The organism is Actinoallomurus sp. NPDC050550 (assembly GCF_040655075.1).
GTDB lineage: Bacteria > Actinomycetota > Actinomycetes > Streptosporangiales > Streptosporangiaceae > Actinoallomurus.
Window position 1 is genome coordinate 1 of the sequence record NZ_JBFAJC010000077.1, and the last position, 48199, is coordinate 48199.

The 48199-nt window shown below is 69.5% G+C and carries 39 protein-coding genes and 2 pseudogenes; 20 read left to right on the plus strand and 21 right to left on the minus strand.

Annotated features, from left to right (window positions below):
• Window positions 1–222 precede the first annotated feature (222 nt).
• Window positions 223–924 (minus strand): hypothetical protein, encoded by a 702-nt coding sequence (locus tag AB0I04_RS50205; RefSeq protein WP_360902325.1) that lies wholly within the window; start codon window positions 922–924, stop codon window positions 223–225.
• Window positions 925–1286: 362 nt separating this feature from the next.
• On the opposite strand from AB0I04_RS50205, the gene AB0I04_RS50210 reads away from it, so the two are divergent.
• Window positions 1287–2120, plus strand: coding sequence for an alkaline phosphatase family protein (locus AB0I04_RS50210; RefSeq protein WP_360902328.1), 834 nt, complete (start codon window positions 1287–1289; stop codon window positions 2118–2120).
• Between the two features lie 13 nt (window positions 2121–2133).
• On the opposite strand, the gene AB0I04_RS50215 is transcribed toward AB0I04_RS50210, so the two are convergent.
• Entirely contained in the window at window positions 2134–3747 is a 1614-nt protein-coding gene (locus AB0I04_RS50215; RefSeq protein WP_360902331.1) for a carboxylesterase family protein, read from the minus strand.
• A 148-nt stretch (window positions 3748–3895) separates the two neighbouring features.
• On the opposite strand from AB0I04_RS50215, the gene AB0I04_RS50220 reads away from it, so the two are divergent.
• Window positions 3896–4930, plus strand: a complete 1035-nt coding sequence (locus AB0I04_RS50220) for a helix-turn-helix domain-containing protein (protein ID WP_360902334.1) — start codon at window positions 3896–3898, stop codon at window positions 4928–4930.
• A 12-nt stretch (window positions 4931–4942) separates the two neighbouring features.
• Here AB0I04_RS50220 and AB0I04_RS50225 read toward each other — a convergent pair whose 3' ends face one another.
• Window positions 4943–6382, minus strand: coding sequence for an aminobutyraldehyde dehydrogenase (locus tag AB0I04_RS50225; RefSeq protein WP_360902436.1), 1440 nt, complete (start codon window positions 6380–6382; stop codon window positions 4943–4945).
• A 138-nt stretch (window positions 6383–6520) separates the two neighbouring features.
• Between AB0I04_RS50225 and AB0I04_RS50230 the strand changes: the two genes are divergently transcribed.
• Together AB0I04_RS50230 and AB0I04_RS50235 are read left to right on the plus strand one after the other, a co-directional pair.
• Window positions 6521–7903, plus strand: a complete 1383-nt coding sequence (locus AB0I04_RS50230; RefSeq protein WP_360902337.1) for an aspartate aminotransferase family protein — start codon at window positions 6521–6523, stop codon at window positions 7901–7903.
• Window positions 7904–7986: 83 nt separating this feature from the next.
• Window positions 7987–8466 (plus strand): Lrp/AsnC family transcriptional regulator, encoded by a 480-nt coding sequence (locus AB0I04_RS50235; RefSeq protein WP_360902340.1) that lies wholly within the window; start codon window positions 7987–7989, stop codon window positions 8464–8466.
• A 126-nt stretch (window positions 8467–8592) separates the two neighbouring features.
• Here AB0I04_RS50235 and AB0I04_RS50240 read toward each other — a convergent pair whose 3' ends face one another.
• From AB0I04_RS50240 to AB0I04_RS50270, 7 genes are read right to left on the minus strand one after another with little or no spacing between them, the layout of a single operon-like run.
• Window positions 8593–9987, minus strand: a complete 1395-nt coding sequence (locus AB0I04_RS50240; protein ID WP_360902343.1) for an FAD-dependent oxidoreductase — start codon at window positions 9985–9987, stop codon at window positions 8593–8595.
• A 4-nt stretch (window positions 9988–9991) separates the two neighbouring features.
• Window positions 9992–10801: an ABC transporter ATP-binding protein gene (locus tag AB0I04_RS50245; RefSeq protein WP_360902346.1), complete on the minus strand. Its 810-nt coding sequence runs from the start codon at window positions 10799–10801 to the stop codon at window positions 9992–9994.
• On the minus strand, window positions 10798–11760 hold the full coding sequence (locus tag AB0I04_RS50250) for an ABC transporter ATP-binding protein (RefSeq protein WP_360902349.1): 963 nt from the start codon (window positions 11758–11760) through the stop codon (window positions 10798–10800). Before AB0I04_RS50250 ends, AB0I04_RS50245 begins: the two co-directional genes overlap by 4 nt.
• Window positions 11757–12560 (minus strand): ABC transporter permease, encoded by an 804-nt coding sequence (locus AB0I04_RS50255; protein WP_360902352.1) that lies wholly within the window; start codon window positions 12558–12560, stop codon window positions 11757–11759. The genes AB0I04_RS50250 and AB0I04_RS50255 overlap by 4 nt, the downstream gene beginning before the upstream one ends.
• Window positions 12557–13468 (minus strand): ABC transporter permease, encoded by a 912-nt coding sequence (locus AB0I04_RS50260; RefSeq protein ID WP_360902355.1) that lies wholly within the window; start codon window positions 13466–13468, stop codon window positions 12557–12559. The genes AB0I04_RS50255 and AB0I04_RS50260 overlap by 4 nt, the downstream gene beginning before the upstream one ends.
• Complete coding sequence (locus tag AB0I04_RS50265) at window positions 13465–15072, minus strand: ABC transporter substrate-binding protein (protein ID WP_360902358.1); 1608 nt, start codon at window positions 15070–15072, stop codon at window positions 13465–13467. Before AB0I04_RS50265 ends, AB0I04_RS50260 begins: the two co-directional genes overlap by 4 nt.
• Window positions 15069–16700 (minus strand): amidohydrolase, encoded by a 1632-nt coding sequence (locus AB0I04_RS50270; protein WP_360902361.1) that lies wholly within the window; start codon window positions 16698–16700, stop codon window positions 15069–15071. The genes AB0I04_RS50265 and AB0I04_RS50270 overlap by 4 nt, the downstream gene beginning before the upstream one ends.
• A 113-nt stretch (window positions 16701–16813) precedes the next feature.
• Here AB0I04_RS50270 and AB0I04_RS50275 point away from each other — a divergent pair, with 113 nt between their 5' ends.
• Together AB0I04_RS50275 and AB0I04_RS50280 are read left to right on the plus strand one after the other, a co-directional pair.
• Window positions 16814–17545: a helix-turn-helix domain-containing protein gene (locus AB0I04_RS50275; protein WP_360902364.1), complete on the plus strand. Its 732-nt coding sequence runs from the start codon at window positions 16814–16816 to the stop codon at window positions 17543–17545.
• Between the two features lie 132 nt (window positions 17546–17677).
• The gene (locus AB0I04_RS50280; RefSeq protein ID WP_360902367.1) at window positions 17678–19327 is read left to right on the plus strand and encodes an NAD(P)/FAD-dependent oxidoreductase; all 1650 of its coding nucleotides are present in this window, start codon (window positions 17678–17680) and stop codon (window positions 19325–19327) included.
• A 76-nt stretch (window positions 19328–19403) separates the two neighbouring features.
• Here AB0I04_RS50280 and AB0I04_RS50285 read toward each other — a convergent pair whose 3' ends face one another.
• Together AB0I04_RS50285 and AB0I04_RS50290 are read right to left on the minus strand one after the other, a co-directional pair.
• The gene (locus AB0I04_RS50285) at window positions 19404–20171 is read right to left on the minus strand and encodes a FadR/GntR family transcriptional regulator (RefSeq protein WP_360902370.1); all 768 of its coding nucleotides are present in this window, start codon (window positions 20169–20171) and stop codon (window positions 19404–19406) included.
• Window positions 20168–21616, minus strand: coding sequence for an amidase (locus tag AB0I04_RS50290; protein ID WP_360902373.1), 1449 nt, complete (start codon window positions 21614–21616; stop codon window positions 20168–20170). The genes AB0I04_RS50285 and AB0I04_RS50290 overlap by 4 nt, the downstream gene beginning before the upstream one ends.
• 191 nt (window positions 21617–21807) lie before the next feature.
• Here AB0I04_RS50290 and AB0I04_RS50295 point away from each other — a divergent pair, with 191 nt between their 5' ends.
• Genes AB0I04_RS50295 through AB0I04_RS50325 form a run of 7 tightly spaced genes read left to right on the plus strand, consistent with a single transcriptional unit; the run spans window position 21808 to window position 29428 of the window.
• Window positions 21808–23334, plus strand: a complete 1527-nt coding sequence (locus AB0I04_RS50295; RefSeq protein ID WP_360902376.1) for an ABC transporter substrate-binding protein — start codon at window positions 21808–21810, stop codon at window positions 23332–23334.
• 16 nt (window positions 23335–23350) lie between these two features.
• The gene (locus AB0I04_RS50300) at window positions 23351–24301 is read left to right on the plus strand and encodes an ABC transporter permease (RefSeq protein WP_360902379.1); all 951 of its coding nucleotides are present in this window, start codon (window positions 23351–23353) and stop codon (window positions 24299–24301) included.
• Window positions 24298–25176, plus strand: coding sequence for an ABC transporter permease (locus AB0I04_RS50305; protein ID WP_360902382.1), 879 nt, complete (start codon window positions 24298–24300; stop codon window positions 25174–25176). Before AB0I04_RS50300 ends, AB0I04_RS50305 begins: the two co-directional genes overlap by 4 nt.
• The gene (locus tag AB0I04_RS50310) at window positions 25173–26270 is read left to right on the plus strand and encodes an ABC transporter ATP-binding protein (protein ID WP_360902385.1); all 1098 of its coding nucleotides are present in this window, start codon (window positions 25173–25175) and stop codon (window positions 26268–26270) included. The genes AB0I04_RS50305 and AB0I04_RS50310 overlap by 4 nt, the downstream gene beginning before the upstream one ends.
• Window positions 26263–27135: an ATP-binding cassette domain-containing protein gene (locus tag AB0I04_RS50315; protein ID WP_360902388.1), complete on the plus strand. Its 873-nt coding sequence runs from the start codon at window positions 26263–26265 to the stop codon at window positions 27133–27135. The genes AB0I04_RS50310 and AB0I04_RS50315 overlap by 8 nt, the downstream gene beginning before the upstream one ends.
• Window positions 27132–28625: an aldehyde dehydrogenase family protein gene (locus AB0I04_RS50320; protein WP_360902391.1), complete on the plus strand. Its 1494-nt coding sequence runs from the start codon at window positions 27132–27134 to the stop codon at window positions 28623–28625. Before AB0I04_RS50315 ends, AB0I04_RS50320 begins: the two co-directional genes overlap by 4 nt.
• A 5-nt stretch (window positions 28626–28630) precedes the next feature.
• Window positions 28631–29428: an SDR family oxidoreductase gene (locus tag AB0I04_RS50325; RefSeq protein WP_360902439.1), complete on the plus strand. Its 798-nt coding sequence runs from the start codon at window positions 28631–28633 to the stop codon at window positions 29426–29428.
• Window positions 29429–29485: 57 nt separating this feature from the next.
• On the opposite strand, the gene AB0I04_RS50330 is transcribed toward AB0I04_RS50325, so the two are convergent.
• The 4 genes and pseudogenes from AB0I04_RS50330 to AB0I04_RS50345 form a co-directional block, all read right to left on the minus strand.
• Entirely contained in the window at window positions 29486–31753 is a 2268-nt protein-coding gene (locus AB0I04_RS50330; protein WP_360902394.1) for an arylsulfatase, read from the minus strand.
• Between the two features lie 397 nt (window positions 31754–32150).
• Window positions 32151–32429 (minus strand): annotated as a pseudogene (locus tag AB0I04_RS50335) (hypothetical protein); the annotation flags it as partial.
• Entirely contained in the window at window positions 32342–32716 is a 375-nt protein-coding gene (locus AB0I04_RS50340; RefSeq protein WP_360902397.1) for an oligopeptide/dipeptide ABC transporter ATP-binding protein, read from the minus strand. The gene AB0I04_RS50340 and the pseudogene AB0I04_RS50335, both read right to left, overlap by 88 nt.
• A gap of 504 nt (window positions 32717–33220) precedes the next feature.
• Window positions 33221–34147 (minus strand): cation diffusion facilitator family transporter, encoded by a 927-nt coding sequence (locus AB0I04_RS50345; RefSeq protein ID WP_360902400.1) that lies wholly within the window; start codon window positions 34145–34147, stop codon window positions 33221–33223.
• A gap of 27 nt (window positions 34148–34174) precedes the next feature.
• Between AB0I04_RS50345 and AB0I04_RS50350 the strand changes: the two genes are divergently transcribed.
• Window positions 34175–34831 (plus strand): metalloregulator ArsR/SmtB family transcription factor, encoded by a 657-nt coding sequence (locus tag AB0I04_RS50350; RefSeq protein WP_360902403.1) that lies wholly within the window; start codon window positions 34175–34177, stop codon window positions 34829–34831.
• Between the two features lie 49 nt (window positions 34832–34880).
• Here the strand turns inward: AB0I04_RS50350 and AB0I04_RS50355 are convergent, their stop codons facing one another.
• Window positions 34881–35984 (minus strand): ATP-binding protein, encoded by a 1104-nt coding sequence (locus AB0I04_RS50355; RefSeq protein WP_360902406.1) that lies wholly within the window; start codon window positions 35982–35984, stop codon window positions 34881–34883.
• The gene (locus tag AB0I04_RS50360) at window positions 35981–36685 is read right to left on the minus strand and encodes a response regulator transcription factor (protein ID WP_360902409.1); all 705 of its coding nucleotides are present in this window, start codon (window positions 36683–36685) and stop codon (window positions 35981–35983) included. The genes AB0I04_RS50355 and AB0I04_RS50360 overlap by 4 nt, the downstream gene beginning before the upstream one ends.
• 293 nt (window positions 36686–36978) lie before the next feature.
• Between AB0I04_RS50360 and AB0I04_RS50365 the strand changes: the two genes are divergently transcribed.
• The 6 genes from AB0I04_RS50365 (at window position 36979) to AB0I04_RS50390 (ending at window position 44892) form a co-directional block, all read left to right on the plus strand.
• Window positions 36979–37863: a DUF1259 domain-containing protein gene (locus tag AB0I04_RS50365; RefSeq protein WP_360902412.1), complete on the plus strand. Its 885-nt coding sequence runs from the start codon at window positions 36979–36981 to the stop codon at window positions 37861–37863.
• Between the two features lie 152 nt (window positions 37864–38015).
• On the plus strand, window positions 38016–39422 hold the full coding sequence (locus AB0I04_RS50370) for a cytochrome ubiquinol oxidase subunit I (protein WP_360902415.1): 1407 nt from the start codon (window positions 38016–38018) through the stop codon (window positions 39420–39422).
• A 16-nt stretch (window positions 39423–39438) separates the two neighbouring features.
• Complete coding sequence (cydB, locus tag AB0I04_RS50375; RefSeq protein WP_360902418.1) at window positions 39439–40461, plus strand: cytochrome d ubiquinol oxidase subunit II; 1023 nt, start codon at window positions 39439–39441, stop codon at window positions 40459–40461.
• Window positions 40458–42113: a thiol reductant ABC exporter subunit CydD gene (cydD, locus tag AB0I04_RS50380; RefSeq protein WP_360902421.1), complete on the plus strand. Its 1656-nt coding sequence runs from the start codon at window positions 40458–40460 to the stop codon at window positions 42111–42113. The genes cydB and cydD overlap by 4 nt, the downstream gene beginning before the upstream one ends.
• A complete protein-coding gene (gene cydC, locus AB0I04_RS50385; protein ID WP_360902424.1) occupies window positions 42110–43930 on the plus strand; it encodes a thiol reductant ABC exporter subunit CydC in 1821 nt (606 codons plus the stop codon). The genes cydD and cydC overlap by 4 nt, the downstream gene beginning before the upstream one ends.
• A 107-nt stretch (window positions 43931–44037) precedes the next feature.
• On the plus strand, window positions 44038–44892 hold the full coding sequence (locus tag AB0I04_RS50390) for a PaaX family transcriptional regulator C-terminal domain-containing protein (RefSeq protein WP_360902427.1): 855 nt from the start codon (window positions 44038–44040) through the stop codon (window positions 44890–44892).
• Window positions 44893–45079: 187 nt separating this feature from the next.
• Here AB0I04_RS50390 and AB0I04_RS50395 read toward each other — a convergent pair whose 3' ends face one another.
• The 3 genes and pseudogenes from AB0I04_RS50395 to AB0I04_RS50405 form a co-directional block, all read right to left on the minus strand.
• Window positions 45080–45826 carry an enoyl-CoA hydratase/isomerase family protein gene (locus tag AB0I04_RS50395; RefSeq protein WP_360902430.1) on the minus strand — a complete coding sequence of 249 codons (747 nt, stop codon included), beginning with the start codon at window positions 45824–45826 and terminating at the stop codon, window positions 45080–45082.
• Window positions 45827–45837: 11 nt separating this feature from the next.
• On the minus strand, window positions 45838–47433 hold the full coding sequence (locus tag AB0I04_RS50400) for a benzoate-CoA ligase family protein (protein ID WP_360902433.1): 1596 nt from the start codon (window positions 47431–47433) through the stop codon (window positions 45838–45840).
• 16 nt (window positions 47434–47449) lie between these two features.
• Window positions 47450–48199, minus strand: a pseudogene (locus AB0I04_RS50405) (benzoyl-CoA 2,3-epoxidase subunit BoxB); the annotation flags it as partial.

The window sequence follows — 48199 nt, forward strand, 5'->3', positions numbered from 1 at the left end:
CGAACGCTGCTTCAACAAGCTCAAACAGTTCCGCGCCATCGCCGCTCGGTTCGACAAGCTGGCCAGCCGCTACCGGGCAGGGCTACTGCTGGCCAGTCTCATCTTGTGGCTCCGCCACACCGAATTGTCAGACAGGACCTAGTACAACATGGGGCGGCGGGATGCGTGGGCAGATGATGGATCCGCGTGCGGTGGGGGAGCGGAGCTCTCTGCCGTCTGCGGTCAGCCAGTGAACTTCGGCTGTTTCGTCACCGGGGATGCCGCAGGAGCCTCACTTGCCGGGGAAGACGTGGTGTCGCTCGGTGACGGCTCCGGATCGCTGTCCGATGGAGACGGCTCAGGAGAGTCCGCGGTCGGCGTCGGCGTCGGAGTCGGGGTCGGCTGCGGGCAGTCCTTCCCGGCGATACTTCCCTGCACATGCGCGTACTGGGAGTCCTCGACCATCCGCTCGCAGTACGTCCGATACACCCACCGCCACGGGTTGATCCCGGTCGTGGTCGCGGCCTTGTCGAAGTAATGCAGCGGCCATTGACCGGTCGAGGGGTCGGCGGTGCCGTCGTACTGCTCGCCATCGACGCAGTGAGGCGCGGTCGTGCTCGTCACCGTGTAGTCGCCGCTGCCGTTGAACCGGCCTTTCACCTTGTTCACGATCGTGTCGCCGGAGTCGGATTTCGTTCCCGGTACGGTCGTGAAGTGCCCGGCGTCGCGGATGTGCACCGTCCACGTGCCGTCGGTGCTGCCCGGCGCGAACGTGGTCGTCCGCGTGAATGCGTCGAGAGCCCACGGCGGTGAGGAGTTCTCGGGGTGGTTCGTGAAGGTGGCGGTGCAGGTCGGCAGCTTGCCGCTGGTGTACGCGTAGGCGACGGCCGGCACGGCGAAAGCCCCCGCGGCAACCGCCGTGGAAACGGCGAGAAGTCTCCTCATGGAAACTATGACGCTTGGCAGGCACTGGGAGATCGCAGGGTGTCCTGTTCAGGACACGCATGACTGCGGGTCACAATCCTGTTCAGGTGCCCGCGCGTGGGCCACGATCGTGGTCAGGTCGCGGAACGCCTGTGCGCTCATCAGCGCGAACCGGAATCCTCGCCCGCGCTCGCTCACGACCGGACAGCCATTGAACTCCACCGACTTCAGTTGGTCCGCGGCGCTCCTGCCCGGGATCGCCTGAGACCGACGACGGCACTCGCACGGACGCCGTTCACGGGATCTGTGGCCGCCCTTCACCCTGAAGTAATCCCTTATCGGCACTGTGCCGCAGGAAGCCCAACCGGTAAGAGGAGTTCGGCGTGCGTGAAGACCAGTCCGACGGAATCACTCGGCGTAGGCTCTTGGGAACGGCGACCACGGCGGCGGCTGGGGCTGCGGGACTGTCGCTGCTGCCAGGATCGATGAAGAAGGCGCTCGCGGCGCCCGAACAGCGGCTGCGATCGCTCGACCAGATCGAGCACGTCTTGATCCTGATGCAAGAGAACCGTTCGTTCGACCACTATTTCGGCACGCTCAAAGGCGTACGCGGTTTCGATGATCCGAGGGCGATCACTCTGTCGACCGGGCGATCGGTCTTCCACCAGCCCGATCCCGAGCACCCTGACGGCTACCTGCTGCCGTTCCACAACGACACGAAGACGACCAACGCCATCAAGGCCTACGGCACCGACCATTCGTGGAAGGCCCAGCACCTGTCGTGGAACAACGGCCGGATGGACAACTGGGTGCCGACGCATCGCGCCGCGGACGGCGAGGTTCGAGGTCCGTTCACGATGGGTTACTACACGCGTGATGACCTGCCGTTTCACTATGCGCTGGCCGACGCGTTCACCGTCTGCGACAACTATTTCTGCTCGGTGTTCGGCCCGACGCACCCGAACCGAGTGATGGCGATCAGCGGCACCATCGACCCCGATGGCAAGCTCGGTGGCCCGGTTGTGGACAATCACTCCAAGTCGTTCCGGTGGACCACCTACCCCGAGCGGCTCCAGGCGGCCGGGATCAGTTGGCGCTACTGCACCGCCTACCCGCCGGACACCGACCTCGGCTGGTTCAAGGCATTCCAGGACGCCAAATCAGGCGACACCAGGAGCACGGCCACCGACCGCACACCCACTGACGCCGCAACCTGACCGAGCCAGCTCCTCAGAACATTCGTGCCCAGAAGCCACAGTGGTGCTCGATGTCCGGATCCACGGGCGTGATGCCATCTTTTCCGGGCATGAACGCCTGCGCGCGTATCGGCCGATCAAGGCTGATTCGTGGCCAGCGCGGTGACCGGCTGGTGTTCGGGTCGCCGGTGGCGGCGAACCGGGTCCAGTAGCCGGTCATCGCGGCGGCAAGTTCGCGCTGTTCCGGGGTCAGCCGGTCGGCCTCGGCGGGGTCGAACAGGTAGGTCAGGTCGGAACCGTGGTAGGCGCCCGGCGGCATCCAGTCGGGGAACGGGTAGATGCGCGGGGCGTCAGGGTCGGCGAACTCGTAGCCGAAGACGGGTACGGCTCGCGCGAAGAGGCGCTCATCGGTCAGCGTGGGGCAGGCGAATATCCGGTCGGTGAGGAGGGCGGCCCAGGCCAGGCTCGGTGAGGGGTACCGGCCCGGCGGGTACTGGGCCGCGACCTTGCCCGCGTTCGTGCCGAACGCTCGGACCACCAGTGCGGTGTACTCGGCGGTGGTGATCGGCCTGGGCAGGGTGAGCGCGGCGAGCAGTCGCGCTTCGTCGCGGGTGTGCCCCTCCAGTACGGGCATCCGGTGGAAGTGGCCTGCGCGCAGCGCCTGGTCCGGGCTGACCGGCAGAATCGGCGTGTCGTAGGCCGGCCCCCAGGTGGCGTTCTTGGTGGCTTTCAGCAGGTCGGCCGGCTGGATCCGGCGCATGCAGGCGAGCGCGGTGGCCTTGTCCACGCAGCCAAGGCGCTCGGCGAGGGCAGTACCGCTCTTCTCGGCGTCCGTACGGCGAGTCCAGATCGAGGTGGCGGTGACCTGACCCGGACCGAGCGGGGGCGTGCTCGTGGTGCACGCGCCACTTTGCAGGATCGCCCGGTGGAACAGGCCCGCGGACTGGGCTGAGGTGAGGTGCGCGCAAATGCTCAGCGCGCCGGCGGACTGGCCGAAGAGGGTGACGTTGCGCGCGTCGCCACCGAACGCCGAAGCGTTGCGGTGTACCCAGTCCAGGGCCGCGCGCTGATCCAGCAACCCGAAGGTCGCCGAGGAGCCCAGCCCCGGGTAGCCCCAGAATCCCAGCGCCCCGAGCCGGTAGTTGAGGGTGACCACGACAACGTTCCCGCCGGTGACGAGTCGCTGTGGTCGGTAGGCACCGCCAGAACCGGTGGCGAACGATCCGCCGTGCAGCCAGACCATGACCGGCCACGGCCGGTGGGGCCCGGTGGCGCGGGGGGTGGTGACGTTGAGGTAGAGGCAGTCCTCACTGCCCGGATCGGCGGGATCCCTTCCGGCGAGCGCGGTCTGCGGGCAGCGCGGGGCGGGCCTGCTCGCGTCTTTGACCTGTGCCCAGGGCCGGGGAGGGATCGGTGGCCGCCAGCGCAGCTCACCCACTGGCGGCGCCGCGTACGGGACGGCGTAGAAGGCGCGGTATCCGTCGGCGAGGACACCGCGCACCGGCCCGGAGCCCGTCTGCACAAGGGACTCATCCCCCGGCATGGTCGCGGTTTCGGCGGGCCTCGCCCCGAAGACGCCCGCCGGCCCGAGCCACCCGCAGACCGCCATGACCAGCAGCCTTCGCGACCAGCACCTTGGCTCCATCATCCTCGCCTCACCCCCGCCTAGCCGACCTGCAACCAGGTACGCTCCGCCGAGTGTGGACCACCCGACCCGAGCCGGGACACCCTCAAATCTCGGGATGGCCACCGGTAACTCGGTCGCGGTAAGGCATCCCCTGCGAGACACTCGCCTCGTGGGAGATGTTCTGTTCCGACTGGGAGAATCGCTTCGCGCCGGAGCCCGGCCGGGCCTCAGCCCCGACGAGTTAGGCGAGTTCCTGTCCCAGACCATCGCGGCGGTGGTGCCGCACGATTCCTTCAACCTCAATGGGATGAATCCGGCGACCGGCATCGCCTCCCTCGGCTTCTGGCATCGGGCGGACCCCGCGCTCCGCCTGGCCCAGCGGCTCAACCTGCACTTCGGCGAGGACCCGTACAGTCCCGATGAGCTGGCCCGCTTCAGTACGCCCATCGGCGTGATCAGCCCTTCCGCGCCGGCAACCCTGGCGCAGAGGGTTCTCTCAGCGCACGGAGTAGGCAGCGAACTGCGGATGCTCCTGCGCGATGGGCGCGGCGTGTGGGGCATGATCTCGCTGCTACGGGAAGAAGGCGGCCGCCCTTTCGGGGCCGGTGACGAGCGGGCGCTGCTGCGACTGGCCCAGCCGCTCATCGCGGTCGTGCGCGGGCACGCGACGGCCATCCCCCCACAGGGGGCCAGGCCCGACCTGGCACCGGGGATCATCATGGTGGGCGCCGACCATGCCGTACGGGCGGTCAGCCCACAGGCACGAGCATGGCTGCGCGAACTACGGCTGCCCGCAGCGATCTCCGGCGAGTGGGCCGCCACCGCGATCGCCAGCGAGGTATCACTCGCCGCCCGCAATTCTCACCCTGGGCGGCCACTCCCGGTCGCCTGCATGCCCGCGTCCTACGCCGGGCGCTGGGTGGCGATCCACGCACAACCCCTGACCGACGACGGCACCGGCGACGTCGCCGTGGTCATCCAGGCGGCTACCGGCGGACTGCTGCTGCCCGCGTTCACAGCCTGGTACTCCATCACCTCCCGCGAACGCACCATCCTTGAAAAGCTCTGCGAGGGAACCGCCCCCAAACAGATCGCCCGCGGCCTCGGGATCTCCCTCTACACCGTCAACGACCACCTGAAATCGTTGTTCCGCAAAACCAATACCAGCGGACGCGACGAGCTCACCGCAGCCATCACGGGATGACGACCTGCGTGATCAGCCGAGATAGCTCATGACGTGCTTGACACGGGTGTACTCCTCGAAGCTGTAGGCCGACAGGTCCTTGCCGTACCCGGAATGCTTGAAGCCGCCGTGTGGCATTTCGGCGATGAGCGGAATATGGGTGTTGATCCACACGCAGCCGAAGTCGAGTCGTCGCGATACCCTCAGCGCTCGTGCGTGGTCACGGGTCCACACGCTTGAGGCCAGCCCGTACTCGACGGCGTTGGCCCACGCGACGGCCGTGTCCTCGTCGTCGAAGCGTTGCACGGTGATGACAGGTCCGAAGATCTCGTCGGTCACGAGTTCGTCGCCCTGCCGGAGTCCGGAGATGACGGTCGGGGCGAAGAAGTAGCCGGTGTCGCCGACTCGGGAGCCTCCCGCCAGGACCTTCGCGTGATCGGGGGCGCGGTCGAGGAAGCCGCTGACCCTGGCCAACTGGCCGGCGTTGTTGAGCGGGCCGTAGTAGGCCGCCGGGTCGTCCGGACCTGCCGTGATGGTCGCGGCGGCCTTCTCGGCGAGCGCCGCCGCCAGTTCGTCATGAACGGCGGGTGCGGCGAGCACGCGGGTGGCCGCGGTGCAGTCCTGCCCTGCGTTGAAGTATCCGGCGCCGGCGATGCCCTCGGCCGCCTTTTCGATGTCGGCGTCGTCGAAGACGATGACCGGGGCCTTGCCGCCGAGTTCGAGGTGGAGCCGTTTGAGGTCCTGCGAGCCGGCCCGGGCGACTTCGATGCCCGCCCGCGTGGAGCCGGTGAGCGAGATCAAGCGCGGGGTCGGGTGCTCGACGATCGTGCGGCCGGTGCCGCGGTCTCCGGTGATCACGTTGAACACGCCGGGGGGTAGGAACTCGGCGGCGATCTCGGCGATCATCAGCGTCGACACCGGAGTGGTGTCGGACGGTTTGAGCACGATGGTGTTGCCGGCGGCCAGCGCCGGTCCGATCTTCCACGCAGCCATCGCCATGGGGTAGTTCCACGGGGTGATCTGGCCGACCGGTCCGATCGGCTCGCGGCGGATCCAGGAGGTGTGGTCCGCCAGGTACTCTCCCGCGGCTCTGCCTTCGAGGTTGCGGGCGGCGCCGGCGAAGAAGCGGAGCGCGTCCAGTACCTGGAAGATCTCCTCATCCATGGTGGCCTGAACGGGCTTGCCGCAGTTCTCCACCTCGGCGGCCACGAGTTCGGCCGCGCGATCCTCGATGGCGTCGGCGAGTTTGGTCAGCGCGATCTGCCGCTCCGCCGGCGTGGTGTCGCGCCACCCGTTCTCGAAGGCGGCGGCCGCGACGGCGAACGCGGCGTCGACGTCGGCGCGCCCCGACAGCGCCGCCTCGGCGAACACCTCACCCGTGGCGGGGTTGATGAGCCCGGTCGTACGGCCGTCGGCCGCGTCGACGTAGGCGCCGTTGACGAAGTTCCGCAGGCGGCGGGTCTGAACAGGCAACGGATCTTCTCCTCTGTTGTCGTATCCAACGGCAACGAATCTAGTTGTGATCAGCCATGAATGCAACGAATATCGTTGACCGAGTCGAGGTTTGGTGTGCACACTGCTGCTACCTACGTGAGATGAACAGGGGTAACCATGACGCTGCATCAGACCGCCACCGAACAGTCGCAGCGGGCGGCGCGAGACCATCTCTGGCTGCACTTCAGCAAGATGGGCGAGTACGGGCCCGAGTCGCCGGTGCCCGTGATCGTGCGCGGTGAAGGCGCCTACGTCTATGACGCGAACGGCAAGCGTTACCTCGACGCGCTCGCCGGCCTGTTCACGAACCAGGTCGGTCACGGCCGTGCCGAACTCGCCGAGGCCGCCGCCAAGCAGGCGGCCGAACTGGCGTTCTTCCCACTCTGGTCCTACGCCCACCCGAACGCGATCGAGCTGGCGGAGCGCCTCGCCGGTCTCGCCCCCGGCGACCTCAACCGGGTCTTCTTCACCTCAGGGGGAGGCGAGGCGGTGGAGTCGGCCTGGAAGCTCGCCAAGCAGTACTTCAAACTGGTGGGCAAGCCGACGAAGCACAAGGTCATCAGCCGTGCGGTCGCCTACCACGGCACCACGCAGGGAGCTTTGTCGATCACCGGGCTGCCCGCGCTGAAGGCGCCCTTCGAGCCGCTGGTCCCGAGCACGTTCCGCGTCCCCAACACCAATATCTACCGTGCGCCCGTCTTCGGTGACGACCCGGAGGCGTTCGGCCGGTGGGCCGCGGATCAGATCGGCGTCGCGATCGAGCAGGAGGGGCCCGACACCGTGGCGGCGGTGTTCCTGGAGCCGGTCCAGAACGCGGGCGGTTGTTTCCCGCCACCGCCCGGATACTTCGAACGGGTGCGGCAGATCTGCGACGAGCACGACGTCTTGTTCGTCTCCGATGAGGTGATCTGCGCCTTCGGCAGGCTCGGTCACACCTTCGGCGCCGAACGCTACGGGTACCAGCCCGACATCATCACCTGCGCCAAGGGCATCACCTCGGGCTACGCGCCGCTCGGCGCGATGATCGCCAGCGACCGGCTGGCCGAGCCGTTCCTGCGCGACGGCACCATGTTCGCGCACGGCTACACCTTCGGCGGGCACCCGGTGTCGACGGCCGTCGCGCTGGCCAACCTCGATCTCATCGAACGCGAGGGCGTCTACGAGCACGTCCGCGCGCACGAGGCGGCCTTCCGGGCCACCCTTGAGAAGCTGCTGGACCTGCCCATCGTCGGCGACGTGCGCGGAGACGGCTACTTCTACGGCATCGAACTGGTCAAGGACAAGGCCACGCGGGAGAGCTTCGACGACGACGAGAGCGAACGCCTGCTTCGCGGCTTCCTCTCCCACGCGCTCCTCGACGCCGGCCTGTACTGCCGGGCCGATGACCGTGGAGACCCGGTCGTGCAACTCTCGCCGCCACTGATCTGTGATCAGGCGCATTTCGACGAGATGGAGCAGATCCTGCGCGCGACCCTGACCGAGGCGTGGAAGCGGATCTGAGCAGAGCCGCAAGCGTCCGAGCGTGCTCCGCGCCACGTCCACGGGCGCGCTCGACGCGGGTTCCGCGACACTAGGATTCCCCCATGTCAGCCCAGTCGGCATCGAACGAACGCGGCGGCGAGCTGGACGCCGTCTCCAAGGCGATCATCGAGCAACTGCAGCAGGACGGTCGTCGTCCGTACGGTGCGATCGGCAAGGTCGTCGGACTGTCAGAGGCCGCGGTCCGGCAGCGGGTTCAACGGCTCGTCGGCAGCGGCGTCATCCAGATCGTGGCGGTGACCGACCCGAAGGAGGTCGGCTTCACGCGACAGGCCATGATCGGGATCAAAACGGCCGGAGACCCGGGGCCCGTCGCCGACGCACTCGCCGCGATGGACGAGGTCGACTACGTCGTCATCACCGCCGGCTCCTTCGACCTCATCGCGGAGGTCGTCTGCGAGTCCGACGAACGTCTTCTCGCACTGGTGACCAAGAACATCCGTGGTATCGACGGTGTGGTCAGCACCGAGACCTTCGTCTATCTCAAGTTGCGCAAGCAGACCTACGCCTGGGGCGTGCGCTGAACCACGCGCGGCGGCGCGTCGTGGCCTGCGCGTTGCGCGATCACCGCGACCGCGACCGCGCCGCCCCTCGGCGAGCACCCGGCCATGACCGAGGCCACAACGGCCGGTTGGTCTTCGCCGCTGTGGTCAGGAGTCGAAGCCGAGGCCGAACCGGTCGAGTGCGCGCAGCCAGAGGTTGCGGCGTCCGCCGTGGCGGTCGGCGCGGTCGAGCGACCGGGTGGTGATCTCGATGGCGGCCCACCGCAGAGGTTCCGGTGGGAAGGGCAACGGCTTGCTCCGCACCATCTTCAGCGCGGTCCGCTCGGTGGGCTCGCCTGCGAGCAGGTCGAGCATGACCTCCGCCCCGAAGCGGGTGGCACCGACGCCGAGGCCGGTGAAACCGGCCGCGTAGGCCACCCGGCCTTGGTGGGTGGTGTCGAAGAACGCGCAGAACCGGCTGCAGGTGTCGATCGCCCCGCCCCATGCGTGGGTGAACCGCACGTCCTCGAGCTGCGGGAAGGTACGGAAGAAGTTGCGCGCCAGGGTGCGGAAGGTGGCGGGCCGCTGGTCGAGTTCGGTGGCCAGCCGGCTGCCGTAGTGGTAGACGGCGTCGTAGCCACCCCAGAGAATGCGGTTGTCGGCGGTGAGCCGGAAGTAGTGGAACTTGTTGGCGCTGTCGCTGAGTCCCTCCCGGCCGCGCCAGCCGACCGTGGCGAGCAGCCTGTCGGGCAACGGCTCGGTCATCAGCACGTAGTCGTACACCGGAACTAGGTAGGGGCGCACCCGCCGAAGCAGCGAGGGAAAGGCGTTGGTGGCGAGCGCTACCTTACGGGCCCGGACCTCGCCGTACGGAGTCCGGACGGCGATGCCCGAGCCGTCCGCGGTCAGTCCGAGGGCTCGGGTGCGCTCGAAGATCCGGACCCCCTGAGAGACGCACGCCGCCTTGAGGCCCCAGGCGAGCTTGGCCGGGTGGACCATCGCGGTGCCGTTCCGGTCCAGGAGACCGCCGAGGAACGTGGGCGAGTCGACGCGTGAGCGCAGCGCGTCGGCGTCCAGGAAGGTCAGCTCGAGCCCGTGCTCGACCGCGGCCCGCGCACTCTCGCGCAGCCCCGCGAGTTGGTGGGGCCGCGTGGCGACGCTGATCGACCCGGTCCGCTCCCACTCGCAGTCGATGCCATAGCGCTTGATCGTGCTCTCGATCGCCTGAAGGTTGACCCGGCCCTGGCGTTCCAGCTCGGCGAGCTCGCCTGGCCAGCGGGCCAGTCCGTTCTCGAAGCCGTGAGTGAGGCTGGCTTCGCAGAAGCCGCCGTTACGTCCCGAGGCCGCCCATCCGACCTCCTGACCCTCGAGGAGGACCACGTCGAGAGATGGGTCGCGTTCCTTGGCGATCAGCGCCGTCCACAGCCCGCTGTAGCCGCCGCCGACGACCAGCAGGTCGCACCTGGTGTCACCGACCAGGGCGGGCCGAGCCGACGGCCGGCCGGGATCGTCGAGCCAGTACGGGGCGGGCTGTGCGTCGCTGAGCGCTCGTGCGGGATCCATGCCGTCACCTGCTGCCGGGGTGGGTAAGGGCTCGTCGTTGGCGGGAGATCTGGTCGGGGTCCCAGCCTCGGTGGGGGATGGAGTTGAGGAGCAGGCGGGTGTAGGGGTGCTCTGGTGCGGTGAGGAGGCCGTCGGTGGATTGGTGTTCGACCGCTTTGCCGCGGTGCATGACGATGGCGTCGTCGCAGAGGTAGCGGATGACGGCGAGATCATGACTGACGAAGATGATGCCGATGTCGGCGGTGGCGCGGATGTCGGCGAGCAGGTTGAGGATCTGGGCCTGGACGGAGACGTCGAGCGCGGAGACGGCTTCGTCGAGAATGATGATCTTGGGTTCGACGGCGAGGGCTCGGGCGATGGCGGCGCGTTGTCGTTGTCCGCCCGACAGTTGCCGCGGGAGCGCGTCGGCTTCGCGTTCGCCGAGGCCGACCTGGGCCAGTAGTTCGCGGATCCGCGCGGGCCGGTCGGGGTGGCGGTGGAGACGGAGGACATCGTCGAGCATGCGGCCGATGGTGACCCGCCCGTCGAGGGAGAGATATGGATCTTGGAAGACGATCTGAATGGACTTGGCCCGGGCGATGCGGGCGTCGCGTCCTCGGGCCGTGCGGGTGAGCGGCCGGCCTTCGATGAGGATGCGGCCCTCGTCGGGATGTTCGAGCCCGACGAGCATCCGGGCGGTGGTGGTCTTGCCGGAGCCGGACTCGCCGACGAGGCCGAGGGATCCTCCGGTGTGCAGGGTGAAGGAGAGGTCGTCGACGGCCACGACGGGTCCGAAGGTCTTGCGCAGGCCGGCGGCCTCCAGCAGCGGGGTCATGAGATTTCCTCGGCGCGGTGGCAGGCGACGTCACCGTCGCCGTGGTGTTCCAGCGGTGGGGGAGCGGTGTCGCAGCGGCCGGACTGCGCGAACGCGCACCGGGCGAAGAAGGCACAGCCCGGCGCGGCCTCCCGCAGGCTCAGCGGCGTTCCGGCGACGGGGCGGAGCCGGTCCCGGGGTCCGGTCAAGGGCGGCGCGGAGCCGAGCAGGCCAATGGTGTACGGGTGGCGTGGTGCGGTGAGCAGCGTGGTGGACGGCGCGGACTCGGCGATGCGTCCCGCGTACATCACGTACACCCGGTCGCAGACCGCGGTGGCCAGCTCCAGGTCGTGGGTGATGAGGAGCAGCCCCAGGTCCCGCTCGCGGCGGAGCCGCTCGAGGATGGCCATGATCTCGGCCTGGGTGCTGACGTCGAGGGCGGTGGTCGGTTCGTCGCAGAGGAGCAGCCTGGGGTCGGTGGTCAGCGCGTAGGCGATCATGATGCGCTGCAGCATGCCGCCGGACAGTTGGTGGGGGTACTGCCGCAGGAGCCGGGCGGGGTCGGGCAGTCCTACGGCGGTCAGCAACTCACGTGCACGAGCGTCGGCCTCGGCGCGGGAGGCGCCGTGGACCCTGCGCAGCGGTTCGGTGAGAAAGTCCCCGATGCGCAGGACCGGGTTGATCCCGGCCCGGGGGTCCTGGAAGACCATCGACGCGATGCCGGACCGAACCGCCTGGATCTCGGCGGGTGACCCGGTCACCAGATCGGTGCCGTCGACGCGTACCGCGCCTGAGCGCGAAGCGCCGGATGGGAAGAGGCCGAGGGCCGAACGGGCGGTCACCGACTTGCCGGAGCCCGACTCGCCGACCAGGGCGACGGCCTCGCCCGCTTCGACGGTCAGGTTCACCGCGTCCAGGATCGGGCGGGCCATCGACGGGAGGGTGACGCTCAGGGCGTCAATGTCCAGCAGGGATGTCATCGGGGCTCCCGGAGGGCGAGCCGGTCGCCGAGATGGTCTCCGACGATGTTGACGGCGACCACGACGACGACCACGGTGAGGGCGGGCAGAATCGCCGACAGCGGGTGGCCTTCGAGGACCGCGGCCTGTCCTTGGTTGATCATCGCTCCCCAGTCAGGGGCCGGTGGCTGCACGCCGAGACCGAGGAAGGACAGGGCGGCCAGGTCGAGCAGGGCGTAGCCGAAGTTGACCGTGGACTGGGCCAGGATGGTCGGGGCGATGGTGGGCAGGAGCCGGGTGAGGGCGATGTAGGGGGCTGAGTGCCCCTGGACCTGGTAGGCGGCGATGTACGGCCGTACCTTCTCCTGCGCGGTGAGGGCGCGGACCAGCCGGGCGGTATAGGGCAGATAGGCGACGACCATGGCCATCACCGGTGCCGACAGTCCCTTGCCGAACAGCGCGACGGCCAGGATCGCCAGCAGCAGCGCGGGGAAGGCGAACACCACGTCCAGCGCGCGGCCGGCCACGGTGTCGAGCCATCCGCCGCGCCAGGCGGCGGCCAGTCCGATCGCGGTTCCCCCGACGGTGGAGAGGACGACCACGAGCAGCGGCGCGACCAGGCTGGTCCGGCTGCCCTCGAGCAGCATGGAGAGGGTGTCGTGGCCGCCCTGGTCGGTGCCGAGCCAGTGCGTGGGGCTGATCCCGGCGAAGGTGTCGCCGAGCTCGCCGATGGTGGGGTCGTACGGGACGATCCATGGAGCGAGGGCCGCGCCGAGTGCGAACAGGCCGAGGACGACGAGGCAGATGCGGGTCATCATCATGCACGCACCCGGGGGTCGATGAGCGGGTACAGCAGGTCCACGAGCGTGTTGACGACCACGAAGGCGCCGACCACCAGCAGCACGATGGCCTGGACGACGGGGAAGTCCATCTTCTCCACGGACTGGACCAGCAGCGATCCGATCCCCGACATGCCGAAGGCGGTTTCCACGATCGTGGTGGAGACCAGCAGACCGGAGACCAGCAGACCGGAGACGGTGACGATCGGGCCGAGCGCGTTGCGCAGCACGTGCCGCCGGATGACGGTCGCCTCGGGCAGACCGCGGCTGCGGACGACCTCGACGTGTTCACGCCCCAGTTCGTCCAGCATCGCCGAGCGGGTGACCCGGGTGACCAGGGCCATGAAGGTGATGGCCAGCGCGACCGACGGCAGGATCACGTGGTGGAGCTCGTCCAGCACTCCTGAGCCGTTGCCGACGGTCGGGAACCAGCCGAGCCGTACGCCGAACACCGAGCGGAGCACGATCGCGGCGGTGAATGACGGGATCGCGGCCCCGACGGTCACCAGTACGACCACGAGGCGACCCCGCCGCAGCGCGCCGATCACGCCTGCGCCGACCCCGACGCCCAGGATCAGCACGGTCGAGACGCCGATCAGCAGCAGGGTGGCGGGCAGCCGCGACCAGATCACCGCGGCGACGCTCTCGTTGAACAGGTAGGACCGCCCGAAGTCGCCGTGCAGCACCCCGACCAGCCAGTCGAAGTAGCGGACCGGGAAGGGCTGGTTCAGGTGGTACTCGGCTCGCAGCGCCACGAGCTGTGCGGGGCTGGGGCTACGGCCGCGGACCAGGAACGCGATCGGGTCACCCGGCGCGAGGTAGAGGGAGGCGAAGACCAGGAAGGACGTGACCAGCAAGGTCGCGGCCATCCCGGCGAGCCGGCGGATCACTTGGCCCCGATCGTCGCGGCCCAGGGGTAGTACAGGTAGTTGATCGAGGGGGCCACGCCGGTGATCTTCGGTCCGAGGTAGAGGCTGACCGGCTCGGAGTACAGCGGCAGCCAGGGGAGCTGCTGCAGGGCGATCTGCTGCGCCCGGGCGGTCGCCTGCGCCTTGGCGGTGGGGTCGGAGGCGGCGATGGCCTGGTCGATCGCCTGGTCGTAGGCGGCGTTCGACCAGCCACCGTAGTTGCTGTAGGAGCCGGTCTGCAGCGAGACGTACATGTCGAGCGGGTCGGTGATGGAGGTGTACCAGAAGGTCACGAACAGGTCGATGCCCTTGCGCGCGGCGGGATCGGTGAACAGCGCCGTGTACTTGTCGGTGGAGATGGTGTCGATCTTCGGCTTGAGGCCGATCGCGGTGGCGGCCTGGGCGACGGCCTGGGTGGCGATGGTGGTCTGGGTGTCCAGCGGGCTGGTGGCGATGACCACCTGCTGTCCGTTGACGCCCGCCTGCTTGGCGAGGGCGCGGGCCTTGGCGACGTCGTACGGATACGTCGGAGAGGCCGTGGAGACCTGACCGCGGATTGAAGCCGGTGCGTTGTTCCAGTTGTTGGGGGTGACGAGGGAGTTCGCCACCTCGCCGACCCCGCCCGCGCCCGAGCTGATGAGGCCCTTGCGGTCGGTGGCCATGAGCAGCGCCTGGCGCACCCGCGGGTCGCCGAGCGGGCCGTGCAGGTTGGAGACCACCTCGTCGGCGACGGTGGTGGACCGGCCGAAGTACAGGCCCTTCTTCAACTGGTTGAACGAGGCGGGCGGCAGCATCCATCCGCCGTCGACCTCACCGCTCTGGAAGGCGTTGATGCGGGCCGTCGGGTCGGGGATGAAGACGAACTTCACCTGCCCGGAGTGGGCCTTCAGCGTCGGGTCCCAGTAGCCGTCGAACCGCTTGAGGACGATCGACTGGCCGGGCGTCCAGGAGCCGAAGCTGAACGGGCCGGTGCAGTTCACCCCCTTCTGCGGGCTTCCGTACCCCTTGCCGTCCTTGGCCAGGGTCGCCGCGGACTCGATCGTGCCGGGGGCGGTGGCCATGTACTGGTTGAAGGCGGAGTCGGGCTGCTTCAGGGTGACGGTGACCTGGAGCGGGCCGGACTTGGCGATCGATTTGACGTTGCGGAACGCCGTGGCCCAGACGCTGGCCACCTGCGGGTCGAGGTTACGGCGCAGGGAGGCGACCACGTCGTCGGCGGTGAGCCTGGTGCCGTCGTGGAAGCGCACGCCGGGCCGGATGTCGTACACCCAGGTGGTCGGGGTCGGGTTCTTGTAGCCGCTGGCCAGGGCGGGCCCATAGCTCAGGTCGGGTTTCCAGCGCAGCAGGCTCTCGCACACATTGGCCAGGATCTGGTTGGGCGGGTAGTCGAAGGACTGGGCGTAGTCGATGGAGGTCGGCTCGGCGTAGATCGACCAGGTGAAGGAGTTCAGGTCAGCGCGGGGTGTGCCGGTCGAGGCGGTCAGCTGGTACGTGGTCGTCTTGCCGTTGGAGCGGGCAGTGCCGCTGCAGGCGGCGGTCAGCGCGGCGAGGGCGAGTACCGCCGAGGTCTTGAGATGGTGCTTCACTGCGGGTCCTCACTGTGAACGAGACGACCTTCGACGTAGGTGCGGCGGACATGGGCTGCGCCGATCTCCTCAGGGGGTCCGGCGAACGGGTCGCGGTCCAGGACGGCCAGGTCGGCGTACTTGCCGGCCTCCAGGGTCCCGGTGACCGCGTCGAGGTGGTTGATCCAGGCACTGCCCTCGGTGTAGGCCGTCATCGCCTGGGCGAGGGTCAGTGACTGCTCGGGATAGAACGGCTTCTGGTCGTGGCCGTACTGGGCACGGTTGACCGCGACGTGGATGGCCGCCAGCGGATCGGGACTGCTCACCGACCAGTCGCTGCCGGCCACCAGACGGGCTCCCGCCCGCAAAAGGTCCCCGAAAGGGTACTGGAGCCGGGATCTGTCCGGACCGAGGAAGGGGATCGTGAGCTCGTCCATCTGCGGCTCGTGGGCGGCCCACAGCGCCTGGATGTTCGCGGCGGCGCCGACCTCGGCGAAGCGGCGCAGGTCGTCGGGGTGAACGAGCTGGAGGTGGGCCAGATGGTGCCGGTTGTCGCTCGGGCCGTTGACGTCGCGTGCGGCGGCCAGCCCGTCCAGGGCCTGGCGTACGGCGCGGTCACCGAGCGCGTGGAAGTGGATCTGGAAACCCTCCGCGTCCAGGCGGGTGACGGCCTCCTCCAGAAGCCTGGGCTCGATGAAGCTCAACCCCTCGTTGACGGTGGGGCAGCCGCACGCGTCCAGGTAGGGCTCCAGCAGGCTCGCGGTGAAGTTCTCGGCGATCCCATCAAGCATGATCTTGACGGTGGTCGCTCGGAACCGTGCCCCGTGGGCGGCGTGGCGGCGTTCCAGGAGCTCGGAAATCTGTTCCAGGCCGCGTTCGCGGTCCCACCACAGCGCGCCGACCACCCGCGCCCGAAGCTCGCCGGACTCGGCGGCTGCCTGATATGTGTCGAAATTATCTGAGTTGCCAGGATATGTGCCGATATTGGCGTCCTGCCAGGCAGTGACGCCGAGCGAGAACAAGTAGCGCTGTGCCGCCAGCAGGCCGAGTCGACCCTCCTCTCGGGTGGCGGCGGGGACGGAGATCAAGCCCATGGCGCCCTCCTGGAGGACGCCGGCCGGGGTGCCGTCGGGCTCCCGCTCGATCCGGCCGTCGCCGGGGTCGGGGGTGTCGCGGTCGATCCCGGCCCGTTGCAGCGCCCTGGTGTTGACCCAGGCGCCGTGACCGTCGCGGTTGGTGAGCATCACCGGGCGGTCCGGGACGATCTCGTCGAGCATGTGCCGCGTCGGGACTCCTCCGGGGAAGGCGTCCATCGACCAGCCGCCGCCCTGGATCCAGGCCGCCTCGCGGTGGGCGGCCGCGTAGGCGGCCACCTTTCGCAGGTAGCCGGCGGCATCGGCTTCGCCGGACAGGTCGCAGCGCAGCAACTGCACGCCCGCGAACGCCGCATGGTTGTGAGCGTCCTGGAAACCCGGCACCAGCAGACCGCCCGCCAGGTCCACGACCTCGGTGTTCCTCCCGATGTGTCCCTCGGCGTCAGCCGTGACGGCATGGATGCGGCCGCCGGCGACCGCGACGGCCGCCGGCCGGGACTCGCCTCCAGCAAAGATCCGGCCTCCCCTCAACACCAGGTCGGCTGAGCTCGGCATTCGCGCCCCTCTCTGCATCTCAACTGCGGTGATATGGGAGTGAACGCGTAGCGCAATGCCGATGTCAACTGTGTTGCGCTCTCTCGTTTCCGACTTGTTACACTGCGGCCACCATGACCAAGCCCGTACAACGCCAGCCCCGGTCCCGGCCCACCAAGCGGTCGGGAAGCCAGCTCAACCGTGAGGCGATCATCGAGGCGAGCCTGCGCATCGCGGCCCGCGGGAGCGCCGACGCCTTCACCGTCCGCCGACTCGGAGAGGAGCTGGGCACCGACCCGACCGCGGTCTACCGGCACTTTCGAGACAAGGACGAGTTGCTGCTGTCGGTCGCCGACCGGACGCTGGGGGAGGTGCTTGACGGCATCCCGGCCGGGCTCGGCTGGAAGGACCGGTTGCGGGGGCTGGCCGCCGAGTCCCTGCGGGTCGCACTGAAGTACCCCGTGGTCGGCTCGCTGATGACCAGCCGTACGACGCGGCGCGCCAATGAGTTCCGGGTGGTCGAGTTGATCCTGGGAGCCGTCACCGAGGCCGGTCTCGAGGGGATGGACGCGGTCGTCCACTACCGCATGGTCGGCGACTCGATCCTGGCGTTCGTGGGGCAGCGGGCGGCCTACCTGCTGCTGGACCAAACGGCACGCGAGGGCGACGAGTCGTCGTGGACCCAGGAGTACCGGCTGGTCGACCCGGACGGCTTCCCGCACATCACCCGGCTCGGCGACGAACTCGCCACGGTCGCCGACGACCAGATCTACCACGCTCGCGTGGAGGCCCTGATCACGGCCATCGAGCGGTGTGCCGAAGGGAGACGTGCTCGACCCGACGGACACGCCGCCGCTCGGGACTGAGATGGCGGAATGCTCGGGGCCGAGATGGCGCAACAGTGTTGACAACAGTGATTGGTCCGGGTTTCACTCTCCTCCATTCGGCCGTCGGGCCCCTGCCGGGCCCGCTACTCCGCCGCACCTGGAGGAACCCCCATGCGCTCCACGCCTCCCTCCCGCCCGATCACCGGCTCCGGTCTGCCCGACCCGCTGCGGAACGCCTTCGCGCTCGAGGCCGAGTCCCGCCGCCGGGGAATCCCGGTCGCCGAACTCGCCGGCGAACGCGACGAACGGCGTCGTGAGTCGGCCTCGCCTGAGCGCCGCTTCTCCCGCCGCGCGCTCCTGGGCGGTGCGACCGCGCTCGCCGCGGGCGCGCTCGTGGCCCCGCTCACGAGCCGGGCCAGAGCCTCGGCGGCGACGGCGCCGCGCATCGTCATCATCGGCGGGGGACTGGCCGGTCTACGCTGCGCACATCTACTGTGGAACCAGGCACGACCGCTGGCCAGCACCGTCTACGACGCTGACACCACGCACATCGGCGGCCGCTGCTGGTCGCTGCGCGGCTTCTACGACGCGGGCCAGGTCAGTGAACACGGCGGATCGTTCATCAGCTCCACCGACACCGCCGCGCTCGCGCTGGCCAAATCGCTCGGGCTGAAGACCGAGTTCGCCAACGGAGGAGAACTGACCAAGGGGGACTACGCGGGCTGGATCAACAATGCCCCGTACAACGGAACCCGGCAGCAGAGCGACTGGACCGCCGACGCCTACACCGCGTTCCACAACTCCTACACCGCGATGGGCACCCCCCGCTACAACGCCTATACTCCCGCCGCGCGGCAACTCGACCAGATGTCCTGCCTGGACTACCTCTCCTCCATCGGGCTGTCCTCCGGTGCCCCCCTGACGCAGCTCATCGAGTCCATCCAGCTCCAGAGCGGCGGCGGCCCCGACGAGGCGTCGGCGGTCGGGATGATCGGCTTCCTCGGCGCGTCCTCCACCTTCGACGGCGGCCCTGGATTCGACGAGAAGTACCACATCGCGGGCGGCAACGACGGTCTGGTCACCGGCATGCTCGCCCAGTTGCCCTCCGGGACCGTACGGCAGGGGTACGAACTGATCGCCCTCGCCCGCAACACCGACGGCAGCTACGCCTGCACGTTCAACAACGGCGGCACCACCGTCTGCGTCCAGGCCGACCACGTCGTGCTGGCCCTGCCCTTCGCCACGCTCCGCAACGTCGACCTCACCAAGGCCGGGCTGTCCTCTCTCAAGACCACCGCCATCCAGCAGCAGGGCATGGGGCAGAACGCCAAGCTCGTCCTCCAGCTCACCGAGAAGACCTGGCCGAGCGCCGGCTTCAACGGCGTCAGCAACACCGGCCCCAGCGGATACCAGACCGCGTGGGACGGTTCCGTCGACCTCGGCGCCAACGGATCCCCCGCACTCCTGGTCAACTTCCCCGGCGGCGACGTCGCCCGTACGACCCTCACCGGCGCCGCCCACGGACCCGCTCCTGCCGCCGACGTGACCTGGTTCCTCGATCAGATCGAAAACGTCTTCCCCGGCACCACCGCCGCCTACAACGGCAAGGCCTATGAGGACCACTGGTCACTGGACCCCTGGCACCAAGGCGCGTACCACTTCTACAAGGTCGGCCAGTACACCACCTTCGCCGGCTACGAAGCCGTCCAGGAAGGCAACATCCACTTCGCCGGCGAACACACCGACGTCGACAACGCCACCCTCAACGCCGCCGTCGCCTCCGGCGAACGAGCCGCCGCCGAAATCAACACGCAGGTGTGAGCCCGCCGGCTCAACGGTGTGGCCGGTCCCGCGTGGACGCGGGGCCGGCCACGGCCGTCATAGGGCGTGGTGGAGTTCAGGTCTCTTCGTCGTCCAGGAGTGCGAGCAATAGCCCCTGCTCGTTCTCGGGGACGTAGCCGGCGTAGTAGTCGTAGAGATTGCGCCGCGAGATGCGTGCCGCCGCCAGGCCGTCCCGTACCCGGATCGCCTCGAGCACCTCCTGGTGGTGGTGGAGCGACTCCCGCATGAGCGCGGTGCTGTTGCGCGCATGGGCGACCTTGTCCGAGATCAGCGAGAGGACGGCGCCGCGGACCACCTGGTTGCAGACCTCGATGAGGGAGTTGCGGCCGGCCCGGGCCACCGCCTCATGGAATGCGACGTCCGCCTTGCTGAACTGCCCGTACCCTGCCTCGATCGCGTCCGACATGGCGGCGAGCGTCCGTTCCATGGAGGACAGTTCCTCCTCGGTTCGCAGCCGGGCCGCCAGCAGGCTCGCCGACCCGTCGAGGATCATGCGGAACGAGATCAGCTCGGCCATCGACATGTTGTCGAACTGGACGAGCCGGGTCATCTCCTTGGTCAGGCCGGCCGACGAGAACGGCAGGATCTCCGGGCCGTTCGGGTCACCCGGGCGCGAGCGGACGAGGCCGTTGCTCTCCAGCACGCGCAAGGCCTCCCGCACCGTGGGCCGACTCGCGCCGAACTGCGTTACGAGCTCTCGCTCGCTCGGCAGCCGTTGACCGGGTTTCAGGTCACCCCGCACGATCGCCTGCTCGATCTGCTCGACGATGCGCTGGTAGAGCCGTACCGGCGAGACCTGCTGGAACTGCGCCCCCTCGCTCACGGTTTCTTCCCCTCTGTAGTCTTCTCCCCGGTGGGCGCCCCTGGAGTGCCGTCCGGCCAATGCGGAACGGCCTCGGCCGGCCGGTTCCGTTCGTACCACGCAGCCGCCCTCAAGACGCCGAGATCGTCGAAGCGGCGGCCCGCGATCTGCACCCCGATGGGGCGACGGTCCGCCGTGAAGCCGCAGTTGACGGTCGCCGCGGGCTGTCCCGACATGTTGTACGGCGCGGTGAAGCCGATGTGGGACATGGTCTTCCCGTCCCCCATGAACGGCATCGGCCGCTCGGCGGGAAACGCCGCCACCGGTGCCACCGGCGAGAGCACCAGATCGTATGGAACCGTCGCCGCCACGGTCTGCGCCTGGATGCGCATGATCTGCTGGTAGCACTGGAGCACCGTCGTGCCCGGCACGTCCGCGCCCTCCTGACACCATTGGACGATGTAGGGGTGGACGCGCAGCCTGGCCTCGGGTGCCAGCTCGCGGAAGTCGTTCCAGGACCGCACGCGCCAGAACAGATCCAGGTCGTCCAGAAGATCTTGGCTCATGAACGGCTCGACCGGCTCCACGACGGCTCCCGCCGCTTCGAAGACCTCGGCGGCGCGGCCCACCGCGGCGAGGATCTCGGCGTCGCACGGCTCCCCGCAGCCGGCGTCCAGGTGCACCGCTACCCGCAGTCCGCGCACATCGCCGTCCAGCGCCGACCAGTCGATGTCCTGCGGCGGCAGGCTTGACCAGTCCCGGGGATCCGGCCGGCTCAGGACCCGCATGAACAGTGCCGCGTCCGCCACGGTGCGCGTCATGGGGCCGGCGTTGCGTCCCAGGTACGGGGTGTCGAGCGGGATCCTCCCGTAGCTGGGCTTGAGCGTGGCGAGGCCCAGCCAGGTGCCCGGCAGCCGAATCGATCCCCCGATGTCGGTGCCGACGTGGAGCGGACCGTACCCTCCGGCGGCCGCGGCCCCCGCGCCGGAGCTGGAACCGCCCGTGGTCCAGGCGGCGTTCCAGGGGCTGCGCGAAATGCCGTGCCGGCTGGAGACCCCGGAGGAGAGCATGCCCCAGTCCGGCATCACGGTCGACCCGAGTATCACCCCACCGGATTCGACGACCCGTGCGGTGATGGGCGCGTCCATCTCGGGGACGACCGGCTCGACGCCCGCGTTGCCCGAGGTCATGGGGATGCCCCTGCGGGCGATGTTCTCCTTCAGCGTCACCGGCACGCCGTCGATGGGCCCGAGCGGTTCCCCCGCAGCCCATCGGGCCTCGCTGGCCAGAGCCGCCTTGCGGGACTCGTCCGGATCCTGCGTCCAGAACGCGTTGAGCACACCCTCGCGAGCCTCGATCACCGACTGGACGGCGTCGTGGACCTGGACGGGAGACAGCGTGCGGTCAGCGAATCCGGCCACCATCTCGACGGCCGGCATCGCGGCCAGGCCCTGTTCCGTGAGCACCCGCACTCTCCTTCGGTCGCGACCAACCGGCGCTTCGAAGCCTTGACAAGAACAGCTTCAGTCGCTTTGGTACCTGGCAAGTGAGTTTACTGGTCAGGCCAGTCATGGCGAAAGGTGGCGTCCATGGCGCGGGACACCAAGGTCGTGCGGCTCGCCGTCATACCGGGCGACGGAAAGCCAGGGGTAGAACATTGAGACATGACAAGCAGCTGACGAGGCACATCGGGACGGTCGCGGCCACGCTCGCATGCCTGCTGCTGGCGGCCTGCTCGGCCGGGTCCACGGCAACCGGAAACGGCACCGGCGGCTCCGCCGGCGACACCCTGAAGATCGGTCTCATCGCCGAGCCGTCCAGCCTCGACTTCACCAAGAGCGAGGGCGCCGCCATTCCGCAGGCACTGCTCTACAACGTCTACGAGAACCTGGTGAAGGTGGACCAGTCCGGGAAGATACAGCCCGATCTGGCCACGTCGTGGAGCATGTCCAAGGACCGCAAGACGTACACGTTCCAGCTGGTGAAGGACGCCAAGTTCAGCAATGGCGCACCGTTCACGGCCGAGGACGCCAAGTTCTCCATCGAACGCGTCAAGTCGGACTGGACGATAGCGCTGAAGTCCCGGATGGACGGCGTCGACACGGTTCAGGCGGCGTCGCCCACCGAACTGAAGGTCACCCTGAAAGACCCGGACAACAACTGGCTGTACTGGATGACCACCCGCGTCGGGGCGATGTTCAGCCGGACCGGCGTGAACAAGCTGGCCACCGAGCCGGTGGGCACCGGCCCGTACGTGGTGAAGAGCTGGACCCGCGGCGACTCGATCACGCTGGCCCGTAACGCCGGCTACTGGGGGCGCAAACCGAACTTCGCGTCGGTCGTCCTCAAGTACTTCAAGGACCCGACGGCCATGCAGAACGCGCTGCTCACGGGCACCATCAACGTGATCGGCACGTTCCAGCCCCCGGACGCTCTGAACCGGTTCCAGAACAACCCGAAGTACGAGGTCATCGAAGGCTCGACCAACGGCGAGGTGGTCCTGTCCTTCAACAACGGCTCGGGCCCGCTGAAGAATCCGAAGGTCCGCCAGGCGGTCCGCTACGCCATCGACCACAAGGCCCTGGTGGACACCTGCTGGGCAGGCCGCGGCAAGCTCATCGGCAGCATGGTCCCGCCGACCGACCCGTGGTACCAGGACCTCACGAACGACTATCCGTTCGACCGCAACAAGGCCAAGCAGCTCCTTCAGGAGTCCGGCGAAGCCGGCACCACGCTGCGGCTGCGGCTTCCGACGCTGCCGTACGCCACCGCGTGCGGCACCGTGGTCAAGAGCCAGCTCGAACAGGCCGGGTTCAAGGTGAAGCTCGACCAGCTGGAGTTCCCCGCCGCCTGGCTGACCACCGTGTTCAAGAACGCCGACTACGACATGTCCATCATCGCCCACGTGGAGCCGCGCGACATCGAGACGGTGTTCGGGGACAAGACCTACTACACCCGCTACGACAACCCCGAGTTCCGCGCGTTGCTGAAGAAGGCGGACGAGGGCACGCAGGAGGAGCAGGTCGCCTCCATGCAGGCGGCCGCCCGGCTGCTGTCCAAGGACGCCGCGGCCGACTGGCTGTTCCTGCTGCCGAACCTGATGGTGGCGGAGAAGGGCATCACCGGACTGCCCGCGAACTACATCTCCGAGTCCCTGGACCTCACCGGCGTGGGCCGGTCGTGAAAGGCGGCCCCAACCGATGATCGTCCGTCTGGTGCAGCGGATCGCGATCCTCCTGGCAAGCCTCGTCGTGAGCTCCGTGATGGTGTTCGCGTTCATGGCGGTGCTGCCAGGGGATCCGGCCCGCGTCGCCCTCGGCGTCAGCGCGTCGCCCTCGGCGGTGGCGCAACTGCACGAGGAATTCGGGCTCGACCGGCCGCTCGTGAACCAGTACCTCGGCTGGGTACGCGGACTGGTGACCTTCCATCCGGGGAACTCCTACATCTCCCACGCGGCGATCGGCCCGCAGATCGCCGACCGCCTCCAGGTCACCCTGTGGCTCGTCGGCGCCGGGATGGTGATCGCGTGCATCCTGGCGGTGCCCATGGGCACGCTCATGGCCATGCGGCACCGCAGGCCGTCCGGGCTCATCCTCTCGGCCCTGTCCCAGGTCGGCGTGGCCGTCCCGGCGTTCCTCGCGGGCATCCTCCTGATCACCGTGTTCGCGGTGGGGCTCGGCTGGCTGCCGGCGAACGGTTGGACACCTCCGGCGCAGGATCCGGTCCTGTTCCTCAAGCAGCTGGTGCTGCCCGCGCTGTCCCTCGGACTGGTGCAGGCGGCCGTGCTCACCCGCTATGTCCGCAGCGCCGTGCTCGACGTCCTCCGGGAGGACTATCTGCGCACCGCTCGCGCCAAAGGACTTCGGCCGACGCGGGCGCTGCTGCGGCACGGACTGCGGAACGCGGCGGTGCCCGTGGTCACCGTAATGGGGTTGCAGCTCGCCACGCTGCTGGTCGGCGCCGTCGTCATCGAACGGGTCTTCGCCATCCCCGGGCTCGGAAGCCTGCTGCTGGACAGCGTCGCCAACCGCGACCTCATCATGGTGCAGGACGTGGTCATGATCATCGCAACGGCGGTGCTGCTCGTGAACTTCCTGGTGGACGTGGTCTATCTGATGATCGACCCGCGGCTCAGGGCGGGTGCGTCATGAGTGCTCTGGACACGGAGGCCACTGTCGCGTCCGCGGTGCCCGGCGGCCGTCGGCGGCGCCGCCCGATGACGGGCAGCCTCCTGGCGGGCGGCCTCATCGTCTCGGTCGTGTTCGCCATGGCGCTGCTGTCCTTCGTGTGGACCCCGCACGACCCGACCCTGGTGAACCCCTCGGCGCGGCTGGAGAAGCCGTCGCTGCAGTACTGGTTCGGCACGGACAAGTTCGGCCGCGACGTGTTCAGCCAGATCCTGGTGGGCTCGCGGACCACGCTGTTCGTCGGCTTCGTGGCGGTGGGCGTCGCCGCTCTGGTCGGCGTGCCCCTCGGCATCGTCGCCGGGATGGCGCCCCGCTGGCTCGGTGAGCTGCTGATGCGCGGCAACGACCTGCTTCTCGCCTTCCCGGCGCTCCTGTTGACCATCATGTTCGCCGCCGTGTACGGCGGCAGCACGCTGGTCGCGATGATCGCCATCGGCATCGCGTCCATCCCTCATTTCGCCCGGCTGACCCGTAGCGGCACATTGCAGGTCATGCGGACCGAATACGTCCTCGCAGCGCGCGCGGCGGGCCGTGGGCCGTTCTCGATCGGCCTGAGGCATGTCCTGCCCAACGTCAGCAGTCTCGTCATCGTGCAGGCGTCGGTCGGTTTCGCGATCGCCGTACTCGCCGAAGCCGCGCTGTCCTTCCTGGGCTTCGGGACCCCGCCCCCCACACCGTCCTGGGGCCGGATGCTGCAGGAGAGCCAGGAGATGCTGTGGTCCGCCCCCCGGCTCGCCGTGTTCCCGGGCGTCGCGATCGCGGTGGCGGTGCTCGGATTCAACCTGCTCGGTGACGGCCTGCGCGACCGTTTCGACCCCAAGCTGGAGGACCGCCGATGACCCCGGCACCCGACACGGCACCGTCCTCCGGGCCGGGCGGCGCACGCGCCTCGGGACCGGACGGCGCACCGGTCTCCGGGCCGGACGACGTCCTGGCCGTGCGGAAACTCGACGTCGCGGTGGGCGGCCGCAAGCTCGTCGAAGACGTCGACTTCACCATCCGGGCCGGCGAGCGGGTCGGCCTGATCGGCGAATCGGGGTCGGGCAAGTCGCTGACGGCGCTGAGCATCATGGGCCTGCTCCCCGAGGGGCTCCGGGCAACGGGTTCGGTGCGGCTCGCCGGAGTCGGCCACGACCTGGTGGGTGCCGACGAGGCGCGGATGTCCCAGGTGCGGGGCAAGGAGATCGCCATGGTCTTCCAGGAGCCCATGACCGCTCTGAACCCCACGATGAGGGTCGGGCGGCAGATCGCCGAGGCGCTGCTGGTCCACCGGACCAGGCCCGACCGCGCGTCCGCCCGAGCCGCGGCCGTGGAACTGCTCACCCAAGTGGGGCTTCCCGATCCCGCGGACGCCGCGAACGCCTACCCGCACCAGTTCTCCGGAGGACAGCGGCAGCGGGTGGTGCTGGCCATCGCCCTCGCGAACGACCCCGCGCTCCTGGTCTGCGACGAGCCCACCACCGCACTCGACGTCACGGTGCAGGCGCGGGTGCTCGACCTGATCGTACGGGGCGTCGAGGATCGTAGGTCGGCCATGCTCTTTATCACCCACGACCTGGCCGTGGTGGCCACCGTCTGCGAGCGGGTCATGGTCATGTACGGCGGACGGCTGATCGAGTCCGGCCCGGTCCGGGAGGTGTTCACGCGCCCCCGGCACCGCTACACCCAGGGCCTGATCGGCGCGTCGGACCTGACCGTGGTCGACGACCGCGGTCGGCTGGCCACGATCGCCGGGTCGGTTCCGCCGGCGGGCCGTTTCCCCGCCGGATGCGTCTTCAGAAACAGGTGCGCTCAGGCGACCGACGTGTGCGCCACCAGGCCGGAATGGGTCTCGACCGGGCCGGACTCCGGCTACGCCTGCTTCCACCCCGTACCCGAGAGCGGCGCACGCGAGACCGGCATACCCACGAACCAGGAGGCCGGCCGTGGCTGAGCAGCCGACCAGCGCCCCCGGGGCGCAGCCCGGCCCCATCGACGCCATCAGCGTCCGCGACGTCACGCGCCACTACCGGCGGCCTCGTACCTCGCTTCGCCACCCCAGTCCGCCGGTGCACGCCCTGCGCGGCGTCAGCCTCGCCATCTCCCCGGGGGAACGGTTCGGCATCGTGGGTGAGTCGGGGTGCGGCAAGTCGACCCTGCTGCGGATCATGGCCGGGCTCGACCGCCCCACCAGCGGCAGCGTCGCGATCGACGGGCGGGACATCACCGGGCTCCGGGAGAGACGGCTCCGGTTCGTCCGCGAGCGGCTGCAACTCGTGTTCCAGGACCCGATGAGTGCGCTGGACCCGCGCATGCGCGTCGGCGACATCGTGGCCGAGCCGCTCGTCGCACAGGGGCACCGGAACCGCAAGGAGCGGGTGGCCGAGCTGCTCGAGGCCGTCGGCCTGGGAGCCGACGCGGCGGACCGGTATCCGCACCAGTTCTCCGGCGGCCAGCGGCAGCGCATCTCGATCGCGCGTGCTCTCGCCCCCCGTCCGAAGGTCCTGGTGGCCGACGAGCCGGTGAGCGCCCTGGACGTGTCCGTACGGGCCCAGGTGCTCAACCTCCTCGCCGACCTCGTCGACGAGCTGTCCCTCACCCTCGTCTTCGTCTCCCACGACCTGTCCGTGGTCCGTCACGTGTGCGACCGGGTAGCGGTCATGCATGACGGGCAGATCGTGGAGACCGGGTCCACGGAGCAGTTGTACGAGGAACCGCAACATTCCTACACACGCAGGCTCATCGCCGCCGTTCCGACTCTGGACAAGGCACTGTCCGGGGTGTCGGCGGCAGACCTCAACCGGGAGTACCGACCGTGACCACCCATGACGAACCCGCCGGCGGCGACAGCCCCGTGGGGAGGGAGTTCCCCGAGGGTCTTCCCATCGGCGGCAGTTGGGTGGCGGCACCCGCCGCCGAGGACGTCCGCTTTCCCTACGACGGGACGCTCGTCGCGCGGGCGCCGGTCGGGGACGGCGGCCTCGCACGCCGGGCGGTGGACGCGGCGGTCGCGGTCCGTCAGCAGGTCGGCCGGTTTCCCTCGCACACACGCAGGGCAGCGCTGCTCGCGACGCACGAGGCGGTCGTCTCCCGGCGCGCGGACTTCGAGCGGCTCCTGGTCCTGGAGACCGGCAAGCCGCTGGTCGACTGCCGCGTCGAGGTGGAGCGCACCCTGCTGACACTGCTGACGGCGGCCGAGGAGGTGGCCCGGCTGCACGGGGAGACGGTGCCGCTGGACCTGCTGCCGTCGGGGGAGGGGCTGCTCGGGTTCTGGAGCCGCAAGCCGATCGGCGTGGTGGTGGGCATCGCGGGCTTCAACTACCCGCTGCTGCTCGCCGCGCACAAGATCGCGCCATCGCTGGCCGCCGGCTGCCCGGTCATCGCCAAGCCCGCCCCGCAGACGCCGCTCGCCTCCCTGTGGCTGGTGCACCTCCTCCGCGAGGCCCTTCGTGCCTGCGGCGCGCCGCAGGCGGCGGTGCAGCTGGTGACCGGGGGGCCGGAGGTGGGCGTCGCGCTGACCACCGACCGCCGGATCGGGGCGGTGTCCTTCACCGGTTCCGCCGCCGTGGGCCACCAGATCGCCCGGGACGCGGCACCCACCAAGGTGCTGCTCGAACTCGGCTCCAACGCCGCACTGGTCGTGGCCGCCGACGCCGATCTCGACGCCGCCGCCGACGCGGTGGTGCGCGGCGGGTACTACGCGTCGGGCCAGGCGTGCATCAGCGTGCAGCGGGTCATCGTGGTGGACGCCGTGCGGAAGGAGTTCGTGGGCCGCCTGACGGAGCGAGTGGCCCAGGTGGTCGTGGGCGATCCCCGCGATCCGGCCACGAGGGTCTCGGCGCTCATCGACGAGCGGTCGACCGAGCGGGTGCGCGCGTGGCTGGAAGAGGCGGTGGACGCGGGGGCGTCGCTGGTGGCCGGAGGCAGTGTCACCGAGGGTGTGATCGAGCCCGCCGTGCTCCTCGACGTGGACCGCGCCCTCTCCGTATGGAACGAGGAGGTCTTCGGCCCCGTGGTCGCGGTACGGTCCGTCCCCGACCTGGAGACGGCCTTCGACCTGGTCAACGACTCGCGTTACGGACTGCACGCGAGCGTCTACACCGGTTCCCTTGACACGGCGTTCGCCGCTCTCGACCGCCTGGAGGTGGGCGGGGTGGTCGTCAATGAGGTTCCCGGCTTCCGTTCCGACGTCATGCCGTACGGCGGCGTGAAGGACTCCGGGGCCGGACGGGAGGGCCCGAGGTTCGCCATCGAAGAGCTCACCGTAACTCGTATGGCAGTGATCCGTCCGACGACAACGAAGCCGTGAGGACCATGCAAGCAGAGGACCGCACCGATGCAGTGGAGGCGTACTCCCGCCTGTTCAGGCTCGACGGCCGCAGGGCCGTCGTCGTGGGCGCGGGCAGCGGAATCGGCCGCGAGAGCGCCTTGGCCCTCGCCGCGCACGGCGCCACGGTGGTGTGCGCCGATCTGGACCTGACGGCGGCCACGGCGACGGCGTCGATGGGGCCGGGCCTTTCGGCGTACGCCCTCGACGTGCTCGACGGCGAGGCGGTCGTGCGTGCCGCCGAGGAGCTCGGACCCGTCGACGTTCTCGTCTTCACCGCCGCGACGAACGTGCGCAAGTGCCTGCTCGACTACACGGCGGAGGAGTTCGAGCGGGTCGTGGCGCTCAATCTGCGCGCGTCCTTCGACCTGGTGCGGGCCTTCGGCCGTGGCATGGCCGAACACGGCAGGGGAAGCATCATCGGCTTCAGCTCGATCCGCGCGGTGGCCGTCGAGCCGGGACAGGGAGTGTACGCGGCCACGAAGGCCGGCCTCGTCCAGCTGCTGCGGACCGCGGCCGCCGAGCTGGGGCCGTCGGGCGTGCGGGTGAACGCCATCGCCCCAGGCGTCGTGGACACACCGCTGACGGCGCAGATCAGGGCCGTGCCGGAATGGTCGGAGGCCTATGCGACCAAGAGCGCCCTGGGCCGCTGGTCCCGGCCCGACGAACTGGCCGGCGCCGTCGTCTACCTCGCGTCGGACGCGTCATCCTTCGTCACGGGGAGCCAGCTTTTCGTGGACGGCGGTTGGACGGCGATCGACGGACGCTATACGCCGCCCAACTGAAGACGGCTGAGGCCGCCTTCGCTGATCAGCGGAGGCGGCCTCGACGATGGCCGCGAGTCAGTCGATTCGCTCGAAGGGTTCCTTGTCCTCTTCGTCCGGCGCGACCGTGAAGACGATCTTCTCGAGCTTTCCGGTGAACGCGAATTCGCCGTCGTAGTTGGGGGAGGAGGGCGACAGGGTGTCCCGGCCGATGTCGAGGCCCTGCCATCCCAGGAAGTGCGGGAGGACCCGCGGAATCGCCTCGGTGCCGACCGGCCTTCCCGACACGTACAGGTGTCCGACGCCCCGCATGTCACCGGTCTTGACGAATTCGAAGGTCAGCTCCGCCGGGCCGATCGGAAGTTCTTCCGTCGAGGTCACCGCGTACCGGGTGCCGAGGAAGTTGTACTCGTAGACCAGCCGGTTGCCCTTGACGTACAGGACGTATCCGCTGCTGATGTTGCCCAGGGACACCAGGACGCCCTCGTCCGACGCGGCGGCCCGGTCGATGAACGCGGTGATGCGGTGCCCGCGGTTCATCACCGGTGGCACTGCGGCGACGGGCAGATGGGCCATGCCGGGGTAGTAGGTGAACGTGGTGCGCTTGCGCGGAGAGCCGGGACGCGGAATCTTCGCCCGGTAGGCGAATCCGTTGTCGTCGAGTGGCAGGACACCGTATTTCCCTGCTTCCACCCAGAAGCGGGCGACCATCTTCTGCAGTTGCTCGGGCCGCGTCCGCGCCAGGTTGTTGCACTCCGAGAAGTCGGTGTCGTGGTGGTAGAGCTCCCACTGATCCGCGTCGAAGGACGTTCCGCGTTCGTGGTACGCGACGGCCTTCCAGCCGTCGTGCCAGATCGCGCGATGCCCGAACATCTCGAAGTACTGGCTTTCCTTGCGCGTGGGCGCGTTCGGCGAGCCGAAGGTGTAGGCCATGCTGACACCGTGGATCGGGAGTTGCGGGATGCCGTTGTGGACCGCGGGAGCCTGCAGACCGAGCAGTTCGAAAAGGGTCGGGACGATGTCGGTGACGTGATGGAACTGCTGCCTGATCTCGTCGGTGCGCGTCAGCCCCCGGGGCCAGTGCACGATGAGCGGGCAGCGGACGCCGCCTTCGTGGGTGTTCTGCTTGTAGCGCTTGAACGGCGTGTTGCCCGCCTGTGCCCAGCCCCAGGGGTAGTTCGCATGAGCGCGGGTGGTGCCGATCTCATCGATCCGCGCGACCATTTCCCTGAGGTCCTCGGGGATGCGATTCTGGAATGCGGTGGGGTTTAGTGAGCCCTTCTGCCCGCCTTCCTGGCTGGCCCCGTTGTCCGAGAGCAGAATGGTGATGGTGTTCTCCATCCGGCCGACCCGCTCCAGGAACTCCATGAGCCGGCCGATGTGGTGGTCGGTGTGGTCGACCATTGCCGCGTAGGCCTCCTGGAGGCGTACGGACAGCGTCCTCTCGTCGTCCGACAGCTCGTCGAAGGGAACGACCCCGGGGTTGCGCGGCGCCAGTTCGGTGCCGGGCGGCAGGACGCCCTCTTCGATCTGGCGGGCGTGCCGGGTGGCGCGCTCGGCGTCCCAGCCGTGGTCGAACCGGCCCCGGTACTTCTCCAGGTATTCCTCAGGAGCCTGGTGCGGGGCGTGCGCCGCGCCGAACGCCAGGTACAGGAAGAAGGGCTTCTCCGGAGTGACCGAAGTCTGGTCCGTGACGAATTCGATCGCCCGGTCGACCAGGTCCTCAGTGAGGTGATAACCCTCTTCCGGGCTCTTCGGCGGAGCCACGGCGTGGTTGTCGTAGAACAGTTCCGGATAGAAGCTGTCCGTCTCGGCTTCCAGGAATCCGTAGTAGCGCTCGAACCCGCGAGACAACGGCCACTGGGTGTACGGCCCGGACGCGGTGGTCTGCTCCATCGGCGCCAGATGCCACTTGCCCACGGCCATGGTGTTGAAGCCGCTGGCGCACAGCACCTCAGGCAATGTCGCGGCGGCCTTGGTGATCCGTCCGCGACCGCTGGGGAAGCCGGTGTCGAAGTTGGACAGCATTCGCATACCGACGGAGTGGTGGTTCCGGCCGGTCAGCAGGCAGGCACGGCTCGGTGAACACAGTGTGGTGGTGTGGAAGTTCGTGTAGCGAAGCCCACCGGTGGCGAGGGCGTCCATGGCGGGGGTGTCGATGTCCGAGCCGAAGCAGCCGAGATCGGAGAAGCCGACGTCGTCGAGCACGATGACCACGACATTGGGTGTGTCCTCGGGAAGCGCCTGCGGATCGGGCCACCACGGAGTCGACTCCTCGTAGGTCGTGCCGATCTTGCCGTGGAAGGCATCGCTCGCGGACGGCGGATACGGAGAGGCGCTGGTCATCCGGGCGCTCCTTTGCGTGGACATCGAACGTGTGCCGCGTCGGCAGCCCGTTCGTAGCTGGGCGGCGCGGCGGTCGGGCGGCGTAATCCGAAGGCTTGGCGCGGCCGGCAGATCTCTGGAGGTTCCGATGAAGGCCACAGTTAACTGGTCTTACCAGTAGCCTGAGCAAAAGTTTGACCTGCCCCTGTTGCCGTGTCAACCACGGCCACCCCATGCCGGTGCGTCCGGGCTGATAGGGCGTCAGGGGCCGAGCAGTTGGGTGACCAGCGCGTCCGCGGTCCCAACACGGCCGTCGCCCGCACAGTGCTCCCCGCCGCCCTGGCTCGCCACGGCGCCCGTACGGTTTTGGCGGCCGGGATGATCCTGCTGGCCGTCGGCTTGGTCGGCTCAGGGTGGTCTTGCCGCAGCCGGACTCTCCGACCAGCCCGAGCACCTCGCCGGCCCGGATGGTCAGCGACACCCCGTCGACCGAATGAACCTTCTTGCCACGTGCGCCGAGCGTGCGGGCCTGGACGGGATAGTGCTTGACGAGATCCTTGACGACCACGAGCGGTTTGGCGCGGGTCGGTGTCGGCAACGCGGTGACGCTCATGCGTGGGCCTTCCTCTCTGTGGCCCAGCAGCGGCAGACGTGCTGGGTTCCGCAGGTGTGCAGGTCCGGTTCGGCGCGTTCGCATTCGGCGGTGATGTGCAGTTCGGTGGCGGTCTCGCAGCGGCCCACGAAACGGCAGCCGTGGTCGAGGCGGTGAGACTGGCCGACGCTGCCGGGGATCGCATAGAGCCTGCCGTGCTCGGATTCGAGCAGGGACGCGCGGAGCAACGCCCGCGTGTAGGGGTGGGTCGGCTCGGCGAACAGGTCGCGGGTGACGGCGGTCTCGACGATGCGCCCGGCGTACATGACCGCGACGCGGTCGGCCATGGCCGAGACGATCCCCAGGTCGTGGGTGATGAGCAGGATCGCCATCTTCGACTCGCGTTACAATCTGCTGCAAACAATCTGTTACGCGGATGTATCAGGCGGTGGCCGGACGCCGGTGCTCGTCCACGTGGATGGCGCTGCGTCATCTCGTGTTCCGAGATGGGTCAGGGACGACGAACTTCCGTGCTGACCTGCGGCTGTCTGTTCGGGGAGAAGTTGTCCTGATGCGCGGCCTGATCTGCGCCTGTGCGGTGTCAGGCCGGGACGGGTTCGGGTCCGGGCCGATGCGTGACGGCGCCGGAAGCCATCCGTCGTGAGACGGGATAAGTTCTGGGGGCAGGCTGAAAGCGTCATCGATCTACGCGATGCCTGCGCTTTTCGCTTCAGTGGGCAGTGCGTATTTTCCGGATGTTTCTTCGGTGAAAATCCGGCGGTTTTCCGTCTGTCCGGGGGAGGGGTCGTCTTGATGTGCTCGCCCGGTCTGGGCAGGTGGATCTCGATCCTGAAGGGTGTCCGCTGTCGCGTCGACCGGGCGAGCGGTGGAGCTGATCAGCGTGTGCCGTGGTGGGCCAGTTCGCGGTGCGGGTCCTCGCCGTGGACGGTGTGGTCGGTGTGGACGGTGGCCGCGGTGAGCCGGGGAACGGCATGGATGAGGGCGTGCTCGGCGGCGACGGCGACCTCGTGGGCTTCGACGATGGTCAGGTGCGGGTCGACGACGATGTCGGCCTCGGCGCGCAGGGCATGACCGATCCAGCGCATCCGTACCTGGCCGAGACCGCGCACACCTTCGAGGTCGGTCAGTGCGGACTCGGCGGCGTCTACGAGTGAGGGGTCGACCGAGTCCATCAGGCGCCGGTAGACCTCGCGCGCGGCGTCCTTGAGCACCATCAGGATCGCGGCGGTGATGAGAAGGCCCACGATGGGGTCGGCGGCACTCCAGCCGAGGGCCGCGCCACCGGCGCCCAGCAGGACGGCCAGGGAGGTGAAACCATCGGTGCGGGCGTGCAGGCCGTCGGCGATCAGCGCGGCCGACCCGATGCGGCGTCCGGTGCGGATGCGATACCGGGCGACCCATTCATTGCCGATGAACCCGATCAACGCGGCGATGGCCACCGCCCACAGGTGACCGATGTCGCGTGGGTTCAGCAGGCGGTCGATGGCTTCATAGGCGGCCAGTGCCGAGGAGGCGGCGATGGTCACCACGATGGCGATGCCGGCCAGGTCCTCGGCGCGGCCGTAGCCGTAGGTGTAGCGGCGGTTGGCCGCTCTGCGGCCGAGCACGAAGGCGATGCCGAGCGGAACCGCTGTCAGTGCGTCGGCCGCGTTGTGGATGGTGTCGCCGAGCAGGGCCACAGATCCCGACAGCGCGACGATCGCCGCCTGGATCACCGTGGTGAGCCCGAGGATGCTCAGCGACAGCCACAGCGTGCGCATGCCCTCGCGGGAGGTCTCCATCGCCGCGTCGACCTTGTCCATGGCCTCGTGGCTGTGCGGAGTGACGAAATGCGCGAGCTGGTGGTGGAGCCGCGCCCACCGGCCACCACCGTGATCGTGGTCATGGCCATGCTCGTCGTGAGTGTGCTGACGCTCGCCGTGGCCGTGGCCGTGGCCGTGGCCGTGGCCGTGGCCGTGGCCGTGGCCGTGGCCGTGGCCGTGGTGGTGCTCGTCGTGAGCGTGGTCGTGCTGGTCGTGGCGGTGGGGTTCGTGAGTGTCGGGCTGCTGGCTCACGGGCGATTGCACCTTTCGCGGCTCGGGAGGGGGGTCGGGTTGGACTTCGGGTCGCGACACCCCCATTATGTGCATATGAACGCACGCATGCATCTATCAGGTGCGCACGGTTCGCAGGAACCAGATGATGGCGAGCGGATAACGGTGGCCGTCGAGGTTCTCGGACTGCTCGCCGACCGCACCCGCCTGACCCTGCTGCGACGCCTGGGGGAAGGCGAAGCCGACGTGACGACGCTGGCCGAATCGTCCTCCGCGACGCGTACCTCGGTCAGCCAGCACCTTGCCCGGCTACGACTCGCCGGGCTGGTCACGACCCGCAAAGAGGGACGTCGCGTGATCTACAACTTGGGTCATGGGCATCTGCGTCGACTGGTCGAAGAGGCGCTGAGTGTGGCCGACCACCAGATCGGTCATCTGCCGGCCCACGACTGACATCGCCCGCGGTGCGCGATCGGCTGCGGGTCGGTCCGGGTGGTGACAGTTATGTGGCGGATCGGATACCGATCGGCCCGTTCGTCGGGGGGCGCGTGGTAGGGAGAGTGATCCAGACGTCGGCTCCACCGTCGGGACGGTTGACCGCCCCGTAGGTGCCACCGTAGGCGCGGGCGATGGCGGCGGTGATGGCCAGCCCGAGTCCGGTCCCGTGCCCCGATCGTGCCTGGTCGGCTTGGGTGAATCGGTCGAACGCATGGGAGAGGAAGTCGGGTGGGAAGCCGGGGCCGTGGTCCCGGACGTGGAACTCCGCCCAGACGCCCGCCGTGCATACGGCGACGTCGACGTGTCCCTGGCCGTGCCGGAGGGCGTTGAGGACCAGGTTCGTCATGGCGCGTTCGAGGCGGTCTCGGTCGACCGGGACGGTCAGGTCGGCGGGGCAGTCGACGGTGATCCGCCGGTCGGGTGCGGTCTTGTCGAGGCGTTCGGCGACATCGTGCAGCAGCGATGCCGCCCGGACGTGGCGTGTGGGGGGCGGGGCGGGCGAGCGGTCATGCCTGTCGGCCTGGGCGAGGAGAAGGAGGTCCTCGGTGAGATGGACCAGCCGCACGGTCTCCTCGTGGGCCGAGGTCAGGGCAGCGCGCAGGTCGTCCGCCTCGCGAGGGTGGCGCAGGGCGAGTTCGATCTCGGTGTGCAGCATGCTGAGCGGGGTGCGCAACTCATGGCCGGCGTCGGCGACGAACTGCCGTTCGCGTTCGAGAGCGGCCTGCAGTCGGCCGAGCATGTCGTTGAGGGTGGCGGCGAGGCGGGCGATCTCATCGCGGCTGGACGGGACGTCAAGGCGGCGGCCGGGGGTGTCCTCGGTGACGGCGGCGGCTTGGGCGCGCATGCGCTCGACCGGTCGTAGCGCGGAGGCGGTCAGCAGGTAGGCGCCGATGGCGGCGATGACGAACACGATCGGCAGGGAGGTCAGCAGTTCACGGCGCAGGTCGTTCAACGCCTCGTGCTGGGCGGCGACGCGGGCCGGTGCGCCGTACTCGCGCTGGGACTCGTGGAATCGGGACAAGGTGATGAAGCCGGCGCCGGTCAGGACCAGGGCCATCACGACGGCGAAGATCGTGGTCAGGCGGATTCGCAGTGGCAGGCGGTTCATGGTGTTCGGGCGGGAGAGGTCGGGCGTCCGCCGTCGCGGCGCAGGCGGTAACCGGCGCCGCGGACGGTCTCGATCGTGGTGGTGCCGAACGGCCGGTCGATCTTGTCGCGCAGCGCTTTGATGTGCGCGTCGACGACGTTGGAGTAGGGGCTGGTGGCCAGATCCCAGCAGTGCTCGATGAGTCTTTCGCGGGTCAGGACGTTTCCCGGGCGGCGTATCAATGCCTCGAGCAGCGCATATTCCTTCCCGGTGACGGTGATCTCGGTTTCGCCTCGGGTGACGGTCCGGGTGGCCGGGTCCAGGCGTAGATCTCCGGCGTGGAGCACGGCCGGTCGTTCGGCCGGCCCGCGGCGGATCAGCGCTCGCAGGCGGGCCAGCAGTTCCTCCAGGCTGAACGGCTTGGTCAGGTAGTCATCGGCGCCGCCGTCCAGGCCGCGTACTCGGTCGGCGATCGCATCCCTGGCGGTGAGCATCAGGACCGGCACCCGCTTCCCCCGACGGCGCAATCGCGTGCAGACGTCGAAGCCGTCCAGGCCGGGCAGCATCACATCCAAGACGACCGCGTCGAAGGTCGCGGCGTCGGCCAGGGCGAGGGCCTGGGGACCGTCGGCGGCCACATCGACGGCGTATCCCTCCTCGGTCAGCGCCCGTCGTAGCAGCATGCGCATCTTCGGTTCGTCTTCCACGACCAGAACTCGCATCGTCGTTTCCCCTCGCCGGGCACGCCAAATGTTCCGGGCCGCCTCATCGAACGCTGCCCGTGGTTCATGAAACCGCGATGAAGTCGGCGGCCTCCGGGTGCGTCTTCATCCCAACTTCATCGACGGCGGCTGAGCTAATAGGTAACGCTGCGTTACGGATTGAAGGAGCAGGAGCCATGTCCGTACGTCCACGGTCTCTGAACTCCCATACCCGCCTGGTCGTTCTGGGTGCCGCCGCGACGCTCGCGCTGTCCGCGTGCGCCGGCGCTGGTCCTACTGTTACCGGTGCGCGCATGGGCATTAACGGTCACCAGATCCAGCCGGGTCAAGCCCAGCCGCCGGTGCGCACCAGCGCAGCGGATTGGAAGCCGGTCTCCGACACCCTCAGCCGTCCGGGCACGCTCATGAACGGCACCGTCTACCGGGTCCCGCTGCCCCGCAAAGATCTCGCCGTCACCACCCGGGGAGTGAAGATCAAACCGGGCCTGGCGCTCGGCGGATACGCCGTCTTCGCCAAGTACCGCGACGGCACAATGGTGATGGGTGACCTGGTCGTCACCGAAGACGAGCTGCCGAAGGTCACCGATGTCCTCCAGCGCAATGGGATCGCACAGACCGGGCTGCACAAACACCTGCTGCAACAGTCACCGCCGGTCTGGTGGACCCATATCCACGCGATGGGGGACCCGGTCGAACTCGCCCATGCCCTCAAGGCCGCCCTGGCGGTGACCGCGATCCCTCAGGCGTCCAAGGCGCCGGCCACCCAGCCGCCCATCGACCTGGACACCGCCGGCATCGACAAGGCGATCGGCCACCACGGCACCGCCGACGGCGGCATCTACAAGTTCTCCATCGCCCGGAACGGCACCATCCGCGACGGCGAAGGGCACACCCTGCCGGCCGCCCTCGGGATCACCACCGCAATCAACTTCCAGCCCCTCGGAGGCAAGAAAGCCGCGATCAACGGCGACTTCGTCATGACCGCACCCGAGATCCAAAAGGTCATCCAAGCGCTCCGCAAGGGCGGGATCGCCATCGTCGAACTCCACAACCACAGCCTCGACGAACAACCGCGCCTGTTCTACACGCACTTCTGGGCCACCGGCGACGGCGTCACCCTCGCCCAGGCACTCCGCCCGGCCCTGGACGCCACCGATCTCAAACCCGCCACCGGGTAAGACCCGGCGACACTCGGTGCCCGCGCCCCGGGGACCGCTGCGGGCGTGCGGGTGGTGTGACCGACGTTACGGAACGCGTGGTGACGGCGGGCCCTAGGATCTACTACGAGAGGTAGTACTACGAGTTGTAGTTGTTGACGGGAGGCGCGGGGATGAACCCGCTCGACATCGCCCGGTGGCAGTTCGGGATCACCACGATCTACCACTTCTTCTTCGTCCCCTTGACGATCGGCCTGTCCGCGCTCGTCGCGGGCCTGCAGACGGCATGGGTACGGACGGGCGCCACGCGGTACCTCCGCGCGACGAAGTTCTGGGGGAAGCTCCTCCTGATCAACTTCGCGATGGGGATCGTCACCGGGATCGTGCAAGAGTTCCAGTTCGGGATGAACTGGAGCGCCTACTCCCGGTTCGTCGGTGACGTCTTCGGCGCGCCGCTGGCGATGGAGGGCCTGCTCGCGTTCTTTCTCGAGTCGACCTTCCTGGGACTGTGGATCTTCGGCTGGGACAAGCTGCCGAAGAAGCTCCACCTGGCCTGCATCTGGATCGTCGCCGTCGGGACGCTGCTGTCGGCGTACTTCATCCTCGCAGCCAACTCCTGGATGCAGCACCCGGTCGGCTACCACATCGATCCGGCCACCGGGCGAGCCCGGCTCACCGATTTCTGGGCCGTGCTCACCAACTCCACGATGCTCGTCGCCTTCCCGCACACGATCACCGCGGCGTTCGTCACGGCGGGACTGTTCATGGTCGGCGTCAGCGCGTGGCACCTGGCCCGGCGGCGGCACGTCGAGGTCTTCCGGCCGTCGCTGAAAATCGCCCTGGTCGTCACGCTGATCGCCTCGCTCGGCGTGGCCATCACGGGTGACCAGCAGGGCAAGGTCATGACCAGACAGCAGCCGATGAAGATGGCCGCGGCCGAGGCCCTGTACAGGACGCAGCAGCCCGCGGCGTTCTCGCTGTTCACCGTGGGCACCCTCGACGGCAGCAAGGAGGTCTTCAGCGTCAAGGTGCCACGAGTCCTGTCGTTCCTGGCCACCGGAAGTTTCAGCGGCAAGGTCGACGGCATCAATGACGTGCAGGCCGCCGAACAGGCCAAGTACGGCCCGGGGAACTACCGCCCGGTCGTCCCGGTGACCTACTGGAACTTCCGGATCATGGCCGGCATCGGATTCCTCACCGCGCTCATCGCCCTGCTCGGCCTGTGGCTCATGCGACGCGGACGCCTCCCCAAGAACCGCTGGATCTGGCGGGCCGGCGTGCTGTCGCTCATCCTGCCGTTCGTCGCGAACTCCGCCGGCTGGATCTTCACCGAGATGGGCCGCCAGCCCTGGTCGGTGTACGGAGTGCTCAAGACGTCCGCGAGCGTCTCGCCCGGTGTCTCGGCCACGTCGATGCTCATCTCCGTCCTCGCGCTGACCACCCTCTACGGCGTCCTCATCGTCATCGAGACCGGGCTGATGGCCCGGTACGTCAAGGCCGGCCCGCCCTCGGAGGAGGACGTCGCGCCGCCTCCGCCCGGCGACGAATCCGCCGAACAGCCACTCACCTTCGCCTACTGACAAGGAGGTCCGCGTCATGGACGGCACCACCGTCTGGTTCATCATCATCGCCTTCTTGTGGACCGGCTACTTCTTCCTGGAGGGCTTCGACTTCGGCGTCGGCGCTCTGCTGCCGGTGCTCGGCCGGGACGACACCGAGCGCCGCGTCCTGCTGAACGCCATCGGACCGGTCTGGGACGGCAACGAGGTCTGGTTCATCGTCGCGGGCGCCGGGACGTTCGCCGCCTTCCCGGAGTGGTACGCCAGCCTGTTCAGTGGGTTCTACCTGCCCCTGCTGATGGTGCTGCTCGCGCTGATCGTGCGCGGCGTGGCGTTCGAGTACCGCGGCAAGCGTGAGGAGCCGCACTGGCGGCGCCGCTGGGATCGCGCGATCTTCTGGGGCAGCGTCGTCCCCGCGTTCATGTGGGGCGTCGTCTTCGCGAACCTCACCCGGGGCGTGCGGCTGGACGCCCGGCACGAGTACGTCGGCACGCTGACCGACCTGCTGAACCCCTATGCCCTGCTCGGCGGGCTCACCACGCTCACGCTGTTCGTCCTGCACGGCGCGGTCTTCCTGACGCTCAAGACGGCGGGCGACGTCCGAGCGCGGGCCGCCCGGGTCGCGAAGGTCGCCGTGGCGGCCGCGATCGCGGTGGGCGGGCTGTTCCTGCTGATCACACAGCTCCAGCACGGCAAGCCGGTGACCTGGGTCACCGTGGCGGCGGCCGCAGCGGGCCTGGCCGGCGCGGCCGTCGCGATCGTCCGCGGCCGTGACGGCTGGGCGTTCGTCGGCACCGGCGTGGCCATCGTGTGCGCGGTCGTGACGATGTTCACGGCGCTGTTCCCGGACGTCATGCCCTCGACGATCACCGCCGCGAACAGTCTCACCACGACCAACGCCGCGTCCTCCCCGTACACGCTGAAGATCATGACGATCGCCGCGGTCGCGTTCACCCCGCTGGTCGTGCTCTACCAGGGCTGGACGTACTGGGTGTTCCGCCGGCGCATCGACGCCGCGCACATCCGCCAGGCGCGACGCGTCCCGGAGCCGACGAGATGAGACCGTTCGACCCGCGGCTCCTGCGGTACGCCCGGACGACGCGGGCGTACCTCGCCGGGTCGGTGATCCTCGGCACCGTCACCGCCGGGCTGGTCATCGCGCAGGCGACCCTGCTCGCGACCCTGATCAGCGATGCCTTCCTCGGCGGCGCCTCGCTCGCCGCGTCCCGTACGCCGTTGCTGCTCCTCCTGGCCGTCGTCGCGGGCCGGGCGCTGGTCGCCTGGCTGCAGGAGGCCGCCGCGCACCGCTCGTCCGCGGCGGTGAAGTCGCAGCTGCGCGGGCTCCTGCTCGAGCGGGCGATGGCGCTCGGCCCGCGGTGGCTGTCCGGCGAGCGCAGTGGCGAACTCGCCACCCTCGCCACGCGCGGAATCGACGCGCTGGACGGCTACTTCGCGCGGTACCTCCCGCAACTCGTGCTGGCCGGGCTCGTGCCGGCGGCGGTCGGCGCGCGGATCCTGTTCGGCGACTGGTCGTCGGCGCTGATCATCGCGCTGACGCTGCCCCTGATTCCGGTCTTCGCGATCCTGGTCGGGCTGGCCGCCCAGAAGAAGATGGATCGGCAGTGGCGCACACTGTCCCTGCTGTCCGGGCACTTCCTCGACGTCGTCGAGGGCCTGCCGACCCTGAAGGTCTTCGGCCGGGCGAAGGCACAGGCACGCGCCGTCCGCGAGGTCACCGAGCGGTATCGCGCCGAGACCGTGGCGAGCCTGCGGGTGGCGTTCCTGTCCGCGCTGGCGCTGGAGTTGCTCTCGACGATCTCCGTGGCCCTCGTCGCCGTCTCGATCGGACTGCGGCTGGTCGATGGAGAGGTCGGCCTGCGGACGGCGCTGCTCGTCCTGATCCTCGCGCCGGAGGCGTACCTTCCGCTGCGCCAGGTCGGCGCGCAGTACCACGCGAGCGTCGAGGGGGTCACCGCCGCCCAGCGGATCTTCGAGGTGATCGAGACGCCGCTCCCGCGTCACGGTGCGCGGACCGACGTGCCCGACCCGGCGCTCGCGACGATCCGGCTGGAGGACGTGACGGTGGCGTACGAGGGGCGGGAGGCCCCGGCGCTCGACGGCCTCTCGCTCGTCGTACGGCCGGGCGAGACCGTCGCGCTCGCCGGGCCGAGCGGGTCCGGCAAGTCGACGCTGCTCGCCGTGCTCCTCGGTTTCGTTCGCCCTGACACGGGGCGTGTCCTCGTGGACGGGGCCGACCTCGGCGAGTTCGACCCGGACGCCTGGCGGTCGCGGGCCGCCTGGGTTCCCCAGCGGCCGTACCTGTTCGCCGGCACCGTCGCCGACAACATCCGCCTGGGCCGCCCGGAGGCCTCCGACGAGGAGGTACGGCGAGCCGCACGCGACGCCTTCGCCGAGGAGTTCATCGACGCGCTGCCGCAGGGCTTCGCCACCTCGCTCGGCGAGCGCGGGACCGGCCTGTCCGCCGGGCAGCGCCGGCGGATCGCGCTCGCCCGCGCGTTCCTGCGTGACGCCCCGCTGCTGCTGCTCGACGAGCCGACGGCCGGCCTCGACACCGAGAGCGAGGCCGCAGTGGTCAAGGCCGTACGGCGTCTGGCGGCCGGACGCACGGTCGTCCTCGTCGCGCACCGGCCGGCCCTGGCCGCGCTCGCCGACCGGGTCGTCCACGTGGGAGCGATGGAGGCCGTGGCATGAGGCCGATACAGAGGATCTCCAGAACGGGTGGCCAGGGCGGCGGGCCGGTGCTCCGGCTGCTCGCGGCGGCCCGGCCGGCAGGTGGCCGGATGGCGCTCGCCGCGCTGTGCGGCACGCTGGCGCTGGGCAGCGGCGTCGGGCTGATGGCGACGTCCGCCTGGCTCATCTCCCGGGCCGCTCAGCATCCGCCGGTGCTCGTGCTCATGGTCGCGATCGTGGCGGTGCGGGCGTTCGGGATCGGCCGGGGAGTGTTCCGCTACGCCGAACGGCTGATCGGCCATGACGCGACGTTCCGTGTCCTCGCCGACCTGCGGGCACGGGTGTACGAGCGGCTGGAACGGCTCGTCCCGGCGGGGCTTCCCAGAGCACGTGGCGGCGACCTGCTCGGCCGGCTCGTCGCCGACGTCGACGCCGTCCAGGACCTCTACCTTCGCGTGTTGCTGCCCTCCGCGGCCGCCGTCCTCGTCGGCGGGGCGTCGGTGGGCCTGGCATGGGCCCTGCTGCCCTCGGCCGGTGCGCTCCTGCTGGCCGGCCTGCTGGTCGCGGGCGTCTGCGCCCCGTGGCTGTCGGCCACCGTGGCCCGGCGCGCGGAACACCGCACGGCCGACCTGCGCGGCGAGTTGACCGCGCAGCTCGTCGACTCGCTGCGCGGGGCCTCCGAGCTGGTGGCCTACGGCGCCGCCGCCGACCGGCTCGCCACGGCCGAGCGCCTGGATCGCGAACTCACTCGGACGTCGGCACGCTCGGCCGGGACCGCGGGGGCCGGCGCGGCCATCACGGCACTGGCCGGCGGCCTCACGGTCTGGGGCGCCCTCGTGGTCGGCGTGCCGGCCGTGCGGTCCGGGCGGCTCGACGGCACGCTGCTCGCCGTGGTCGCGCTGCTCCCGCTGGCGGCGTTCGAGGTCGTGGCCGGGCTTCCACTCGCCGCGCAGCACCTGCAGCGGGCCCGCCGCTCGGCCGCCCGCGTCTTCGCCGTGCTGGACCGGGACGAGCCGGTGCGCGACCCGGCGGAGCCGGCGGCGCTGCCGTCGGCCCCGTACACCCTGCGGGTCGAGGACCTGCGGGCCCGGTGGACGCCCGACGGGCCGTACGTCCTCGACGGGGTCTCCCTCGACCTCACGCCGGGCCGCAGGTGCGCCATCGTCGGGCCGAGCGGGTCGGGCAAGACCACGCTGACCGCCGTCCTGCTGCGCTTCCTCCCATCCGCGTCGGGACTCGTGTCGCTGAACGGGGTCGAGCTGCGGGAGCTGGCAGGTGACGACGTGCGCCGCGTGGTCGGACTGTGTGCGCAGGACGTCCACCTGTTCGACACGACGATCGGCGAGAACATCCGGCTCGCCCGGCGGTCCGCCACCGAGGAGGAGATCCGCGACGCCCTGAGCCGGGCCCGGCTGCTGGACTGGGTCGATGGACTCCCGCGGGGACTGGACACCCGTGTCGGCGAAGAGGGCGCCCAGGTCTCCGGCGGCCAGCGCCAGCGCATCGCGCTGGCCCGCGCCCTGCTGGCCGACTTCCCGGTGCTGCTGCTCGACGAGCCCGCCGAACACCTCGACACCGCGACCGCCGACGAACTCACCGCCGACCTGCTCGCGGCCACTGAGGGCCGGACGACCCTGCTCGTCACCCACCGCCTGGCCGCGCTGGACGCCGTCGACGAGATCATCGTGCTCGACGCCGGCCGCGTGGTGCAGCGCGGTCGCCACGCGGACCTGCTGGCCCGGCCCGGGCCGTACCGGACGATGTGGCGACGCGAGCGCACGGGCGACCGGCCATCGGCCAGGGTCGCTGGGTCATCGAGGATGGCATCGCCGGTGTAGCGGGCCGGGACGGTTCCGCTACGTGGAGGGAGTGACCCGTCAGGTTCTTGTAGAATTAATGGTCCGGTATTGAGGACGATGCCCAGTCGAGGAGTGTTCCGTCGGCCATGTCGCGTGACGAGAGCACGACCATGCCGTCCTATACCCGTCGCCGGCAGACCGGTTCGGGCAGCGCCCGGTCATTGCTGCTGACCGCTTTCGGCGAGTACGTGCTGCCGCAGGGCCGGCCGGTCTGGACCTCGACGCTGCTGCATGTGCTGGGCGGTCTGGAGATCGAGGAGAAGTCCGCCCGGCAGGCGCTGAACCGTATGGCGGCCGACGGTTGGATCGTGGCGGATCGGGCGGGGCGGCGAGTCCGCTGGGCGTTGACCGAGCATGGCCGCGCGCTGCTGAGCGAGGGCGCGGAGCGGATCTATTCGTTCGGCCGCGAGCGTGATTCATGGGACGGGCGCTGGCTCGTGATGCTGGTCAGCGTGCCGGAATCGAGGCGTGATCTGCGCCACCAGCTGCGTACGAGGCTGACGTGGGCGGGCTTGGGCAGTCCGATGCCAGGGGTGTGGATCAGCCCGCACGGCTCTCGGGAGGCCGAGGCCAAGCAGGTGGTGGACGGCCTCGGCCTGGACGTCACGGTCTTCTCCGTCTGCGGCCCGTTCTCGGGCATCGGCTCGGAGCGCACCATGGTGGAGCAGGCCTGGCATCTGGGTGACCTGGCCGCCGCTTACGAGGGCTTCGTGCGAGAGTTCGCCGGGCTGCGGCCCGCGCCCGACGATGAGGTGCTGCTCGCCCAGATCCGCCTGGTGGACGCGTGGCGGCGGTTTCCCGGGCTGGATCCGCAGTTGCCGCTGGAACTGCTGCCGCCGCACTGGATCGGAGTGCGTGCCGCGAACATCTTCACGGACCTGCATCAGGCGTGGCACGAGACCGCCCAGCGACGCTGGGCGGCACTGTCCGCCGAGGACTGAGCTAGGGCCTGTCGCGAAGTCCCGCTGTCCTACTGCGCGGCGTCCAGGCGGCGCCTCGCCGCGTTGTCGTCGGTCGCCGGCCAACACCGGGCCGACTCCCTCCTCCGCCTTGCGAGGCACCACCTGGACGCCGCTCGCTACGGACGGGGACTTCGAGACAGGCCCTTGGGCAGTCCGGCTACGCGGGTCATCGTTTTCTCCGCTCCAGGAAGGCCGTCATCCGAGCGTGCTTGTCGTCGCCGTCGAACAGCAGGGCCTGGGCGGCCAGGTCGAAGGCGGTGGTCGTGGGCTGCCTGCTGCGCAGGGCGAGTTTGGTCAGTTCCAGAGCGCGCCAGGACCGTTCGGCGATGTTGTTCGCCAGCACCCGGCCGCGTTCGGGCAGTTCGTCGCCGTTGTCGGTCACTTCGTCGACCAGGCCGGCGGCGAGGGCCTGGTGTGCGTCGAGCCGCGCTCCGGCGTACAGCATGCGGCGGGCGACGGGCAGACCGACCAGTTGCGGCAGCCGCCAGTTCGCGCCGGCGCCCGCGATGATGCCCAGCGACAGTTCCGGCTGGGCGAACCGCGCGTTGCCCGAGGCGATCCGGAAGTCGCAGGCCAGCGCCAGCTCGCAGCCGCCGCCGAAGGCAGGGCCGTCGATGAGCGCGATGGTCGGCCAGCGGTGGGCCTCCAGCCGTTCGAACAGCCCGGCGTTGATGGCGAGCAGCGCCGCGTCGGCGTCGCGGTCGCGCAACTCGGCGATGTCGGCGCCGGCGGCGAACATGCCGGGGGTGGTGGAGTGCACGATGAGGATGGACGGGCTGCGGCGGGCCTCGTCCAGCACCGTGTCCAGCTCGGCGACCATCGCCTGGTCGAGCGCGTTGTGCTTGGCGGGCCGGTCGAGGCCGACCCACCACAGATGGTCCTCGCGGCGGACCTGGACCAGTGTGTCGTGCATGGTGTCCCTTTTTACATCAGGCGTTGGTTCGCCTCGTACGCGGCGACCTCCTGCTGCGGGCCGGACAGCACCCCGGCGGCGTGAGCGCGCAGTTCCACGCGCCGTACCTTCCCGGTGGGCGTGGTCGGCAGCGCCTCGACGAACACGACCCGGCGCGGGCGTTTGAACGAGGGCAGCCCGGCCCGGCAGAACTCGATGAGCTCCACCTCGGTGACCTCGGCACCGTTGTCGGTCACGACGTAGGCGACCGGCTTCTCCAGGCCTTCGCCGTCGGTGGCGGACACCACCACGGCCTGGACGACCGCCGGGTGCGCCAGCAGCCGGGTCTCCACCTCGGCCGGCGACACCCAGATGCCGCCTGCCTTCAGCATGTCGCCGGTACGGCCCTGGCAGCTGTAGTAGCCGTCGGCGTCCCGCACATAGGTGTCGCCGGTGCACAGCCACTCGCCCTGGAACACCCGGCGGGACGCCGCGTACCGGGACCAGTACCCGATCGCGGTGGACTCGCCCCGCACGTACAGGGTTCCGGGCGTCCCGGGGGAGACCTCGCGGCCTTCCTCATCCAGGATGCGCAGCTCGTAGCCGGGCACCGGGAATCCGGTCGTGCCGGGCCGTACGGCGCCCTCCTTGTTGGACAGGAAGATGTGCAGCATCTCGGTCATGCCGATGCCGTCGAGGATCTCGATCCCGAAGTGGCCGGTCCACCGGTGATAGAGGGCGGTCGGCAGCGGTTCGCCGGCCGATGCCGTCAGCCGTACCCCTTCGAGGGCCCGGCGGGGCAGCTCGGCGCGGAGCATGCCGGCGAAGAAAGTCGGCCCGGCGAAGAACAGCGTCGCGCCGAACGTCCGGGCGCGTTCGGTCAGCGGTTCCGGCCGGGACGGTGCGGGTTCCAGGATCGTGGCCGCACCGGCCCACAACGGGAACAGCACCGAGTTGCCCAGGCCGTAGGCGAAGAACGCCTTGGAGGCCGACAGGCACCGGTCGCCGGGCCGGATGCCCAGAACCCGGTCGCCGTAGGTCTCGCACACCACGCGGACTGCGCCGTGGCGGTGCATCGCGGCCTTGGGCGTTCCGGTGGTGCCCGAGGTGTAGAGCCAGAAGGCCGGGGAGTCGGCGGTGGTGGCGTACGACTCGCCGTCCGGTTCCGCGGCGGCCAGGCCGGCCAGCGCGTGCACCGGTACGGGAGCCGTGATCGTGGCGCCCCCACCGACCAGGACGCCGGCCAGTTCGGGTGCCGCGGCGGCGGCCTCGGCCGCGGTCGCGGCGAAGCCCGGGGTCACCGCCAGGAGCCTCGCCCGTGAGTCGCGTAGCAGCTCGGCCAGGCCGTCCGCCTGCAGCATCGTGGATACCGGGACCGGGACGGCGCCGATCCGCAGCGCGGCGAGGAACACCGTGACGAAGTCCGGTGAGTCGGCCATGAACATCATCAGCCGCTGCTCGGGCAGCAGGCCGATCGCGCGCAGTCCGGCGGCGGTGCGCCGGACGCGCTCGTGCAACTCCGTGTAGGTGACGTCCCCGTCGGCGCCGGTCAGTGCCAGGCGGTCGCCGCCGCCCCGCTCGAGGTGGCGGTCGAGCAGGTAGAGGCAGGCGTTGAAGGGTTCGCTCATGTGCTGCCGTCCGATGTCAGGCGAGGTGGACGTAGTCGTAGTCGACGGGCTTGCCGTTGATGCCCTGACGGGGCGGGGAGATCCAGGCGGCGATCTTGCCGCGCTCGTGCACCGGTCGCATGAGCGACCGGACGTAGGTCTTGTCCACCTCGGTGGGCAGCCACTCGCCCTCGCGTCGCTGCCACTCGTCCTGCGAGATGACCTCGCCGTCCGGGTTGGCCTGGATGCCGGCGAACGCGCCGACCTGCCGATTGAAGGCGACGCTCGGCAAACGCAGCCGCTGCGACAGGCCGGCCTCCTCCAGGATGCGGTTCCACCGGTTCACGCCGTTCTGGCAGTCGCCGATGTACTCGCGGCGCAGGTCGGTGTTGAGGCCCACCAGCGCGGCGGCCTCGGTCTGCCCGATCCGGCCGTCGACGATCGCGTCGACCATGATCGAGTCATCGGTGAGGCGGTGGTCGTCCTTGCGGCGCTCTTCCGACCAGCGGCCCTTGAGCCCGGCGGTGAAGTAGTTGGCGACGTTGGTGGAGGTCTCCCCGCCGAACAGGTCCAGCGACACCGAGTAGTGGAAGTTGAGGTACTTCTGGATGACCGTCAGCGGGATGCCGCCGTGGCCCACGACCTCGTCGGTGTCGTGCTCCCGCATCAGCTCCGCGGTCCGCCGCACCACCCGGTCGATGCCGGTGGTGCCCACGAACATGTGGTGGGCCTCTTCCTTCAGCATGAACTCACACGTGCGTGACAGCGGGTCGAAGCCGCTCTCCTT

What these genes read in the sequence shown, in the direction of transcription:
- AB0I04_RS50275 (WP_360902364.1), top strand. Translation starts at nt 16,814, where the DNA reads ATGACCAAGCCCGTACAACGCCAGCCCCGGTCCCGGCCCACCAAGCGG.
- AB0I04_RS50310 (WP_360902385.1), top strand. Translation starts at nt 25,173, where the DNA reads ATGACCCCGGCACCCGACACGGCACCGTCCTCCGGGCCGGGCGGCGCA.
- AB0I04_RS50270 (WP_360902361.1), bottom strand. Translation starts at nt 16,700, where the DNA reads ATGCCGAGCTCAGCCGACCTGGTGTTGAGGGGAGGCCGGATCTTTGCT.
- AB0I04_RS50205 (WP_360902325.1), bottom strand. Translation starts at nt 924, where the DNA reads ATGAGGAGACTTCTCGCCGTTTCCACGGCGGTTGCCGCGGGGGCTTTC.
- AB0I04_RS50230 (WP_360902337.1), top strand. Translation starts at nt 6,521, where the DNA reads ATGACGCTGCATCAGACCGCCACCGAACAGTCGCAGCGGGCGGCGCGA.
- AB0I04_RS50305 (WP_360902382.1), top strand. Translation starts at nt 24,298, where the DNA reads ATGAGTGCTCTGGACACGGAGGCCACTGTCGCGTCCGCGGTGCCCGGC.
- AB0I04_RS50240 (WP_360902343.1), bottom strand. Translation starts at nt 9,987, where the DNA reads ATGGATCCCGCACGAGCGCTCAGCGACGCACAGCCCGCCCCGTACTGG.
- AB0I04_RS50235 (WP_360902340.1), top strand. Translation starts at nt 7,987, where the DNA reads ATGTCAGCCCAGTCGGCATCGAACGAACGCGGCGGCGAGCTGGACGCC.
- AB0I04_RS50390 (WP_360902427.1), top strand. Translation starts at nt 44,038, where the DNA reads ATGTCGCGTGACGAGAGCACGACCATGCCGTCCTATACCCGTCGCCGG.
- AB0I04_RS50360 (WP_360902409.1), bottom strand. Translation starts at nt 36,685, where the DNA reads ATGCGAGTTCTGGTCGTGGAAGACGAACCGAAGATGCGCATGCTGCTA.
- AB0I04_RS50355 (WP_360902406.1), bottom strand. Translation starts at nt 35,984, where the DNA reads ATGAACCGCCTGCCACTGCGAATCCGCCTGACCACGATCTTCGCCGTC.
- AB0I04_RS50280 (WP_360902367.1), top strand. Translation starts at nt 17,678, where the DNA reads ATGCGCTCCACGCCTCCCTCCCGCCCGATCACCGGCTCCGGTCTGCCC.
- AB0I04_RS50300 (WP_360902379.1), top strand. Translation starts at nt 23,351, where the DNA reads ATGATCGTCCGTCTGGTGCAGCGGATCGCGATCCTCCTGGCAAGCCTC.
- AB0I04_RS50245 (WP_360902346.1), bottom strand. Translation starts at nt 10,801, where the DNA reads ATGACCCCGCTGCTGGAGGCCGCCGGCCTGCGCAAGACCTTCGGACCC.
- AB0I04_RS50340 (WP_360902397.1), bottom strand. Translation starts at nt 32,716, where the DNA reads ATGGCGATCCTGCTCATCACCCACGACCTGGGGATCGTCTCGGCCATG.
- AB0I04_RS50215 (WP_360902331.1), bottom strand. Translation starts at nt 3,747, where the DNA reads ATGATGGAGCCAAGGTGCTGGTCGCGAAGGCTGCTGGTCATGGCGGTC.
- AB0I04_RS50255 (WP_360902352.1), bottom strand. Translation starts at nt 12,560, where the DNA reads ATGATGATGACCCGCATCTGCCTCGTCGTCCTCGGCCTGTTCGCACTC.
- AB0I04_RS50250 (WP_360902349.1), bottom strand. Translation starts at nt 11,760, where the DNA reads ATGACATCCCTGCTGGACATTGACGCCCTGAGCGTCACCCTCCCGTCG.
- AB0I04_RS50365 (WP_360902412.1), top strand. Translation starts at nt 36,979, where the DNA reads ATGGGCATTAACGGTCACCAGATCCAGCCGGGTCAAGCCCAGCCGCCG.
- AB0I04_RS50330 (WP_360902394.1), bottom strand. Translation starts at nt 31,753, where the DNA reads ATGACCAGCGCCTCTCCGTATCCGCCGTCCGCGAGCGATGCCTTCCAC.
- AB0I04_RS50350 (WP_360902403.1), top strand. Translation starts at nt 34,175, where the DNA reads ATGCGCGAGCTGGTGGTGGAGCCGCGCCCACCGGCCACCACCGTGATC.
- AB0I04_RS50395 (WP_360902430.1), bottom strand. Translation starts at nt 45,826, where the DNA reads ATGCACGACACACTGGTCCAGGTCCGCCGCGAGGACCATCTGTGGTGG.
- AB0I04_RS50400 (WP_360902433.1), bottom strand. Translation starts at nt 47,433, where the DNA reads ATGAGCGAACCCTTCAACGCCTGCCTCTACCTGCTCGACCGCCACCTC.
- cydC (WP_360902424.1), top strand. Translation starts at nt 42,110, where the DNA reads ATGAGGCCGATACAGAGGATCTCCAGAACGGGTGGCCAGGGCGGCGGG.
- AB0I04_RS50325 (WP_360902439.1), top strand. Translation starts at nt 28,631, where the DNA reads ATGCAAGCAGAGGACCGCACCGATGCAGTGGAGGCGTACTCCCGCCTG.
- AB0I04_RS50345 (WP_360902400.1), bottom strand. Translation starts at nt 34,147, where the DNA reads ATGGACAAGGTCGACGCGGCGATGGAGACCTCCCGCGAGGGCATGCGC.
- cydB (WP_360902418.1), top strand. Translation starts at nt 39,439, where the DNA reads ATGGACGGCACCACCGTCTGGTTCATCATCATCGCCTTCTTGTGGACC.
- AB0I04_RS50370 (WP_360902415.1), top strand. Translation starts at nt 38,016, where the DNA reads ATGAACCCGCTCGACATCGCCCGGTGGCAGTTCGGGATCACCACGATC.
- cydD (WP_360902421.1), top strand. Translation starts at nt 40,458, where the DNA reads ATGAGACCGTTCGACCCGCGGCTCCTGCGGTACGCCCGGACGACGCGG.